The 56,625-nt window shown below is 64.9% G+C and carries 53 protein-coding genes (1 of these 53 only partly in view); 28 read left to right on the top strand and 25 right to left on the bottom strand.

Features of this window, described 5'->3' with window-relative positions:
• Window positions 1–390, top strand: partial view of a glycosyltransferase gene (locus QA600_RS06075; protein ID WP_278291069.1) — the 3' end only. It extends 507 nt beyond the left edge of the window; only the last 390 of its 897 coding nucleotides appear in the window; the start codon falls outside the window, past its left edge; its stop codon occupies window positions 388–390.
• A 5-nt stretch (window positions 391–395) separates the two neighbouring features.
• Here the strand turns inward: QA600_RS06075 and QA600_RS06070 are convergent, their stop codons facing one another.
• Entirely contained in the window at window positions 396–1,553 is a 1,158-nt protein-coding gene (locus QA600_RS06070; RefSeq protein ID WP_278291068.1) for an MFS transporter, read from the bottom strand.
• A 152-nt stretch (window positions 1,554–1,705) separates the two neighbouring features.
• On the opposite strand from QA600_RS06070, the gene QA600_RS06065 reads away from it, so the two are divergent.
• Window positions 1,706–2,011, top strand: a complete 306-nt coding sequence (locus tag QA600_RS06065) for a hypothetical protein (protein WP_278291067.1) — start codon at window positions 1,706–1,708, stop codon at window positions 2,009–2,011.
• Here QA600_RS06065 and QA600_RS06060 read toward each other — a convergent pair.
• Both QA600_RS06060 and aglG read right to left on the bottom strand, forming a co-directional pair.
• A complete protein-coding gene (locus QA600_RS06060; RefSeq protein WP_278291066.1) occupies window positions 1,977–2,537 on the bottom strand; it encodes a hypothetical protein in 561 nt (186 codons plus the stop codon). The genes QA600_RS06065 and QA600_RS06060 overlap by 35 nt on opposite strands.
• 111 nt (window positions 2,538–2,648) lie before the next feature.
• Window positions 2,649–3,608 carry a glucosyl-dolichyl phosphate glucuronosyltransferase gene (gene aglG / locus QA600_RS06055; RefSeq protein WP_278291065.1) on the bottom strand — a complete coding sequence of 320 codons (960 nt, stop codon included), beginning with the start codon at window positions 3,606–3,608 and terminating at the stop codon, window positions 2,649–2,651.
• A gap of 145 nt (window positions 3,609–3,753) precedes the next feature.
• Here aglG and QA600_RS06050 point away from each other — a divergent pair, with 145 nt between their 5' ends.
• Window positions 3,754–6,744, top strand: a complete 2,991-nt coding sequence (locus tag QA600_RS06050; RefSeq protein WP_278291064.1) for an oligosaccharyl transferase, archaeosortase A system-associated — start codon at window positions 3,754–3,756, stop codon at window positions 6,742–6,744.
• A 118-nt stretch (window positions 6,745–6,862) separates the two neighbouring features.
• Here the strand turns inward: QA600_RS06050 and QA600_RS06045 are convergent, their stop codons facing one another.
• The 4 genes from QA600_RS06045 to glpA all read right to left on the bottom strand — a co-directional run bounded on the left by QA600_RS06045 (window position 6,863) and on the right by glpA (window position 12,542).
• Entirely contained in the window at window positions 6,863–8,023 is a 1,161-nt protein-coding gene (locus QA600_RS06045; RefSeq protein WP_278291063.1) for an AAA family ATPase, read from the bottom strand.
• Window positions 8,023–9,375 carry an anaerobic glycerol-3-phosphate dehydrogenase subunit C gene (locus QA600_RS06040; RefSeq protein ID WP_278291062.1) on the bottom strand — a complete coding sequence of 451 codons (1,353 nt, stop codon included), beginning with the start codon at window positions 9,373–9,375 and terminating at the stop codon, window positions 8,023–8,025. The genes QA600_RS06045 and QA600_RS06040 overlap by 1 nt, the downstream gene beginning before the upstream one ends.
• Before the next feature lie 100 nt (window positions 9,376–9,475).
• Window positions 9,476–10,762 (bottom strand): glycerol-3-phosphate dehydrogenase subunit GlpB, encoded by a 1,287-nt coding sequence (gene glpB / locus QA600_RS06035; RefSeq protein WP_278291061.1) that lies wholly within the window; start codon window positions 10,760–10,762, stop codon window positions 9,476–9,478.
• 1 nt (window position 10,763) lies between these two features.
• Window positions 10,764–12,542 (bottom strand): anaerobic glycerol-3-phosphate dehydrogenase subunit GlpA, encoded by a 1,779-nt coding sequence (gene glpA, locus QA600_RS06030; protein WP_278291060.1) that lies wholly within the window; start codon window positions 12,540–12,542, stop codon window positions 10,764–10,766.
• Between the two features lie 309 nt (window positions 12,543–12,851).
• On the opposite strand from glpA, the gene glpK reads away from it, so the two are divergent.
• From glpK to QA600_RS06005, 5 genes are all read left to right on the top strand, one after another.
• A complete protein-coding gene (gene glpK, locus QA600_RS06025; protein ID WP_278291059.1) occupies window positions 12,852–14,390 on the top strand; it encodes a glycerol kinase GlpK in 1,539 nt (512 codons plus the stop codon).
• 2 nt (window positions 14,391–14,392) lie between these two features.
• Window positions 14,393–15,511, top strand: a complete 1,119-nt coding sequence (locus QA600_RS06020; RefSeq protein WP_278291058.1) for a hypothetical protein — start codon at window positions 14,393–14,395, stop codon at window positions 15,509–15,511.
• 115 nt (window positions 15,512–15,626) lie between these two features.
• A complete protein-coding gene (locus QA600_RS06015; RefSeq protein ID WP_278291057.1) occupies window positions 15,627–16,310 on the top strand; it encodes an HAD-IIB family hydrolase in 684 nt (227 codons plus the stop codon).
• Window positions 16,311–16,489: 179 nt separating this feature from the next.
• On the top strand, window positions 16,490–17,314 hold the full coding sequence (locus QA600_RS06010; RefSeq protein WP_278291056.1) for an ABC transporter ATP-binding protein: 825 nt from the start codon (window positions 16,490–16,492) through the stop codon (window positions 17,312–17,314).
• The gene (locus tag QA600_RS06005) at window positions 17,307–19,049 is read left to right on the top strand and encodes a hypothetical protein (protein WP_278291055.1); all 1,743 of its coding nucleotides are present in this window, start codon (window positions 17,307–17,309) and stop codon (window positions 19,047–19,049) included. Before QA600_RS06010 ends, QA600_RS06005 begins: the two co-directional genes overlap by 8 nt.
• Window positions 19,050–19,141: 92 nt before the next feature.
• On the opposite strand, the gene QA600_RS06000 is transcribed toward QA600_RS06005, so the two are convergent.
• The 3 genes from QA600_RS06000 to QA600_RS05990 form a co-directional block, all read right to left on the bottom strand.
• On the bottom strand, window positions 19,142–19,951 hold the full coding sequence (locus QA600_RS06000) for an ABC transporter ATP-binding protein (protein ID WP_278291054.1): 810 nt from the start codon (window positions 19,949–19,951) through the stop codon (window positions 19,142–19,144).
• A 2-nt stretch (window positions 19,952–19,953) separates the two neighbouring features.
• Window positions 19,954–21,600: a hypothetical protein gene (locus QA600_RS05995; protein ID WP_278291053.1), complete on the bottom strand. Its 1,647-nt coding sequence runs from the start codon at window positions 21,598–21,600 to the stop codon at window positions 19,954–19,956.
• Window positions 21,601–21,746: 146 nt separating this feature from the next.
• The gene (locus QA600_RS05990; RefSeq protein ID WP_278291052.1) at window positions 21,747–22,055 is read right to left on the bottom strand and encodes a carboxymuconolactone decarboxylase family protein; all 309 of its coding nucleotides are present in this window, start codon (window positions 22,053–22,055) and stop codon (window positions 21,747–21,749) included.
• Between the two features lie 140 nt (window positions 22,056–22,195).
• On the opposite strand from QA600_RS05990, the gene QA600_RS05985 reads away from it, so the two are divergent.
• The 4 genes from QA600_RS05985 (at window position 22,196) to ribB (ending at window position 25,224) form a co-directional block, all read left to right on the top strand.
• Complete coding sequence (locus tag QA600_RS05985) at window positions 22,196–22,501, top strand: hypothetical protein (protein WP_278291051.1); 306 nt, start codon at window positions 22,196–22,198, stop codon at window positions 22,499–22,501.
• Window positions 22,502–22,608: 107 nt separating this feature from the next.
• Window positions 22,609–23,640: a 4-demethylwyosine synthase TYW1 gene (twy1, locus tag QA600_RS05980; protein WP_278291050.1), complete on the top strand. Its 1,032-nt coding sequence runs from the start codon at window positions 22,609–22,611 to the stop codon at window positions 23,638–23,640.
• A 187-nt stretch (window positions 23,641–23,827) separates the two neighbouring features.
• Window positions 23,828–24,535 (top strand): CTP-dependent riboflavin kinase, encoded by a 708-nt coding sequence (locus QA600_RS05975; protein ID WP_278291049.1) that lies wholly within the window; start codon window positions 23,828–23,830, stop codon window positions 24,533–24,535.
• The gene (gene ribB / locus QA600_RS05970) at window positions 24,532–25,224 is read left to right on the top strand and encodes a 3,4-dihydroxy-2-butanone-4-phosphate synthase (protein ID WP_278291048.1); all 693 of its coding nucleotides are present in this window, start codon (window positions 24,532–24,534) and stop codon (window positions 25,222–25,224) included. The genes QA600_RS05975 and ribB overlap by 4 nt, the downstream gene beginning before the upstream one ends.
• A 9-nt stretch (window positions 25,225–25,233) precedes the next feature.
• On the opposite strand, the gene QA600_RS05965 is transcribed toward ribB, so the two are convergent.
• Complete coding sequence (locus QA600_RS05965) at window positions 25,234–25,584, bottom strand: hypothetical protein (RefSeq protein WP_278291047.1); 351 nt, start codon at window positions 25,582–25,584, stop codon at window positions 25,234–25,236.
• A gap of 161 nt (window positions 25,585–25,745) precedes the next feature.
• Here QA600_RS05965 and QA600_RS05960 point away from each other — a divergent pair, with 161 nt between their 5' ends.
• The 5 genes from QA600_RS05960 (at window position 25,746) to QA600_RS05940 (ending at window position 32,034) form a co-directional block, all read left to right on the top strand.
• A complete protein-coding gene (locus QA600_RS05960) occupies window positions 25,746–26,261 on the top strand; it encodes a winged helix-turn-helix transcriptional regulator (RefSeq protein ID WP_278291046.1) in 516 nt (171 codons plus the stop codon).
• A gap of 164 nt (window positions 26,262–26,425) precedes the next feature.
• Entirely contained in the window at window positions 26,426–27,691 is a 1,266-nt protein-coding gene (locus tag QA600_RS05955) for a hypothetical protein (protein ID WP_278291045.1), read from the top strand.
• A gap of 101 nt (window positions 27,692–27,792) precedes the next feature.
• A complete protein-coding gene (locus QA600_RS05950) occupies window positions 27,793–29,019 on the top strand; it encodes a hypothetical protein (protein WP_278291044.1) in 1,227 nt (408 codons plus the stop codon).
• Window positions 29,016–31,031 carry a copper resistance protein CopC gene (locus tag QA600_RS05945; protein WP_278291043.1) on the top strand — a complete coding sequence of 672 codons (2,016 nt, stop codon included), beginning with the start codon at window positions 29,016–29,018 and terminating at the stop codon, window positions 31,029–31,031. The genes QA600_RS05950 and QA600_RS05945 overlap by 4 nt, the downstream gene beginning before the upstream one ends.
• Window positions 31,032–31,104: 73 nt before the next feature.
• Window positions 31,105–32,034, top strand: a complete 930-nt coding sequence (locus QA600_RS05940; RefSeq protein ID WP_278291042.1) for a branched-chain amino acid transaminase — start codon at window positions 31,105–31,107, stop codon at window positions 32,032–32,034.
• A 156-nt stretch (window positions 32,035–32,190) separates the two neighbouring features.
• On the opposite strand, the gene QA600_RS05935 is transcribed toward QA600_RS05940, so the two are convergent.
• From QA600_RS05935 to QA600_RS05920, 4 genes are all read right to left on the bottom strand, one after another.
• Window positions 32,191–32,670: a DapH/DapD/GlmU-related protein gene (locus tag QA600_RS05935; protein WP_278291041.1), complete on the bottom strand. Its 480-nt coding sequence runs from the start codon at window positions 32,668–32,670 to the stop codon at window positions 32,191–32,193.
• A gap of 69 nt (window positions 32,671–32,739) precedes the next feature.
• The gene (locus tag QA600_RS05930; protein ID WP_278291040.1) at window positions 32,740–33,177 is read right to left on the bottom strand and encodes a hypothetical protein; all 438 of its coding nucleotides are present in this window, start codon (window positions 33,175–33,177) and stop codon (window positions 32,740–32,742) included.
• 92 nt (window positions 33,178–33,269) lie between these two features.
• Window positions 33,270–33,992 carry a DUF502 domain-containing protein gene (locus QA600_RS05925; RefSeq protein WP_278291039.1) on the bottom strand — a complete coding sequence of 241 codons (723 nt, stop codon included), beginning with the start codon at window positions 33,990–33,992 and terminating at the stop codon, window positions 33,270–33,272.
• Between the two features lie 39 nt (window positions 33,993–34,031).
• The gene (locus QA600_RS05920) at window positions 34,032–34,868 is read right to left on the bottom strand and encodes a proline dehydrogenase family protein (protein ID WP_278291038.1); all 837 of its coding nucleotides are present in this window, start codon (window positions 34,866–34,868) and stop codon (window positions 34,032–34,034) included.
• Between the two features lie 152 nt (window positions 34,869–35,020).
• Here QA600_RS05920 and QA600_RS05915 point away from each other — a divergent pair, with 152 nt between their 5' ends.
• Entirely contained in the window at window positions 35,021–35,566 is a 546-nt protein-coding gene (locus QA600_RS05915; RefSeq protein ID WP_278291231.1) for a CDP-2,3-bis-(O-geranylgeranyl)-sn-glycerol synthase, read from the top strand.
• Between the two features lie 340 nt (window positions 35,567–35,906).
• Here QA600_RS05915 and QA600_RS05910 read toward each other — a convergent pair whose 3' ends face one another.
• The gene (locus QA600_RS05910) at window positions 35,907–36,698 is read right to left on the bottom strand and encodes an alpha/beta hydrolase (RefSeq protein ID WP_278291037.1); all 792 of its coding nucleotides are present in this window, start codon (window positions 36,696–36,698) and stop codon (window positions 35,907–35,909) included.
• 1,051 nt (window positions 36,699–37,749) lie between these two features.
• On the opposite strand from QA600_RS05910, the gene QA600_RS05905 reads away from it, so the two are divergent.
• Window positions 37,750–39,132 carry an aspartate aminotransferase family protein gene (locus tag QA600_RS05905; RefSeq protein WP_278291036.1) on the top strand — a complete coding sequence of 461 codons (1,383 nt, stop codon included), beginning with the start codon at window positions 37,750–37,752 and terminating at the stop codon, window positions 39,130–39,132.
• Between the two features lie 11 nt (window positions 39,133–39,143).
• Window positions 39,144–39,533, top strand: coding sequence for a Rid family detoxifying hydrolase (locus tag QA600_RS05900; protein WP_278291035.1), 390 nt, complete (start codon window positions 39,144–39,146; stop codon window positions 39,531–39,533).
• Window positions 39,534–39,558: 25 nt separating this feature from the next.
• Here QA600_RS05900 and QA600_RS05895 read toward each other — a convergent pair whose 3' ends face one another.
• The gene (locus tag QA600_RS05895; RefSeq protein WP_278291034.1) at window positions 39,559–40,044 is read right to left on the bottom strand and encodes a DUF4870 domain-containing protein; all 486 of its coding nucleotides are present in this window, start codon (window positions 40,042–40,044) and stop codon (window positions 39,559–39,561) included.
• Between the two features lie 52 nt (window positions 40,045–40,096).
• The gene (locus QA600_RS05890) at window positions 40,097–40,699 is read right to left on the bottom strand and encodes a hypothetical protein (RefSeq protein WP_278291033.1); all 603 of its coding nucleotides are present in this window, start codon (window positions 40,697–40,699) and stop codon (window positions 40,097–40,099) included.
• A 239-nt stretch (window positions 40,700–40,938) separates the two neighbouring features.
• On the opposite strand from QA600_RS05890, the gene QA600_RS05885 reads away from it, so the two are divergent.
• The 4 genes from QA600_RS05885 to QA600_RS05870 all read left to right on the top strand — a co-directional run bounded on the left by QA600_RS05885 (window position 40,939) and on the right by QA600_RS05870 (window position 46,468).
• Entirely contained in the window at window positions 40,939–42,219 is a 1,281-nt protein-coding gene (locus tag QA600_RS05885; RefSeq protein ID WP_278291032.1) for an amidohydrolase, read from the top strand.
• A gap of 88 nt (window positions 42,220–42,307) precedes the next feature.
• The gene (locus QA600_RS05880) at window positions 42,308–42,955 is read left to right on the top strand and encodes a hypothetical protein (RefSeq protein WP_278291031.1); all 648 of its coding nucleotides are present in this window, start codon (window positions 42,308–42,310) and stop codon (window positions 42,953–42,955) included.
• A 410-nt stretch (window positions 42,956–43,365) separates the two neighbouring features.
• Entirely contained in the window at window positions 43,366–44,979 is a 1,614-nt protein-coding gene (locus QA600_RS05875; protein ID WP_278291230.1) for a BCCT family transporter, read from the top strand.
• 127 nt (window positions 44,980–45,106) lie between these two features.
• The gene (locus tag QA600_RS05870) at window positions 45,107–46,468 is read left to right on the top strand and encodes an aminotransferase class III-fold pyridoxal phosphate-dependent enzyme (RefSeq protein WP_278291030.1); all 1,362 of its coding nucleotides are present in this window, start codon (window positions 45,107–45,109) and stop codon (window positions 46,466–46,468) included.
• Between the two features lie 103 nt (window positions 46,469–46,571).
• Here QA600_RS05870 and QA600_RS05865 read toward each other — a convergent pair whose 3' ends face one another.
• Window positions 46,572–48,911: a PAS domain S-box protein gene (locus tag QA600_RS05865; protein WP_278291029.1), complete on the bottom strand. Its 2,340-nt coding sequence runs from the start codon at window positions 48,909–48,911 to the stop codon at window positions 46,572–46,574.
• Between the two features lie 440 nt (window positions 48,912–49,351).
• Between QA600_RS05865 and QA600_RS05860 the strand changes: the two genes are divergently transcribed.
• The 4 genes from QA600_RS05860 (at window position 49,352) to QA600_RS05845 (ending at window position 50,981) form a co-directional block, all read left to right on the top strand.
• Entirely contained in the window at window positions 49,352–49,627 is a 276-nt protein-coding gene (locus QA600_RS05860; RefSeq protein ID WP_278291028.1) for a winged helix-turn-helix domain-containing protein, read from the top strand.
• A 5-nt stretch (window positions 49,628–49,632) separates the two neighbouring features.
• Window positions 49,633–49,929 (top strand): hypothetical protein, encoded by a 297-nt coding sequence (locus QA600_RS05855; protein WP_278291027.1) that lies wholly within the window; start codon window positions 49,633–49,635, stop codon window positions 49,927–49,929.
• A 270-nt stretch (window positions 49,930–50,199) separates the two neighbouring features.
• Entirely contained in the window at window positions 50,200–50,478 is a 279-nt protein-coding gene (locus QA600_RS05850) for a hypothetical protein (protein WP_278291026.1), read from the top strand.
• Window positions 50,479–50,609: 131 nt separating this feature from the next.
• The gene (locus QA600_RS05845; RefSeq protein WP_278291025.1) at window positions 50,610–50,981 is read left to right on the top strand and encodes a helix-turn-helix domain-containing protein; all 372 of its coding nucleotides are present in this window, start codon (window positions 50,610–50,612) and stop codon (window positions 50,979–50,981) included.
• A gap of 52 nt (window positions 50,982–51,033) precedes the next feature.
• Here the strand turns inward: QA600_RS05845 and QA600_RS05840 are convergent, their stop codons facing one another.
• From QA600_RS05840 to QA600_RS05815, 6 genes are all read right to left on the bottom strand, one after another.
• A complete protein-coding gene (locus QA600_RS05840; protein WP_278291024.1) occupies window positions 51,034–52,002 on the bottom strand; it encodes a sugar phosphate isomerase/epimerase in 969 nt (322 codons plus the stop codon).
• 164 nt (window positions 52,003–52,166) lie between these two features.
• A complete protein-coding gene (locus QA600_RS05835; RefSeq protein WP_278291023.1) occupies window positions 52,167–52,370 on the bottom strand; it encodes a hypothetical protein in 204 nt (67 codons plus the stop codon).
• Complete coding sequence (locus QA600_RS05830; protein WP_278291022.1) at window positions 52,363–53,559, bottom strand: ABC transporter ATP-binding protein; 1,197 nt, start codon at window positions 53,557–53,559, stop codon at window positions 52,363–52,365. The genes QA600_RS05835 and QA600_RS05830 overlap by 8 nt, the downstream gene beginning before the upstream one ends.
• 1 nt (window position 53,560) lies before the next feature.
• Window positions 53,561–54,559, bottom strand: a complete 999-nt coding sequence (locus tag QA600_RS05825; protein ID WP_278291021.1) for a carbohydrate ABC transporter permease — start codon at window positions 54,557–54,559, stop codon at window positions 53,561–53,563.
• A gap of 1 nt (window position 54,560) precedes the next feature.
• Window positions 54,561–55,580, bottom strand: a complete 1,020-nt coding sequence (locus tag QA600_RS05820) for a sugar ABC transporter permease (RefSeq protein WP_278291020.1) — start codon at window positions 55,578–55,580, stop codon at window positions 54,561–54,563.
• 2 nt (window positions 55,581–55,582) lie between these two features.
• A partial coding sequence (locus tag QA600_RS05815; RefSeq protein WP_278291019.1) for an extracellular solute-binding protein occupies window positions 55,583–56,625 on the bottom strand: 1,043 nt, incomplete at its 5' end.

The following is a 56,625-nucleotide window of genomic DNA, read 5'->3' as shown; positions in this document are numbered from 1 at the left end:
TTCGATCACCGACTGACCTCCGGGGGCGACAAGGAGTTCGGTAACCGGGTCGACGGGGCGGAGTACGACCTCCACTTCGCTGCCGACGTCACCATGCACCACCCCGTCCGCGAGTCGATTCGTGCGCTCGTCCGGAAGGATCTCCGCGTCGGGCAGGGGCTCTGCCAGCTCCAGCGCTACCATCCGAATCGGTACGGGACGCCCGGAATCCCGCCCCGTCCTTCCGGCGTCAAACAGCCCGATTCCGACCTCGAGCGGCGGAAACGGCTGGCCTTCGGCGCACTCGAGACCGCGCTGACGGGCGTTCGCGGGATCGGCTACTACCGCGAGTACCTCGCCGGGAAACGAGGACACGAGGCGGGCGGATCGATCCCTCTACTCGCGGAGTAGCGGACCTACCCCGGCAGCCGGCCCGTGCGCTCGACGAGAACGAGGACGGCGACCATTACGCCGAGAACGACCGCGGCGCTCGCGAACACGGTGTCGTAGGCGTACCCTCGCTCGACGAGCGAGCCGACGGCTGACGAACCGAGCGCCTGTGTCAGCATCCACGTGGAACTGAAGACGGCGTAGGCGCTGCCCCGCGTCGAGTCCGGCAGCGTGTCGAGGAGGTAGGTGTCGATGGCGGGAAAGAGGGCGTGGATGATGAGGCCGACAACCGTCGAGAGGACGATCAGTCCGATCAGCCCCTCCACCTGGGTCAACACGAGGAGGCTCGCGGCGAACGCGCCGACGATCCCGAGCAGGTACGGAACGTGTGGGAACCTGTCGGCCAGGTCGCCGCCAAAGAAGAAGGCGGGGACGCCTGCGGCGAAGATGATCGTCAGCATCATTCCGGACGCCCAGCTCGAGAGCCCCTTCGATTGCATGTACAGCTCGTAGAAGTTGAACAGCCCCTGCCAGACGAACGACGCCGCGCCGACGATCGCCAGCGCGGTGACGATCAGCTTCCACTCCGAGAGCGCGCCGGCGACGAAGTCGCGGTCGGCGTCTCCCGCAGCCGGTAGCTCGGCGTCTCTCGCCGCGACCCACGTGTAGCCCGTCGTCAGCGCTGCGCCGACGGCGATCGCCCACAGCGAGAGCCGCCAGTCGACGAGTAGCGTGAGCGCGACGAACGGTGCGGCGATCACCGCGGCGACCTGGCTGGCGGCGCCGTGGATGCCGATGATCCGACCGATGCGCGTCGGATACAGTTCGCTCAACAGCGGGTTCGCCGAGACGAAGTAGATCCCGGAGGCGATCCCCATCAGGAAGGCCCCGATCATGAGGTGTTCGACCGTCGTCGCGGTCGCGGCGAGCGCCGAGGAGCCTGCGAGGACGAGCCCCGACACGAGGACGACGTGGTGACGGGGAACCTTCGTGAGGATCCACCCGGTCGGCAATCGGGGCGAGGCGCTGCCGACCCAGGCGAGGGTCACGATGAGGCCGGCGGTCGCCTCGCCGATCCCGAACTCGGCGATGAAGACGTCCAGCAGCGGCGCGAAGACGATCCTGGCGAGATTCACCAGAAAGACGAGTCCGCAGAGAGAGGCGAACAGTCTGGCGCGTGTCACGGTCGGTGTTTCTAACGGGTCGTCTCAAGCGTTCCGAAGTCGGCGCGAGATCGGCTGAGGGGGTGAAGACTCGAGGAGCCTCCGAAGGCGCTCGAGCGGACACGACGAAAACGACCCGAGGCGTTTTGCTCGACGAACCCCTATTCAGGTCGATGCCGACGACGTGTGCGCTCTGTCGACGAGTCGTCCCCGACGAGCGGATCGACGATCCTCAGGTTGTCCAGGAACACCACCTCCGCCCCGAGGAACGGGCCACGAGCCCGACGGTGATGCTCTGCCGGCCCTGTCACAAACAGATTCACGCCCTGTTCACGAACGAGGAGCTCCGCGAGTCGTACGACACGATCGAGGCGCTGCGATCCGCGGACCGCCTGCAGGGGTACGTCGACTGGATCAGGGGAACGAACAAGCTCGAGATCCAGGTCAGAACGAGCGATCGGGTGCGCGACGGCAGATGAGGGCAGACGACGGTGACAGCGGCGAGCGATCTCTCTCTCCTGTGATGTCTGGTCGCGAACTCGCATACGTGATCGGGGTCGCCGTCGTCGTAGGCCTCCTCGAGGCGGATCCAGGTCGACGAATCGTACGTTGCGTCGACGAGGACGCAGTGTCGTCCAGCTCACTCGCTTCGACCAGCTCCGGAACGGACTCCGTCTCCCAGTCGCCGCCGTCCACCCGGACGCGTACCGCGTAGTCGCCTCGCGAACTCCCCCATTCACAGTCCACGAGCGCCCCGTAGTTGCGCTGACCGCCGCCGTCGAGTTCGCGCGTGGCCCGGATCTCGTGTGTGGAGGCGTGGACGACGTCCCCGTCCCGCAACACCTCGGCGTCGAACCGGTGTGACGACTCCGTATCCGCGCTGTGTAGCGAGACCCCGCCGAGGCGAACCGGTTCGGGATCGTTCCACCCGGCCAACGACGAACAGCCCGCACCGAGCGCGACGACGGCGACACCACCGGAACCAAGGAACGTACGACGATCCATCGGGTGTCGTTTCCCGTTTTCCCGCAAATGCTTTCGGGCGTCTCTCGGTCCGTTCGACCGCGGATTCCCGTGGCTCCGCACTTCTCGTCGATCGACGTGGCTCGAGCCCGCTCAGGCGGCCGACGCGTCTTCGAGCTCCTCGCGAACGAGCGCGTCGTCGGACTGCACGAGTCCGTACAGGTAGCCGAAACCGACCGCTGCGGTGAAGACGAAGATTGCGACCAGCTGTTTAACCTTCGCGCTCGAGGGTTCACGTCCAAGGTCCCGGAGCCGCGAGGGGACGAACTCGAGCATAAGCTGTCGGAGATACTCGTTTTTGTCGCCCGCGGCTTCGGGCAACAGGAGGTCCATGATCCGTTTCGAGTACCCCTGCCAGAACGAGCGGAAGACGAGCCATCGGAAGTCGCCGCGGTACTCGAACAGCTTGTGGTTGACGACGGCGTCGGTGTTGTAGATCACGCCCTTGCCGTACCTGTTGGCCATACGGATACAGACCGGGGCCTCGTGGGCCTGGATGTGGCGGTCGCCCTTCCGGCCCGTGTTCTCGTCGTAGCCGCCGACCTCGAGGAAGACGTCCCGGCGAAAGGAGATGTTCGAGCCGTAGGTGTTGCGCAGTTCCGCCATGTGTTCGCCCATCCCCCGCTCGTCGCAGCCGACGAGCCAGTAGAACTCCGCGGGGAAGAAGTCGGGTTTCTCGGCCACCCAGTCGGGTTTCGCGTGCCCCCCGACCGCGATGGCGTCGGTCTCCTCGTAGACCCGGGCCAACTCCGCAATCCAGTCGGGCTCGGCGACCGCGTCGTCGTCGATGAACGCGACGACCTCGCCGCTGGCGATCTCGGCGCCCCGCGTGCGGCTGTAGGAGATCCCCCGGTTCTCGTCGTTGCAGTGGAGGACGACGTCCTCGTGGTCCCCGTACTCCTCGCGGACGCGCTCGTAGACGGCCTCGTTGCCGTCGACGACGACGACGACCTCGAGGTCGTCGTACGTCTGTGCGAGAACGCTGTCGACACACTCCAAGAAGACGTCGTAGCGCTCCATCGCGTACGTACAGACGACGGCGGAGACCTTCATCGGGAGACCCGTTTCGATGAGGGGAGAATAAACTTTGTCGTCGGTCTCGGACCCCGATCGAGTAGAACTATCCACTGAATATGAATGTAAAATAATCTGGGTGGTATGAGAAAGCTTATTCGTGGCTTCCCTCTCGTGAAACCTAATGAGTACGGAGACCGAGCGAGCCGAGGAGCGGACGGAATCGTCCGTCCTCGGCTCGTGGGCGGAGTGGTACCACGTCCCGGTCGTCGGGGCTGTGATGCTGTTTATGTTCTGGGTTCGGACGCAGTCATACGAGGCCTTCGTCACCGATGACGGCACCCCCGCGCTCGCGGGCGTCGACTCCTGGTATCACTGGCGGACGATCCAGTGGACCGCCGAGAACTACCCTTGGACGATGCCGTACGAGGTCTGGACCGGGTTCCCGACGGGCAACTACGTCGGTCAGTTCGGGACCCTCTTCGACCAGCTGATCGTCACCGCCGCGATGATCGTCGGTCTCGGGGATCCCTCCTCGAGCACGCTCTACACCGTCTCGCTGCTCTCGGTGCCGGCGATGGCGGCGCTGGTCGCGGTCCCCGTCTTCTATCTCGGCCGACGGCTGGGCGGGACCGTCGGCGGACTCGTCGCCGTCGTCCTGCTGGCGCTCGCGCCCGGCCAGTTCCTCACGCGAACCACCGCGGGTCAGCTTCAACACCACGTCGCAGAGGTGCTGTTCATGGCGATCGCCGTCCTCGCGATGATGGCCGCACTGCGGGTCGCCGAGCGCGAGCAGCCGATCTACGAACTCGTCGCCGACAAGAACTGGGACGCGCTCCGACAACCGACGATCTACGCCGCGCTGGCGGGGGTCGCGCTCGCGCTGTACATCTGGGTCTGGCCGCCCGGCGTCGTCCTGATCGGGATCTTCGGCGTTTTCTTCGCGGTCCAGCTCTGTCTCGACTACGTCCGTGGGATCTCCCCCGATCACGTCGCGTTCGTCGGCGCCGTCTCGCTCGGCGTGACCGCGGTCGCGACCGCCCTCCTGATCGAGGAGCCCGGCACGAGCGTCACGAGCTTCGGCTACCTCCAGCCGGGCACCGCCGCGCTGGTCGCCGCCGGCTGTCTGTTTATGGCCTGGTTCGCCCGCCAGTGGGATGCCCGCGGGATCGATCGCCGAATCTACCCGGGCGCGATCGCCGCGCTGATCGTCGGCGCGTTCGCGGTCATGTGGCTCGTCTTGCCTGACTTCTACGACACGCTCATCGGAAACCTCACTGGACGGCTCATCCCGCTCGACCCCGATGCGGGGACGCTGACGATCCAGGAGGCCCAGCCGCCCGACGACTTCACGGCCCACGTCTTCGGCGAGTTCGGCACCGCCTTCTACACGATGCTCGCCGGACTCGCGCTGCTGGTCGTCCGACCGCTGTTCGGCCGCGAGTACCGCGCGGAGTACACGCTGATCCTCGTCTGGTCGCTGTTCCTGATCAGCATGTCCGCAACCCAGATCCGCTTCTCGTACTACCTCGTGCTCGCGGTCGCCGTGGTCAACGCCGTCTTCGTCGCCGACGTCCTACGGCTGTTCGACCTCGACCTCCAGCGCGGCGCGCGCTCGCTCGAGGGAGTCGAAACTTACCAGCTCATCATCCTGCTCGTGGTCGTTCTGCTCCTGTTCGCGCCGCTGTTGCCCGTCGTCGCCGCCGACGGCGACACCGCGGTCGACCGCGGCGAGGCCACCGGGCCACACCCCGACGCGATGGTCTGGGAGGAGTCGACCCACTGGCTCGAGTCGAACACGCCCGAGCCGGGTAACTACGGCGGCGCCGACTACGCCGACGAACTCGAGTACTACGGCAGCTACGACTACCCCGACGGCGGGGACTTCGACTATCCCGACGGCGCCTACGGCGTGATGTCCTGGTGGGACTACGGCCACCTGATCACGACCCAGGCCGAGCGGATCCCCCACTCGAACCCGTTCCAGCAGAACGCCGAGACCGCCTCGGCGTTCCTGACCGCCGAGTCGGAACGGGAGGCCGAGCTGATCCTCGAGGCGATCGCGGCCGGCGAGGACCCACTGGACGACGACGACAACGTCCGTCCGCTCGAAGAGCTCGAGGCGGCGGTCGACGACGACGCCGACGAGCAGATGCGGTACGTGATGATCGACGACCAGATGGCGGGCGGGAAGTTCAGCGCGATGACCGCCTGGTCGGGTCCCGACTACGACCACTACGTCACGCCCGACGTCGAGCCCGGCGAGGAGATCGACCGCGAGGACGTCGACGAGCGCCTCGAGGTCCCCTACGAGGAGACGATGGTCGCGGGTCTCTACTTCGACGACGCCGCGGGGATGGAGAACTATCGGCTCGTCCACGAGAACGACCAGCGCACGGCCGGGTTCGTCAGCTACGCGCTGATTGATCCCGAGACCGACCAGGTGCTCACCGACGAGACCGGCCAGCACCAGGTCGCGATCAACCAGCCCCTCGACCAGCAGACGGAGATCCAGCTCTCGCAGTTCGAGCAGAGCCCCGACGTCGAGGTCGAGTACATCGACGAGCGCGAGGGTGCGGGCGTCAAGACCTACGAACGCGTCGAGGGTGCGACGATCGCCGGCACCGCCGACGCCGACGAGGGGACGGCGGTGACCGCCGAACTCGAGCTCGACTCCGGCGTCGACCGCGGCACGTTTACCTACGAGCAGGACGCCGAGGTCGACGAGGACGGCGAGTTCGAGCTGACGGTGCCGTACGCGACCGACGACGAACTCGACGTCGAGGACGGCTACACCGAGAGCGCCGTCGAGGCCGTCGACGACTACACCGTGACCGTCGAGGGCGAGACGCCCCAGCAGGGCGCCCTCGAGGTTTCCGAGAGCGCGGTCATCGAGGGTGACACCGTCGAAGTCGACCTCGAGGAGACGGAACTCGAGGACACCGACGATACCGCAGCCGATGACGAAACCGATGATACCGAGAACGGCGCTGACGATGCGGGCGCTGCCGAGGACAATGACGTCGACACCGCCGACGATGGTGAGGACGCCGACACCGCTGACGTCGACGAGAACGATGACGACGGCACCGCTGACGCCGACGATAACGACGAGGACGCCGACGACGATACCGCCGGCTCGCTCGTCCCGACTGCGGCCGGACTCGCGGACTGACTTCGCCCCTTTTCCGTTGGCTCGAGTGAGAAGCTCCTTCGCTACGTGCTCGCCATCGACGCGATCGTCGGACGTGTCCCGCTGCGACCCTGCTGACCCCGCTATCCGACGGAGTTGCTCACGACGACTCGCCGTCGGTCGCGGCCAGCGCTCGGAACGCGATCGTCGGAAACCGGGGAACCACCGTGCTCGGACGGCGCCCGCTCCCGGTCGTCGGCAACGGCAGTCGTTCGATGACGCCCCGATCGGCGAGTTCGTACAGGAATCGCTTGACCGTTCCGGCGGTCAGCCCCGACCGATCCGCGATTTCGGTTGCGACCTCGCGGATAGGCCTATCGGCCGCGTCGACGGCGATCAGGTCACACAGCACCCGCTGGCGCGTCTCCGACAGCGAGAGCGCCCGGTCGACGTGGACGCCGGCATCGGGAACGTCGTCCATCGCCCGCTCGAGGTGAGAGCGCTCGATCCGATCCGCGTCGTCCTCGCCGGCCAGCACCGCGGCGCCGAACAGCGCCGCGAGGGCGTCGTGGGCGTTGCCGTCGGCCCAGATCGCGATCTCGCGGACGGTTTCGTGATCGAGCGCGCCCGCCGTTAGCCCCGTCGACGTTCGATCGGTGAGGACGTCGACGAGTTCGTGATGACGGTAGGCCGGGACCGTCACCGTCGTCCCGCGCCAGTCCGCTGGCTCGTGCTGGCCGACGGCGAGCGTCGCGACGTTCTCGCTTACCGGTTCGACGAGTTCGCGAACACGATCGTACGAGAGCGTCTCGGGCTCGTCGTGGTGATCGACGGCAACGACGGCCCCCCGGTCCGGTCGCGAGAGTTGGCTACGGAGTCGCTCCCGCAGGTCGTCGGTCCCGACGCCGCTCTCGGGGACCGAGTTCTGGGAGATCATCGAGAGCACGGTCCGGTAGAACGCGAAGGGGCTTCCGACGCGGCGGGTGTCGACATAGACGAACCACGTCATCGTCCCGGGGCTGCCGGCCCGGGTCGTCGTGCCGATCGTTCGGGTCGGCTCGCCGAGCCGTTCGTTCAGCGCGTCGAACAGCGCCGTCACGATCGCAGACGTGCCGGCTCCCGCCGGCCCGACGAGTGCGGCCGACTCGGGTAATTCGTCGTCGAACACCGGCTCGAGCGCGTCCAGAAGCTGCTCGAGCACGGGGCCTCGTCCTACTGGTTCCGCGCGGTGGACGACCGGACTGAGGTGGTTACGGTTGACGACGAACGCGCTCGTTCGGTGCGCGGATCGTCGTCTGGCGATGCGCTCCTCGAGGTTCATCAGTCGACGAGCGCGGCCTCGAGGACCTCGAGGGTGTGGGTGATCTCGTAGCCGGTGCCGTGGCCCATCTGCATCGAACAGGTCGGACACTCCGTGAGCCCGGTCGTCGCTTCCGCGTCCTCCATGTGCTCGAACATCTCCTCGCCGATCTTCATGGAGGTTTCGTAGTTCTCCTCCTTCCAGCCGTACGTCCCGGAGATGCCCGAACAGGAGTCGCCGACGTCCTCGACGTCGATCCCGTCGATCGCGCTCAGCACCTCGACGGTCTGGCCGTCGAGTCCCTGGTTGCGGGCGTGACAGGGCGCGTGGTAGGCGAACTCGGCGTCGACAGCGGTGCCCTCGAGTTCGTCTTTCAGATCCTCGTGGACCCGGAGATATTCGACGGCGTCCCAGGTGTTGGCAGCGACGCCCTCGGTGCCCTCGAAGTCGAACAGCTCGGGGTACTCCTGGCGGATCGACATCGAACACGAGCTACAGGAGGCGACGATATCGGCGCCGTTCTCGATCGCGTCGGCGAGTTCACGGACGTTGGTCTCGGCCGCTCGGCGGGCATCCTCGAGCATCCCGTTGGCGAACATCGGCGTCCCGGAACAGGACTGCTCGGGGACCATCACCGCGTAGCCGAGGTGTTCGTAGACCCGGACGAGCGCCTTCGCGACCTCCGGTGTGTTGTAGTTCGAGTAACAGCCGTGGAAGTAGGCGATCCGCTTGTGGGGATTTTCGGTCTCCTCGCCGCGTCTCGCTCGCGCCGCCCGCGCTCGCTCCCTCGAGGTGTCGTTGCCGCCGCGTTCGGTCCACCACGCTCTGAAGGTCTGGGTGGCGAACTCGGGAAACTCGCGCTCGCTCGCGATTCCCATCACCTTCTCGCCCATCCACTGGGTGGCCGAGAGCCCCATCACGAAGTTGGCGGTCCGCGGGAACGTCGCCGCCAGCGGCGCGAGCTTCCGGTAGTTCGAGAGCATCCGGTTGCGCCAGTACTCCCGGGAGAGCTTGCTCATGTTCTCCTCGACGTACTCGGCTCGCGCCGTGTTGTGCATCTGGGAGAGGGGCACCTCGGAGGGGCAGGCGCTGTCACAGCGCATGCAGTTCGAACACTTCATCACCGATTCGTCGATGTCGTGGTCCTCCTGGCGTTTGAGCCGCCACTGCTCGGGGCCCTGGAACTTCGGTCCGGGGAACTCGTCGTCGACCTCGGCGACGGGACAGTTCGTGTCGCAGGTCGAGCACTTGTAACAGTTGTCGGCGCCCGGCCGAAGGTCCATATCCTCGGCCTCGGGAAACACCTCGATCGGCTCGAATCCCTGTTCCTCGCCCGGTACGTGATCGTCCATCGGCTGTTCTGCGTCACTCATCGAATCACCAGTGTCGGTCGGTTTCGTTCGTTCGCGTCGTCCGCGCTCCTCGAGACGCTCGGGTCGGCTGTCGTCACTGTCCTCGCCGCCGCGGTCGCCGTCATTCGCTCGCCTCCGCGCCGGCTCGACCGCCAGCGACGTACCCCGTCGCAAGCGAGACGCCGGCGCCCGACTTCTCGGCCGCGTAGTCGTAGCCGCCCAGCACCGCCCCCGCCGCCCGCAGGTTGGCAAACTCGGGCTCTTCGTCGGCGCCGAGGGGCCGCAGCTCCCGATCCGGAACCAGCCCGAAGCGGGCGTACGGTTGCTCGCCGAAGACGTCATTGACGAACCAGTCGTAGCGGTCGTCGGCGTGTGGCACGTAACAGTCGAAGATCGGCTCGAACACCCGGTCGCGCTCGCTGCGGACGCCCTTGCCGACGAGCCCGCCCGTCGCGAGCACGTACTGGCTCGCTTCGTGGGGGATCTCCTGACCGTGGCGGTCAACGAGTACGTGATCGATCGCGCCGGCTTCGTCGATCTCGTAGCCGACCACCGGCACGCCCGAGGTTACGCGAACGCCGGCGTCTTCGAGCGCGTCGTACAGCAGGTCCTCGAGGCGCATCCCCGGCAAACTCGGTGGCCCCATCGGGACCTCGAAGACGTCGGCGCCCAGCGACTCGGCGAGATCGGCCCGGACCTCGGCGGCGTGTTCGTCACCCAGGAGGGCGGGGAAACCGACGCGGGACTCGCCCTCGAGGTGCGGTTTCACGATCGAGGCGAGGGCCTCGCGGGCGGATCGGTCGCCCGACCCCGTCGAGACGGACTCCTCGTGATCGAGCAAGTGGGCGTACCGCGTGAGCTTCGCGTCATCCCGGACGATCCCGGGGAACTGCAGGGTGACGCCGCGGGCCGAAAACGGCGCGCCCGCGGCCTCGAGGTGGGAGGCCGCAAGCGGGGCGTCGAAATCGGTTAGCGTCTCGAAGCCGACCAGCAGCGTATCCTTTGGGTCGCTCGCCAGCCCGGCGGCCGTCGAGACGGGGTATCGCGCCGTGGGTTTGACGGTGCCGCCGTGGGTCGGCACGAGCGCGTTCGAGTCGGTGTGGCTGCCGGCGTAGGCGTCGCCGGCGACCGCGTCGAAAAACGAAAGCGCGTCGCGGACCGCCTCGGCGCCGACTCGCTCGTAGGGGTGGCCCTTCGGGAGCTCCTCGAGTCGCTCGAGCGGGTCGACGATCGGGCCCTCGCCCTCGTGAGTGTAGCCCAGTACGTCGATCAGCCCGCTGGCGTTCCGGAGGGTGCTCTGCTTGTGGGTGACGAGTCTGACGTCGGCGCCCTCCCCGGCAGCGGCGAGGGCCGCCGTCGCGCCCGCGATCCCGCCACCGATCACGAGGACGTCGTCGGTGATCGCCATCTCAGCGCTCACCTCCGTCAGATCTCAGATCTGACGAGGATCGCGAACCGTCGGCTCGGTCACCACCGTCGGTTCGCTTCCCGCCGTCGGAGCGTGCTGGCGAGGCGGTCTGTGCGCCCGAATCGAACACGCCGTAGTCGACTCCCTCCGTACGGCTCGCGGGATCGTTGTCCCGGTTCATCGTCGTCGCGTGCAGGGCGTAGTTGAGCATCGCCTGGGAGAGCTGTTCCCCCCAGAGGGCGTGACGTTCGCCCTTCCAGCGCTCCTGGAACAGCTCGTCGAGCGCTTCCCGGGTCGTTTCCTCGTCGTACTCCGGATGGAGCTCGTTGGCCATGTTCGCACAGCAGAAGCCGCCCTGACAGTTACCCATCGACGCGCGGGTCCGGATGCGGACCGCATTGAGGTCCGAGCCGGACTGCTCGATCGCGTCCTGCACTTCGGCCCGCGTGACGCCCTCGCACTGACAGACGACTGGATTGGGGTCGTCCGTCTCGAGGACCTCCTGCGACCGACTCCCGAGACGTTGCTTGCTCCGGCGAGCGATCGGCGAGCGCAGCCCGAAGTCGTCCATCCCTTCCTCGAGGACGGCGAGGTTCTCGCTGCCCGGCAGGGCCTCCTTGGCGGTCGCACACGAGGCGCGAACGCCGAGCTGGTCACAGACGTGATTCGAGATCTCCTCGGCCATCGCCCGGTAGGTCGTGAACTTCCCGCCGACGATACTGGACATCCCGGAGACGCCGTCGCGCTCTGCGTGATCGAGCAGGAAGAAATCACGCGTGATGTCGGTGGGATCCTTCGTCCCCCGTCCTGGAGGCTCGTACAGGGGCCGGACGCCCCAGAACGAGCGGATCGTTCGGGCCTCCTCGAGGATCGGCACGAGCTCGGAGAGCGTGTCGATCATCATGTCGACCTCCCACTTCTCCTCGGGGTAGTCGTCGGGATCGGAGACCTCTTCGTCCGTGGTGCCCAGAATCGCCGTCGTCTCGTGGGGAACGATGATGTCGGCGTCGCCCTTCGGCCGACAGCGGTTGATGACCGTGTCGACCTGTCGGACGTTCATGATCGTCATCACGCCCTTCGAGGGGCGGACCTCGACGTCTAAGTCGGCCATCGCGCCGATCTGGCCGGCCCAGGCGCCCGTCGCGTTGACGACGTACTCGGCGGTAATGTCCTCGGTCGTTCCGGGCGTCTTGTGCGTGTGCTTGCCCGGTCCGGAGTCGTGGCGCACCGTCACGCCGTAGATGTCGTCGCCGTCTCGAAGCAGGTCGATCACTTCGGCGTGGGTCTCGATCCGGGCGCCGTAGTTCTCGGCGTCGATCGCGTTCGCGACGCACAGGCGGAACGGATCGACCGCTCCGTCGGGCACCTGAATCGCGCGCTTGACGTCTTTCGCGAGATATGGTTCGACCTCGCGGGCCTCTCGGCCCGAGAGAACTCTCGCGGGAATGTCGCAGTCGCGACAGCCCTCGAGTTTCTCCCGAAAGTAGTCGTCGGGGTCCTCGGGGCGCTGGACGAACAGCCCGCCGGTCAGCTCGACGCAGTGGCCGGCGATCTCCCGAAGGATCTCGTTCTCTTCGATACATTCGACCGCGCTGGCCTGATCCGAGACCGCGTATCGTCCCCCGCTGTGTAGCAGGCCGTGCATCCGGCCCGTCGTCCCGTCGGTCAGATTGCCTCGCTCGACGAGCGTGACCTCGAGGCCGCGCATCGCCAGGTCTCTGGCGATGCCACAGCCGGTCGAGCCGCCCCCGAGTACGAGAACCTCGGTGTCGTGTGCCATCCCTTCGTCCGTACATCGCTTTCGTCCGTCTTTATTTTATCGACGGGAGAGAACCGCCAGTAACGTTCGGCTAGCCGGCTGATGACTTCGGAACGGAACACTCTCGCTTTTCGAATAATATCTCCCGGACGATCGACGCTCGGGCACCTAAAGCGAAATATTTCGACCGGTTCGAACACGATCCGCATCCTCCCTAGTAACAGCGATCCTACTATTTCGGTAACGTTTATAATGATCGTAGGAAATGTTTACCAGTAGGATGCGATCGTCAGTAAAGACATCGCTCGGGACGATCCGGGGTGACCACGAATGACAGCACAGACGTACGTCGGCGCGGTTGATCAGGGGACGACCGGAACGCGGTTTATGGTGTTCGACCACGGCGGGCAGGTCGTCGCCAACGCCTACGAGAAACACGAACAGATCTATCCGGAGCCGGGATGGGTCGAACACGACCCGATGGAGATCTGGGAGAACACGAAGAGCGTGGTGACGACGGCGCTCGGCAAGGCAGGGATCAGCCCCGACCAGCTCGAGGCTATCGGCGTCACGAACCAGCGCGAGACGACGCTGTTGTGGGACGCCGAATCGGGGCGGCCGGTCCACAACGCGATCGTCTGGCAGGACCGGCGGACGACCGACCGCGTCGAACAGCTCGAGGAGGACGGTCTCGTCGACACCGTCCGCAAGAAGACCGGACTCGAGGCCGACGCCTACTTTTCGGCGACGAAAGCCGAGTGGCTCCTCGAGAACGCCGACCCGATCAAGATGGAGCGGGCCCGTCCCGCGGACATCCAGGACCGGGCGGCCGAGGGCGACGTCCTGTTCGGGACGATCGACAGCTGGCTGATCTACAACCTCACCGGCGAACACATTACCGAGGTCACCAACGCCTCGCGGACGATGCTGTACAACATCCACGACCTCGAGTGGGACGACGAGCTCCTCGAGGAGTTCGACATTCCGGAGGCGATGCTTCCGGAGGTCCGCCCCTCGAGCGACGATGCGACCTACGGCTCGACCGATCCCGAGGGGTTCCTCGAGGCAGAGATTCCCGTCGCCGGGGCACTGGGTGACCAGCAGGCCGCGCTGTTCGGCCAGACCTGTTTCGACGCCGGCGAGGCCAAGAACACCTACGGAACGGGCTCGTTCTTCCTGATGAACACCGGCGACGAGGCCGTCGAGAGCGACCACGGACTGCTGACGACGATCGGCTTCCAGCGCTCCGGCGAATCGGTCCAGTACGCCCTCGAGGGAGCGATCTTCGTCACCGGGGCGGCCATCGAGTGGCTCGAGGACCTCACGCTGATTGACAACCCGGCCCAGACCGCCGAACTCGCCCGCAGCGTCGACTCGACCGACGGCGTCTACGTCGTGCCCGCCTTCACCGGCCTCGGTGCACCGCACTGGGACCAGCGCGCTCGCGGCACCATCGTCGGGATGACGCGGGGTACCCGCAGGGAGCACGTCGTCCGGGCGACCCTCGAGTCGATCGCCTACCAGACCCGCGACGTCGCCGAGGCGATGGAGGCCGACTCGGGCATCGAGATGACGAGCCTCCGGGTCGACGGCGGCGCGGTCAAGAACAACTACCTCTGTCAGCTCCAGTCCGATATCATCGGCTCGAAGATCGTCCGCCCGCAGGTCGACGAGACGACGGCGCTGGGTTCGGCCTACGCCGCCGGCCTGGCCGTCGGGTACTGGGAGGACATCGAAGGGCTGCGCGACAACTGGCAGATCGACCGCGAGTTCGACTCGCAGATGGACCGTGAGGAGGCCAACCGGAAGTACGACCGTTGGAGCGACGCGCTCGATAGAGCGCGGGACTGGGCCCGGGACGGTGACTGAGCATGCTTGACGCGCTTCTCGATCTCGCCGAGATCATCGCCGCGTTCGGCGGGGGCGCTTTCGGCGCCGCGCTCGGCCCGCTGCCGGCGTTTATTTTCACGGGCTTCATGGTGATCGCGGGGGAGGCCGCGACGCTCGTCGATCCCGAGGCGGCCGCGATCACCGATCAGGTCGCGTTCGGCCCACCGTTCTCGCCGGCGATTAGCTTCGCCGGTGGGGTGGCGGCAACGGCGTACGCCGCCCGGCGGGGGTATATGGACACCGGTTTCGACTACCACGAGGCCAAGAATATCGCCTACGCGCTTGGGACGAAACCCGACGTGCTGGCGGTCGGCGGCGCGTTCGGTATCCTCGGCTACTGGCTCGTTACGCTCTCGGCAGAACTCGGCATGCCCTACGACCCCATTGCGATGGGGGTCGTCCTCTCGGCCTTTGCCCACCGGCTGATTCTGGGCTACAGCATCATCGGCAAGGTCCGGGGTGCGAACATCCTCGACATGGGTCCCTTCGAGCGCGAGGAGATGCGCGTCATCGGCGACTCCGCGACCGACGGCGGCGAGGCGACCGACCGCGCGGAGGGGAAGCCGACGGCCGCCGCGGCGCCACAGAAGGAGCGCCTGAAGGTCGAGCCGTGGCTCCCTCACCAGTACAAGTGGGATCACGTCGCGATGCTCGGGCTCGCGGCCGGGATCCTCGGCGCCTACGTCGGGATCGTGACCGGCAGCGCGTTCCTCGGGTTCGGGATCAGCGCGGCGTCGCTGGTCTTCCTCAACTGCGGCGTCGAGAAGATCCCGGTGACCCACCACATCACGCTGCCGGCAGCGACCGCCGCGCTGGCGGTGTACGTCCCCGCCGACGGCGGCATCGCGGAGGGCGCCCCAGTCACCTACGACAGCGGCGCGTTGCTCGCGGGAACCGGGACCGAGGTCGCCCTGATCGTCGGGCTCGTCATCGGCGTGATCGCCGCGCTGTTCGGCGAGCTCTTCCAGCGGGTGTTCTTCGCTCACGGCGACACCCACGTCGACCCGCCCGCCGCGGCGATCGTCTTCGGGACCTTCCTCGTTGCACTCCTGTACGTCCTGGGGGTCTTCCCGACGACGGTCTGGGTCCCGTGGCTCTGATCGCTCGCTGACCCTTCCTTCGGTTTTATCGCCGCGTTCGACGCGCTCTCGAGCGACCCTACTCGCGTTCGTCCGGATCCGTTCGCTTTAGGCGACCGCGGCCCGACGTCCCGTCATGACCGCCGACCCGCCGCTGGTTCTCGATATCGACGGTACCCTGACCCGCCCCGACCGGTGGGGGATCGACCCGCGCGTCTTCGACCCGATTCGCGACTGGGAGGCCCCGGTCGTGATCGCCACCGGGAAGGCCTTCCCCTACCCCGTCGCACTCTGTCACTTCGTCGGCGTCCCCGAACTCGTCGTCGCCGAGAACGGCGGCGTCGTCTACACCGGCGACGACGTCTTCTTCACCGCCGACCGGGAGGCCGCTCAGGCGGTCGCCGAACGGTATCGGGTCGCGGGCTACGAGCTGGGGTGGGGCGAGGAGGACACCGTCAACCGCTGGCGCGAGACCGAGGTCGCGATCAACCTCGAGCAACCGATCGAACCGCTCCGGGAGATCGCCGCCGAGTACGGCCTCGAGGTCGTCGACACCGGCTACGCCTACCACGTCAAGGACACGAATCCGAACAAGGGCGACGGCGTCGAGACCATCGCCGACCACGTCGGCTTCGACCTCGAGGCGGCCGTCGCCGTCGGCGACTCGATCAACGACGTCTCGACGTTCGAGGCCGTCGGCCGGAGCTTCGCAGTGGCCAACGCCGACACGGCCGCGACCGAGGCGGCAGACGAGGTGCTCGAGGAGGCTCACGCCGACGGGACGCTGTCGGTACTCGAGCGCGTTCGCGGGAGTCGATAACTGGCGAGAGAGCGTCCGTTTTCGGTCCGTGCAGTGAGATCCAGAACGGAAACGCAGTCTCGCCGGGGACGTAGCGGTCAGCCGCAGTAAAACGCGAAACTGGATCCTACGCCATCGTGACGGCTATAATACATATCGTGATGACAAGAATTATGATGTGTGTATAGAGACACTAATTGATGACTGATCGGTCTGCTATCTTCGCTGAAGGATTAACAAAACGATATGGAGACACGACCGCTGTTGCCGATTTACATCTCGCGATTCCGAGTGGAACAGTCTACGGATTTCTCGGCCCAAACGGTGCGGGAAAGACGACGACGATGCGGCTGTTGACTGGACTGACACGACCGACCAGGGGAACCGGTTCCGTCGCTGGCGTCTCGATCACGGATCGGGACAACCTTCGGACACAGATCGGATACTTGCCCGAAGAACCACCACTGTACGACCAGGCGACGGCGTACGAACAGCTCGAATACGCTGCTGGCCTCCGTGATCTCCCTGCCGAAGCGACACGCGATCGAATCGAGACGCTTCTCGACGAACTGGATCTCACAGCAGATGCCGACACACGGATCGGGGAGTATTCGAAGGGAATGCGACAGAAAACCGCCTATATTCAGGCCGTTCTCCACGAACCCACCGTCGTTTTCCTCGACGAACCCACGTCCGGACTGGACCCACGCGCTGCGCGGACGCTCCGAGAGATGATTACGGATCTCGCCGACGCGGGGACGACCGTCTTCCTCTCGACGCACGTCCTCCCCGTCGTCGAGGAGATCGCCGACACGGTCGGAATCCTCTACGATGGAGAGCTGGTCGCAGAAGGGGCGCCCGCTGCTCTCGAACACCGTGCAGAGACCGGAGAGACGCGCTCGCTGGAGGATGCGTTCCTCGAGCTTACGACCGACGAACGCAGTATCGGAGACGAGACCGAGGATGAGACCAGCCCCGCCGACAGTGCCACCCAGAGCGTCGCCGAGGAGAACACCGATGGCTGAATCGGGCTGGCTCGGACATGCCGTTCGGATGGGCTGGTTCGACTACCGGCGTTCTGTCCGGGCGATTCGGGACGATACCGGTCGGCTACTCTTGATGGCTGCCGGTGTGGCGTTCCCGACGCTCGTCATCGGGGCACTCGCCGTCGTGGCCGCGCCAGAACTCCGTGGAACGGACCCGGGGTTCTCGATGAACCAGGTCGTCAGAGGCACGTTCGCCATGCTCTGGGTGTTCGCGGTGTTCATGCTCGCACAGCGAACGACGGCAGGCCACAGCAAACCGGTCGCCGACGCGTTCGTGCTGACGACGGTTTCACCCAGAACCGCCGTCGTTGGAGGCATTATCGCCGAGACCCTGCGGACGATGACGTATGCGCTCCCGCTCGGCCTCCTCATCGCCAGTATCGGAGTGTACACCTTCGGCTCACCAGTGCTTCTGCTGGCCGTCCCACTGGTGGGTGGTCTCTACGTCGCCAGCGCGGTCACGACCGGGCGCGTGCTGGGGTACAGTGCTGCATGGCTCGTGGCCACCGTCCCGTTCGTCGCTCGCCACAAGGGCGTGTTGGGTGGGACGGTCGTGATGCTGTTCTTCGGGATCTACTTCCTGTTCCAGACGCCCCAGCTACCGTTTTCGATCAGTCAGGCGACGCTCGGGGTGATCCCGACTGGATGGGTCGCGGATCTGCTGGTGATCGGCACACCTATCGGCTGGTCGTCGACACACGCTCTCGGTGGGGTGGTTACGGTTGGCGTGCTCCTCGTCGGTGGGAGCTGGCTGGCCGAGCGTATCTCCGCCTCGTTCTGGTTCGACGAGCCGATCACCGTTTCGGATACCGACGCTGCTTCCCCCACTCGCATAGTGGACGACCAGCGTGCCCTCGAGCGGGCCATCAGTCCTCTCGGTATCCCGTTCATCACCGGTCCGACCCGGCATACTGCCGAGTGGTCCCTTTTGCGGACTCGGCGAGAACCCCAGCGGTTGAACGTGTTGCTGATTCCAGTGTTCGGTGGCGGCGCAGCGCTACTGAACGTGGTGCTACAGGGGATCAGCCCACTCGCGATACTGGGACCAGCCAGCGCCGTACTGCTGGGGTGGGTTGCCGGTGCGGCGTTCGGTCTCAACCCGCTCGGTGATGAGGGAGCCGTCCTGCCGGCGACCCTGACTGCCGTCTCGAGTCGAGCGTTCGTCCGTGGGCAGCTGGTTCCGAGTCTGCTGTTCGCACCTGTCGTCGCCGTCGTCACGCTCGTGGCGGCACTCGTGGGTGGATACGGACTTCCGTCGGCGATAGCACTGACGTTGATCGGATGCTTGCTTACCGTCGTTGGGGCCGCACTTGCACCCTTGATCGGGATGTGGCTTCCGCGCTATAGTGCCATCCGAATCGGCAATAGCGACGGAGTACGACCACCCCGGCTGCTCGCGGGCACGCTTCACGTTGTACTGGTGTGGCTTCCCGGCGCGGCGCTGGTTGGACTGGTAGCCACACCGGAGTTGGTGAGGACGGCGCTCTCCGGGATCGGTTACGTTCCGGGAGTCGTTCTCGGGCTGGTCGCCGACGGCGGAGTGCTCACTACTCTCGCATCGTCACTGATTGACGCTGGCGAAACGATTCAGGGACTCCCGCTTAGCGCCTTCCGGAGTGGATTCTCCATGCTGCTGGTTTCCGGTGGGCTACTGGTCGCTTTGGTCGCCTATCGTGGCGCAGTACGACGGTTCGAGGGTCACGAACTGCACTGACAGCACACGATCACCACCCAGCGTCGCGACACGAAACACGATCGAACAGCTGCATCTAGTCGTCCGCTCTTTCGCTCGTTGCCCGGCCACGATCACTTCGCGTCGCTCGTCACCTCGAGAAAGACGTCCTCGAGCGTCGAGTCCGCCCCGGACTCGAGGCGCTCGAGCAGCTCCTCGGGCGCCCCCGACTCGACGAGCCGTCCCTCGTAGCAGATCCCGACGTTGGTAGCGATCCGTTCGACGACGGGGAGGACGTGCGTCGAGAGGAAGACGGTCGTCCCGTTCGCCGCCAGCTCCGTCAGCAGCTCTCGAACCGTGCGCACGGCCCGCGGGTCCAGCCCGGAGGTCGGCTCGTCCAGAAAGACCACGTCGGGGTCGGAGAGGATCGCCTGGATGAGCCCCGTCTTCTGGCGCATTCCCTTCGAGTACGTGACGATCCGGTCGTCGGCGTCCGCGGCGAGCTCGAGTCGCTCGAGCAGCTCGTCCAGCCGTTCTTCGATCGCCGAAGCGTCCATCCCGCAGAGGCCGCCGTAGTACTCGAGTTGCTCGCGGGCCGTGAGCTGTTCGGCGATCGGCGGCGACTCGGGAAGATACCCGATGCGGTCGACCAGTGCCTCTCGATTCGAGATCGGAACGCCCGCGACGGTTCCGGAGCCGCTCGTCGGGAGCGTTAGCGCCGTCAGCAGTCGGATCGTCGTCGTCTTGCCTGCGCCGTTCGGACCGAGGAAGCCGTAGATCGAACCCGGCTCGACCTCAAGCGTGAGGTCGTCGACGGCGATCGTGTCGCCGTAGCGCTTCGTGAGGGCGTTCGCGACGATGGCGGGTTCGCCGTTCGGCTCGTTGCCCGAGTCGTCGGATTCGTCGCTCGTCTCGCCGGGGTCATCGTTCGATTGCCGTGTCATAGTTACTCGAGTCGGTAGTCGCGGTAGCGCTCGACGGCAACCCGAAACGCGATCCTCGAGACGCCGACCGCGAGGACGATCGTACAGCACAGTGCGCCGAGGCGGACGGCCAGGGTCGGTACGCCGAGGGCGGACACCCGTTCGTAGACCCACCGGGCGTTCCCGAGAAACGCCGGGAGCGCGACGAGCGAAACGATCACAATGGTTTTCGCCAGTCCCGAAAACGCTCCCCAGCCCGGTTCCGAGTACAGCGGTCCGTCGGTGAAGAAGCCGGGGACAGCCACGAGAACGTCGCGGTCGACGTCCAGCTCGACCGCAGCGTTGACCGTCGCGGTACACGCACAGAGCGCAACCCCGGTGAGCGCGAGTCCGAGCGTCTCGACGAGGCTCGCGTCGCTGACGATCCCGAGCGGGACGACCACGGCGGCGACGAGCGGAACGACGAGAGCGAGACTGGCGAGGACCAGCCCCCCGACGAACTGCCGTCCTCGGACCGTCGTGAGCAGCATCGGGAGGACGCGGTAGGCGCTGCCGATCGCCTCGGCGGTGAAGACGATCCCCGCCGCTGCACCGAGGCCGAACACCACTAGCAGGAAGCCGGGGGTTCCGAGCAGGGCGCCGAACACCGGCAGTCCGACCAGGGCGACGAACAGGAGGACGTACCCCGTCGACAGCAGTCCTCGAGGAGCGCGCCGCTCCGCGAGCAACCGCTCCCGGGCGACGGTGAGCGTCGGTTGCGAAACGAAGTCATCTAGTAGACGTTCCAGTCGGCCGCCGCCGGCCAGCGAGCGCGAGTGCGAGCGAAACGAGGTCGGCGAGCGCGCCGAGCCGACGGGTTCGGTCACCCAGAGACGCCGGGCGACGGTAGTCGTCAGTCCCAGCAACCCCGGAACGACGACCGCGACGGCGCCGACCGCGGCCAGCGCGCGAAGCGGTTCGACCTCGGCAGTCCCACCGGCCCCCAGAAACGCGAGATCGACCAGCAGCGCCAGCGGCAGCCACTCGAGCCACGCTCCCAGCTCAATAGCTGACACCGACAGTTCCCGGAGAAGGAACCACAGCGCCACGAGCGGCATCCAGCCGAACAGGACGAGCAGGTCTCGGTACAGGCCGCCCCGGGCCAGCCGTCGACCGACGAGCGAGCCCGCGAGCCTGCCCGTAACGCCGACCGCGACGGCCAACACGGTGAGCGCCACGATCGCGGTGGCGGTGGAGAGGGCGAGAGCCGGTGTTCCAGCACCGAGCGCGAGCCCCGAGGCGACGCCCACTGTCGGAAGCGCGATCGCGACGCCGACTCGAGCGCACACGAACGATACCAGCCCGAGGACGGCGGTCCGCACAGGAACTGCGGTCAGCAACGCGTCGGGAGACAGCCCCTCGAAGCGTCTGTGGGTCAGCGAGGCGCTTCGGACGACGATCCAGCCGAACGCGAGCGTCGCCGCGAGCGACCCGACGGCGGTGGGTGCCGTCTCCGTTACAGCCAGCTCGCGGCCCACGATCCACGCACCCGAACCGAGGACGACGGCGACCGCACAGTACGTCAGGACCAGCCCGATCCGACGGCCCCTCGAGCGTCCGAACTCGCGCTCGTGTCGTCGCCACTCGATCCGAGCGATTCGCCCGCCGTCGTCGAGCCAGCCGTCGAGCATTCGATCCGTTCTCGAGCGAACGTGCAAACGCAGCGTACATATCTCTTTACCCGCAGCTTCGCTCGAGCACGGTCGCGAAAGAACGAGAACGCGGAAAACGGTCGTCCGTTACGTTAGGCTTCGTCCTCGTCCGTGAGATCCTCGATTCAGCTGATCGCGGCCATCGCCTGCGGGAACCCGAGCGTCGGGATCGAGAGCGCCGCGACCTGTTTCAACGCCTCGGAATCGACGTCCTCGTCGAGTCCGCGCCGGACGTGGGAGTGGACGGCCCCCTCGGACTGGGCGCCGATCGCGAGCGCCAGTTTGACGAGCCGCTTCGTCTCGTCGTCGATCGGGCCGGCCTCGGAGCAGGCCTCGCCGAGGTCGGAGTACGCCTCCCAGACTTCGGGGTAGTCGTCTGCGAACTCACCCGCCGTCGACGGCAGTTCGTTGGGACCGTCGATCTGATCGGCCATCTGTGTGCGAGACGTTAGCCCGAATCGACAACATAGTTCTGCCGGAACCCGATCGGTGGGAACCGGGTTGCGTACCCGGGTAGCCGGCTCGAGCGAGCGGTCGCAGAACGCTTTTCTATCGACCGCCCCGACTCTCGGGTATGGACGGATTCGACGTCGCAGTCGGGGCCTTCGGTCTCAGCGCGACGGCCGCGATCTTCGCGCTCGTTCACCGGGACGCGATCGGCCAGGAGATCTCCCGGCCGCGGCTGTGGGCCGCGATCGCGGCGGTCCCGTTCCTGCTCGGGGTAGGACTGTACCTGTTCGCTCCGGCGCCGATGACGGGCGTGATCATGACCGCCAACACCGGAATCGTACTCTACACGTTCGAACGGGAGATCGTCAGTGAGGACGACGAGGGCGATGACGACCCGGTCGAGCCCGGGACGTTGCCCCACCAGAAGTAGCGTTACTCGCGGCCTCGCTCGTCGAGTCGGCGACGGCGCGCCGGGTCTCGAGCGAGCGCGCAGACACCACACGGCTTTTGCCCGCGCCCGAGCAATGAGGGTTCAACATGAGCGACTCCGCGGATCCCGCGACCGGGTCGGGAACGGCCGAGGCCGACGATGGGGGAGCCGACGACACCCCTGCACAGGTCTCGAGCCCGAACTACCACAGCGAGAACCACACCGCGGCCCAGACCTGCGGCTGGACGGCGAACGCTCTCCGGGGTGAGGGACGGTGTTACAAGAACGTCTTCTACGGGATTCAGTCTCATCGCTGCATCCAGATGACGCCGGTCGTCAAGTGCAACGAGCGTTGTGTCTTCTGCTGGCGCGACCACCGAGGTCACGCCTACGAGCTGGGCGACGTCGAGTGGGACGACCCGGAAGCGGTCGTCGACGCCTCGATCCGCCTCCAGAAGAAGCTGCTGTCGGGCTTTGGCGGCAACGACGACGTCCCCCGTGAGGTGTTCGAGGAGGCGATGGAACCGCGCCACGTCGCCATCTCGCTCGACGGCGAGCCGACGCTGTATCCCTACCTGCCGGAACTGCTCGAGGCGTTCCACGACCGGGATATCACCACGTTCCTCGTTTCTAATGGCACCCGACCCGAGGTGCTCCGGGAGTGCGATCCCACACAGCTGTACGTCAGCGTCGATGCTGCCGAGCGCCACACCTTCGACCAGGTGGTCAAGGCCGTCGAGGACGACGCCTGGGATCGGCTGCTCGAGACGATGGACGTCCTCCGCGAAAAGGACGAAACTCGAACCGTGCTGCGGACGACGCTCGTCAAGGGCGAGAACATGCACCACCCCGACTGGTACGCCGGCTTCTACCAACAGGCCGACCCCGACTTCCTCGAGCTGAAGGCGTACATGCACGTCGGCCACTCGCAGGGGCGACTCGACCGCTCGTCGATGCCCGACCACGAGGAGGTCGTCGACTTCACCGAGCGGGTACAGGAGTACATGCCCGAGTTCACCGAACTGCGGGGCGTTCCACCGTCGCGCGTGGCGCTGCTCGCGAAGGACGAGGAGACGTGGGTGCCGAAACTCGAGCAGGGAAGCGAGTTCTGGGAGCGGGACCCGGTGACTGGCGACTGAGCCGACCGTCGTCCCGTGCCGTCGGCTCGTTGGCGCCCCCGGTGGCGAAGGTGTTAGCCGGAGGTGTTTTACCGACGTCGGGCTGACGTTCAGTACGAACCGAATAAACGGCCGCCAACCCCATCACAGTTCTGTTACGCATGCCACATTCGATACGCTTTTGAGTGGCCCCACGAACGTTATAGGTATGTCAGTGTCAGCCGAGTCCGCCGTCGGTCACGACGAACTCGCCGTTCTCAAGCTGCTCGCGCTTGAAGGGGGGCTCGAGGGTGACGTCAAGATCTCCTGTTCCCGCCTCGCGGAGCGACTCGAGGCGTCGAACCAAACGGCCTCGCGCCGGCTCCAGCGCCTCGAGTCGTCCGACCTGCTCGAACGCGATACCGTCAGCGACGGGCAGTGGGTCGCGGTAACCGACGCGGGCGAGCGGGCGCTCCACGCCGAGTACGAGGACTACCGACGCATCTTCGAGAGCGACCTGGAGGTCGAACTCGAGGGTACCGTCACCAGCGGGATGGGCGAGGGTCGCCACTACATCTCACTGTCGGGGTACAAACGCCAGTTCGCCGACCGACTCGGCTACGAGCCGTTTCCCGGAACGCTGAACGTCGACCTCCGGGAGGACAGCGTTCGCCGCCGGAGCGCGATGGCCTCCCTCGAGCCGGTGCCGATCGACGGCTGGGAGGACGAGGACCGGACCTACGGTCCCGCGGTCTGTCACCCTGCGACCGTCGAGACGACCGACGGCGGGTGCTACGAGGAAGCCCACATTATCGCGCCCGAACGGACCCACCACGACGAGGACCAGCTCGAGGTCATCGCCCCCGAGAAGCTCCGCGAAACGCTGGAACTCGAGGACGGGGATCGCGTGACGGTCTCCGTGGGTGATCGTCGATGACCGGGCGCCACGCCAGTGCGAACGCCGGCGCGGGTTCGCAGGCACCGACGGCGTTCGAACGTGCCCTCGAGTCGCTGCGGGCTGGCGAGCCGGTACTGGTTCACGACGCGGCCGACCGCGAGGGAGAGACCGACATTATCTACCACGCCGACGCGGTCACGTCCGACGCCGTCGCCCACATGCGAAACGACGCCGGCGGGCTGGTCTGTGTCGCCCTTGCCCACGAGGTCGCGGAGGCGTTCGACCTCCCCTTCTACACCGAGGAGATCGATCACCCCGCCGCGGCCGACCACGAACTCGGCTACGACGAGCGCTCGTCGTTCTCGCTGACGGTCAACCATCGCGACACCTACACCGGGATCACCGATGCCGACCGCTCGCTGACCATCCGGACGCTGGGCGAGGCCGCGGCCGAGCCCGCTGCAACGGAGTTCGCGACGGAGTTCCGCGTCCCCGGTCATGTCCACCTGCTGAAAGCGGCTCCCGACCTGCTCGCCCAGCGGGAGGGCCACACCGAACTCGGCCTCGCCCTGGCCGGTGCCGCCGACCTCCCGCCCGCGGTCGTCGTCTGCGAGATGTTAGACGACCAGACCGGCGAGGCGCTCACCCCCGCCGACGCCCGCGCCTACGCCGACCGCCACGACTACGTCTACCTCGAGGGTCGGGACGTTCTCGAGCGATTAGCCTGATCGCGGTCGTCAGTCGCCGTCGGTTTCGAACTGCGCCTGCTCGGTTCCAGGTCCGCTCCGGTAGACCGCATACAGGATCAACACGGCGATCGAGACGTCGATCCCGTGCTCGAGGAGGTGGTGGAGGGACATCGAGACGACTCCGAAGACGGTGCCGAGACCGACCAGCGATCGAATCAGAAGCAAGCCCAGAGCGACCGTAACCAACAGATACCGGGTCGATCGCCGCCGCAGATACGCGACGACGCCACAACAGAACAGTACCGCCGTACAGAGCACCGCCAGAACGATCACGGCGAGTAAAACCGGAGCTACCTGTGGATCCAGCCAGCCGAGCTCGAACGGGCTCGTGTGGTGCATCTCCGTATTCCTACGTCGGTCGGAAGGTTACCTATGCTCTTCGGTCACGGGAGGGGCCACGGCCGCCTCGACACTGCAAGGGATCGGAAACCGTTATCAGTACTGGACGGCTAGCCCGCGGTAGCAGCCGGCTCGGCCGGAATTTCGGTGATTCGTCTCACATGTCCGATACGCGACAGCAGATCAGAACCCACGTCCACGCCAACGCTGGCATCCACTTCAATGAGCTCGTCAGAGAGTCGGCGTTCGCACCAGGACAGATTCAGTACCACATTCGCCGCCTGATCGATGACGGCGAGCTCGTCCGCAACGAGTTCTACGGTCGAACTCACTACTACGCGCCCGAGTACGACGAGCACGAACAGGCCCTGCTGGCACTGTTCCGGCGAGAAACCGCCCGTGAGATCGTCGTCCACCTGATCGAACACGAGCCGACGGGGCCGGGCGCGGTCGCTGACGCGCTCGGAATCGCCCGGAGCACGCTCGAGTACCACCTCGACCGACTGGTCGAGCAGGAGGTCGTCGAGAAAACCTACGACGAGCGCAACCGGGTCGTCCTTCGATTGGCAAACCCCGAACGGACCGCCGAGTTGCTGTCGACGGTCGAACCAACGGTTCCGGATCGACTGCTCGATCGGTTCACCCGGCTCGTCGACGACCTGCTCGAGGGCGCGTAGCGTCGCCTCGGTTTCTGCCAGGAGCATTATTTCACTTTCCTGAACTCGAGAGCACCGTACAGGGCCGCGGCGTGATATCCACCCGACATAACAATTCGAGAGGTGAACCAGGTTTTCGAGACGCACACCAGAAGCAAGGTAAGACCGTAGACAAACTGGCGAATATGGATTCCATTACGCGACGACGTCTTGTACAGCTAACTGGAAGCGGATTCGTCGTGGCCGTCGCCGGCTGTGCCGACGATGGTGGCGAGGACGAAGGAAACGGCGACGACGCGGACGACGATGGCGATGACCCCGATCACGACCACAACGGAGACGACGAGGAGTCGGAGACCGAGAACGGCGACAGCGAGGGGCTGATCTACGCCTTCGCGCCGAACACGATCGCGATCATCGATCCCGAAGACGGCGAGGTCGTCGACGAGATCACCGACGACCTCGACGACGAAGGGTGGGGCGATCCGCGGATCACGACCGATTACGGCGAGATCTACGTGATCAGGGAGTCGCCCTCGCAGGTGCTCGTCATCGACACCGAGGCCCGCGAGATCGTCGACGAGGTCGATATCGGACCGGACGCGACCCACATGTACCACCCTAACGACGACGAGATGTGGGCCCACAGCGACGACGAGGGCACCTTCTACGTCATCGATACCGACTCCCACGAGGTCACCGAAATCGTCGAGTCGGGGCTCGAGGAGGAAGGCCACGGGAAGTTGCTCTACCACGAGAACATGGGTTCGGTCGGCTACGCGACGAACGTCAACGACCCCGGCGCGCCGGTGATCGACCTCGAGAACTACGAACGAAGCGATTTCATCGAGTTCGCCGACGATGACGAACAGGGAACCCACTACAAGGCCTACGCGCCGGAGACGGGGCTCGCGTACTTCGAGTTCAGCGACGAAACCGTGGTTGTCGACATCGACGACGACGAGATCGTCGACACGCTCGACTTCGCTGGCGGAATGTACCTCACCCCCGACGAGGAGGTTCTCGGCGTGCTCGACGGCGACGATGTCCGGTTCCTCGACGCGACGAGCGAGGACAGCGAGGAGCTCGGCGTCGTCGAGGTCGGCGACGATCCGGACGCGCTCCGGTACCACGAGGCCGACGACGCGGTCTACGCGTTCACGGCGAACACCCAGACCGACGAGGCGTCGATCATCGACGTCGAAGCGGCCGAGGTCGTCGAGACCGTCGATATCGGCGATATCGAGCGTCCTGAGGACGCCGACCACCTCCACCGAACCGGCGTTGCCGGCGGCGACTACTTCGTCAGCCCCGCGGACGCCGACGGAATCGTCGCGATCGTTGATATGGACGCACAGGAACTCGTCGAGCACGTCGAGGTCGAGGAGGGCGTCGACACGGTGCAGTACGTCGGCGACTCCGGCGTCGGCTACACCGGCAAACTCAGGTGAGTGGTCGGCCGGCTGACCGTTTCTTGCGATACTGACCCACAGGTGTCGACTTTCGACTACCGTACCAGAATCGAGTAAGCCACAGCGTCGAAAGGTCGGGTATGAACTGCCCTGTGAAGCGACGGACGGTTATCGGGGCTGTCGGCGGATTTGCAACTGTTTCTCTCGCCGGCTGTCTCGAGGATGATACCGACGGCGCTGCAGACGACGACGCTGAAAACGCTGACGACGCCGACCCAGACGACAACGGCGGTAACGGAGACGACGAACCGGAGGCCGTCGGCAGCGACGGCCTCGTCTACGCGTTCGCCCCTAATCGGATCTCGATCCTCGACCCTGCCGACGGTGACGTCGTCGACGAGATCACCGAGGAGTTCGACGACGAATCGTGGGCAGAGCCACAGATCACCCACGATTACGGGCTGATCTTCGCCGTGGAGGAGACGCTCGATCAGGTGCACGTCATCGACACCGAAACGCGTACCCACGAAGCTGCGATCGACGTCGGTCCGGGTATCAATCACATGTACCACCCGGTCGACGACGAGATCTGGGTCCACGCCGACGACGAGGGTGCGTTCTACGTCATCGACGTCGACGATCTTGAGGTGAGTGAAATCGTCGAAGTCGGTCTCGACGACGAAGGCCACGGCAAGTTGCTCTATCACGAAGAGATGGGCGACACCGGCTACGCAACGAACGTTAACGACCCCGGAATAGCCGTCGTCGATCTCGAGAGCTACGAGCGAAGCGACTTCATCGAGTTCGGCGACAGCGGCGGTACCCACTACAAGGCCTACGGCCCGCAGAACGACCTCGTGTACGCCGAGTACTTCGGCGGAACGACCGTCGTCGATACAGAGACAGAGGAGGTGGTCGACGAACTCGATTTCACCGGCGGGATGTTCCTCTCGCCCGAGGAGGATCGACTCGCGATCGTCGACGACGACGTCTACTTCGTCGACGTCTCGGACGAGGACAGCGAGGTGCTCGGCAGCGTCGAGATCGACGGCGGCCCCTCGACGGTTCGGTTCGGACCCGACGGCGCCGACGCCTTCGTTGCGACCGCCGGGTCGGGAGACGTCGCCGTCGTCGACATAGACACGCTCGAGGAAGTTGATCGACTCGACGTAGGTGACGTCGACGGCCGGAGCCGGATGGCCGTCTCCGGGGACGAGTACTTCGTCACGCCGGCGGACGTCGACGAGGCGGTCGCCGTGGTCGAGATGACCGCGCAGGAAGTCGACCTGATCGACGTCGGCGCCCCCGTCGACACCGTCCAGTACGTTGGCGATTCCGGGACGGGATACACAGGCCGGTACCGATGACTGGAAGCCGTCAGTTCGCCCGTTCGACCGCGACGCTCGCCGTCGTCGTCCTCCTGGTCGGAGTGTTGGTGCTGGCGAGTTTTGCAACCCCGGTCGCGGCCCACGCCTACCTCAGCGAGACGGACCCCGCGAACGGCGAGCAGGTCGACGAGGTGCCCGACGAGGTCACGCTGACCTTCTCGGGCGACGGCGTCGTCAACGCCGATATCACCATCGAGGGGCCGGACGGCGAGGTCGTCAGCGGTGAACCCGAGATCGATCCCGACGACACGCAACTCGTCGACGTGCCGATCGAGGACGCGGCCGACGAGGAGGGGATGTACACCGTCGAGTGGGAGGTCCTCGCTGACGACGGCCACACCACGTCGGGCTCGTTCTTCTTCGCCGTCGGTGACGAACCGCTCGACCGCGACGCGGTGCTCGAGTCCCACGAGGACGACGAGACCGACGAGTCTATCTCGCCGATCGAGGCGGGCGCCAAAGGCCTGTTGCTCGTCGGAATCGTTGGACTGGTCGGGATCCCGGCGACCGCAGCCGTCGCCGCCGGGCCCGCTTTCGCTCGAGCCGGTAGCTCGCGACGAGCCGCCCTCGACGGACGTGTCGGTCGGCTGCTCGTCGGCGCTGCGGTCCTCACCCTCGCGAGCGCGCTCGCCCTCGGGCTCGTCCGGAGCACGAGCCTGGGTCCGCTCTCGGTCGATACCGTCTCGCAGTTCCTCGAGACGCCGCTCGGGCAGGCCTGGCTCGTACAGCTCGCTGTCGCGGCGCTCGTCACTGCGGTCGTCGTCTGGCGGATCCGAGGCGGTGCCCGTCGACCCGCGCTCGCCGGCACGTTCGCTGGAGCCCTCGCCCTGGCGGGAACGGTCGCCTGGACGAGCCACTCGGCGACGGCGATCGATCGCCTCCAGGGGACGGTCGTCGACTTCGTCCACATTGTCGGCGCCGGGCTCTGGATCGGCGGGCTGGCGGTGCTCGCGCTCGCCGTCGTCCCCGCGGCCCGGGCTGGCGCGCCCGCCGATCGAACCGCGCTCGTTACCGGAACGATTCGGCGATTCTCGATACTTGCACTGAGCGGTGTCACCCTCGTCGTGGCAACGGGGTTCGTCCTCGCCTCCTGGCACGTTCCCGAGGCGGACGGCCTCGTCGACACCGTGTACGGACTGACGCTCGTGGCGAAACTCGCGTTGATCGCGATCGCACTCGGACTTGGAGGTGTGACACGGTTCGTCCTGCTGCGTCGGCTCGAGTCGTCGAGAGCCACCGATTCGGCGAGCTCCTCGTGGCCGACGAGCGCGGACGGCGGAGTCGAGACTGCGGACAGCCGGCTCCGGACGATCGTCCGATCGATCCGTCTCGAACTGGCGGTCCTCGCCGCCGTGTTGCTTCTCTCGGGCGTGCTTACCTCGGCACCGACGGCTGCCGTCGCCGGTGCGGACGACGACCTCGTCGAATCGACGATCGAACACGAGTACGACGATAGCATCCTCGAGATCAGCGCGTTCCCGGCCGCGGAGGAGGCCGAGGGCGACGACTACTTCGTCCTCGAGGCTGACGAGCCGATCGTCTTCGAGGTGGCGTTCCTCGACGACGACGGCGAGCCGATGAGTTCGGACCAGGCTGTTCGGTTGCTCGCAAGCAGCGAGGATGGTACCCAGACCGAGGTCGAACTCGAGGAGACTGACGACGGCGCGTACGCCACGGTCCAGCCCCTCGCCGACGACGGTCGCTGGGAGCTGCGAGTGACCGGCGCGCCCGACGGCTCGTACGTGAGCGAGTGGATCGACGTGATCGCCGTCTCACCCGACGGCCACGAAGACCACGACCACGATCACGACAGCGACGACGGTCACGATCACGAGGACGACGCTCACGACCACGAGGACGCCCACGATCACGACGGCGAGAACGACGACTCGCCGTTCGCCGTCTTCCTCCAGTTCGGCGCCGTCGCAGTCGCCGTCGGCGGAACCGTCGCGGTCACCGTCGAAGCCCTTCGGGTTCGGGATCGAGACTAATCGCCCGAGGGCACCCCTCCCTCGCTTCCCGAATAGCGAACACTTAGTACCGTGGTGTTCAACACCTACGATCATGGGATTCGACGAGATGGACGTCGACACGATCTGGATGGACGGAGAGTTCGTCGACTGGGACGACGCGCAGATTCACGTCCTGACACACGGACTCCACTACGGCACGGGGATCTTCGAGGGGGCGCGCTGTTACGACACCGAGGAGGGACCCGCCATCTTCCGCTGGGAGGAACACCTCGAGCGGCTCTACCAGTCCGCCAAACCCTACGAGATGGAGATCGACCACGATATCGAGGAGCTGACCGAGGCGACGATCGAGCTCATTCGACGCCAGGATCTCGCCTCCTGTTACATCCGTCCGATCGCCTTCTACGGCTACGACACCCTCGGTGTGGGGCCGGGCGACTGCCCGACGCGGATCGCGATCGCCGCCTGGCCGTGGGGAGCCTACCTCGGCGAGGACGCCCTCGAGAACGGGATCGAGGTGATGGTTTCTTCGTGGCGGAAACACGCCTCGAGCCAGATTCCGACGAACGCGAAGACGACGGGGCTGTACGTCAACAGCCTGCTGGCCGGCGAGGAGGCCCGTCGGAACGGGTATGCCGAGGCGATCGTGCTGAACAAGGAGGGCGACGTCGCCGAGGGCCCCGGTGAGAACATCTTCATGGTCCGAGACGGCGAGATCTACACGCCCGGGCTCTCGGAGTCGATTCTCGACGGCATCACCCGCCGAACCGTTATCACGCTCGCGGAGGATCTGGGGTACACCGTCCACGACAGGGCCTCGATCTCGCGGGGCGAGCTCAACACCGCCGACGAGCTGTTCTTCACTGGCTCCGCAGCCGAGGTCACGCCTATCCGGAAGGTCGACAACGTCGTCATCGGCGACGGCGGCCGCGGTCCGATCACCGAGGATATCCAGTCGAAGTTCTTCGAGGTCGTCGAACGGCGCACCGACGAGTACGACGACTGGTTCACGTACGTCTGAGGACTCGGCGTTTCCTTCTACGCTTTTCGCACCCTACCGCGGGCACGACGTCGGTTCCGGGCTTCGTCGACTTCTCGAGCAAGCGCTCGACGAAGACGAACTGGACGCGAGCGGCTTCCGACCGACGATCACCATCCCCGAACCCGTTCCCCGTGTTCACCGATCCAGCCACTCGTCCAGCGGAACGATCCGCTCTGTCGGCGGCGATCCGAGGACGACCTTTTGCGGACCGATGTCGTCGGTAACGGTCGCGCCCGCAGCCACCACTGTCCCCTCGCCGATCTCGAGTCCGGGACCGACCACGCTGCCGGCGCCGAGGAACGCACCCGCGCCGAGTACGATCCGCTCGAGGACGTCGTCGCGAAACGCCATCCCGTCCTCGCGTAACTCGTGGGTGACGCCGACGACGCTGCAGTTCGGGCCGATCTGTACGCCGGGTCCGATCTCGGCGTTCTCGACGTACGTCCCCGCGTTGACGTCGACGTCCCTCTCGAGCCGTGATTTCTTGATCGATGTTCGCTCGTAGAGCCGACAGCCGTCGCCGATATCGGCGTCGTGGATCGTCGCGAACTCCCGGATCTCGGCCCGGCCGACCTCGGAGTCGACTACCTTCGCTGTGTCGTCGATAGTTGGCATGCCCGTACTCGCACCTGGTCCGTCATCAACCCCGGCGAGTGAGCCGTAACTCACCGGCGAGGACGGCCCTCACCCGCTGGTCGATACCTCGAGGATCATCTCCTCGCCGTCCTCGAGCGTGTGTTCCGTCGGGTCGACGGACTCGCCGTCGACCAGGAACGTCATCTCGGTGTCGGCGTCGGCCTCGTCGTAGACGTCGCCGTCGTGTTCGAGGACGTGGTCGCCGTCGTCCGTTTCGAACGAGAAGTACGGCAGCAGGTCGATCCCCTCGGCGAACGTGACCCGCTCCTCGCCCTCCATGTACCACTGGTCGCTGGTCTCGTGGAGATGAAAGTCGATCGAGTGGTTCGGGGCGTGTTCGGCCTGGTACCGATCCTCCGAGAGGTTCACCGGTTCGTCGTCGATCAGGATCTCGATCTCGCCCCGTTCGTCGATCTCGTCGTCGGAGAGACAGCCGGCGAGGGCGACGAGACTCGAGACGCCAGCGAGAACTGCACGTCGTTGCATGGTCGATTGGAGCGGACCGTCGATGCAAAAGGTTCTGGTTCCCCCGTCGAAAGCGCGGCGGTTGTCGAGTGGATCTCGGCTACCGCTCGGAGTCAGTCCTCGAGCCGTCGCCGATCGGAGTCGGGTTCGCTCTCGCCGCCGTCGGTCGTCGCCTCGTCGACGACGTCGATCGAGACGCCGGCGGCCATGTCTCGGTTGCGCTTCGAGTCGCCGAAGCCGGCGCTCAGCACGCGGGTCAGGGCGTCCTCGACGTCCTCGTCGAGTTCGGTGATTCGACTCGACTCGACCTCGATGACGAACCCGGTCGTGATGTTCGGCGACGTCGGCAGGAACAGCACCTCGCGGCCGTCCTCGGTTACTTTCCCGGTTTTGAACGCGGTCATTCGAAGCCCCTCCCAGGTCTCGAGTTTGACCGGTTTCTGCAGGGAGTCCTGCTCGCCGAAGGCGGTCTCGGCGGCCATCTTCGAGGCGTTGTAGACGACCCGGATCACAGGGACCCGGTTGGCGACGTTGTCGACCAGCCGTTCGACCAGTCCGCCGACAGTCGTCCGCATGAGGTAGCCGACCGAGAACGTCAGGATCACGAGGACGGTCAGGGCGACGATCACCCGGAGGAACTGGGCGACCTCCTCGCGGGTCTGCTGGGCCTGGCCGCCGTCGCCGGGGATCAGCGGCCGGAGCGCGGCCTCGTCGAGGATGAGCCCCGGAGTCAGCCCCGCGATGAGGCCGTAGAGCCAGTAGATAACGTAGAGGGTCACGAGAATCGGGCCGAGGACGATCAGCCCGCTTGCGAAATCCCGCTTCCACGAAGCCATGTACGCCACCTCACACTAGGGGCTAATGAGCCCTTTCCTTTAGCGGCCGAGGACGGCTCGAACCGCGAACCAGAGGTTCTCCTTGCGTTCCATCGCCCGGCGGTAGAAGTACGACATCCAGCGGTCGCCGTAGGGGACGTACTGGTAGACCTCGTACTCCTCGGCGAGCTCGAACTGGGCGTCGTTCCGAACGCCCATCAGCATCTGGATCTCGAAGTCGGTGCCGTGTTCCTCGTGGAGTTCGATCGCGCGGTCGATCATCGCCGGATCGTGGCTGCCGATCGCGATCCCGCCCTCGAACTGTTCGAAGGCGTACTCGAGCAGGGCCTCGTACTCCCGGTTGACGGCCTCTTTGCCCTTGTAGGCGATCTCGACCGGCTCGTCGTAGGCGCCCTTGACGAACCGAACCTTTCCAGGGACGTCCGCGAGCCGTTCGACGTCTCCGCGGGTCCGCTTGAGGTTTGCCTGGACGCAGACGCCCACCCCACCACCATGCTCTCGAGCCAGTTCCTCGTAGGCGTCGAGGGTCGCGTCGGTCGTCGTGTGGTCCTCCATGTCGATCCAGACGAACACGCCGCGCTCGGCCGCGGTTTCGACGATCGCCTCGAGGTTCTCCCGGAAGACGTCCTCGCCCAGATCGAGGCCGATCTGGGAGGGTTTGACCGACACCGTCGCCTCGAGATCGGACCGCGCGATGTCCTCGACGAGCTCGCGGTACTCCCGGGCGTCGGCGTCGGCGGCCTCGCGGTCGTCGTAGTGTTCCCCCAGCAGGTTCACGATCGCCTTCACGTTCCGGTCGTTCAGCTGACGAACGTGCTCGAGAGCCTCGGCTGGTCCCTCCCCGGCGACGAACCGGCCCGCGACTGGCAACATCATACGTGGGCTACGTCACCGAGCTTATAAAAAGCAAGGAGAATACCCGCGCCTTTAGGCGCGGGAGGATGTCAAATGAAATTGATGCTATCGACGGCGCGACGGGTCGGGCCGAACCACAGCAGGTTAAGACGCGGGGGTTCGTCCCGCCGAACATGGCAGTACTCGAGACGATCGTCGTCGCCTTCTGGGCGATGTTGCCGGCCTACGTTCCGAACAACGCCGCGGTGCTGGCCGGCGGTGGTCGGCCGATCGACGGTGGACGGACGTGGGACGACAAGCGCGTGCTCGGCGACGGGAAGACCTGGCGGGGAACCGCCGCGGGGATCCTCGCGGGCGTGCTCCTCGCAGGTGCGCTGACCCTCGTCGCCGACGACGTGAGCGCGGCGATCGGAATCGACGTCCCGGCGTTTACGCCGCTCGCGGCTGTCGGCCTCGCCGCGGGGGCGATGCTCGGCGACATTATGGCCTCGTTTCTCAAACGTCGATCTGGGCGCGAGCGCGGCGCGATGTTTCCCGGGCTCGATCAGCTCGATTTCGTCGTCGTCTCGTTGCCCCTGACGGCGCTGCTCGCGACCGAGTGGTTCTTCGAGGTGTTCACGTGGGGCGTGATCGCTGTCGTCGTCGTGCTGACGCCGATCCTGCACATCACGACGAACATGATCGCCTACCAGCTCGGCCTAAAGGACGAGCCCTGGTAACCCTCGAGTCGACGGAACGGGATCCCGTCGTCCCCGTTCCTGCGGCGGTTCGACAACGTCTTTCGGCCCGTTTGTCTCACTGCTCCCCATCGGTAGCAGTAGTTGGTAATACGGTTTCTTTATTCAGCGTAAGGCGTGAACCTCGCGTTACGTACAGGGCAAGTAGGTACCGGCGCAGCCATCCATCCGATAGCTGTCAGGAGATGCCTGCTGAATATAGAGCGTGTATCCAGCACACCATATCGATTGCCTTCAGCCCAACCCGTATGGATCTGCTGCTCGGGAGAGGACACATATCGAATAACCGCCGGAGGCACTAGGATGCCCGAGCGATGATCCGTCAGTCTGATTCACTGATCGCAGCGTGTACCTCGTCGACGAAGAGATCTGGCGCGGAAAGTGCCCCATCGTGTCCCTGTCCGTCGAGGGTGACGATTCGGCTGTTCGGGAGCGCGTCGTCGAGTCCATCCGTTGCATTTGTGAAATCCTCGGAGCTCTCGCTTCCCGACACCAGTATGGTCGGTGTCGTCAGCTCCGCAAACCGGGCGGGATCGAACTCGTACTCGTTTTCGGCTTGCGTCTCACGGTACACTGTTCGGGCCCCATCTAGGAAGTCTTGCCAGATCGGGTCCGAGCGAAGAGCATCGATTTCCGCTGGGGGCAACTTGAGGATGTCTTCGAAGAACAGGACGATCAGGCGCTCGTTCTCGCCCGCTTCGTGCAAGGCCTTCATTTCAGCGAGCAGGTCTTCGGAGTAGAGTTTCTGGGCGCCAACTTGAAACAGTGGTTCATACAGAACGAGTGTCCGCAAGTTGTCAGTTCGAAAGGCCGCCTCCAGCGAGATGAGAGCGCCATACGAGTGACCGAGCAAGACTACAGGTTCGTCAATCGATTCGGCGACCGCACCCACGTCCTCAGCCTCGCGTTCCAGCGCGTACTCGTCGTTGTCGCCGCTCTCGCCAAGGCCCCGACGATCCATCGCGTAGACCGTGAAGTGATCTTCGAAACGGGGGCGGCTTGGCTCCCACGAGGTGTGGTTGACGAGAGTCCCGTGGACGAGCACAAGCGGTGGACCGCTCCCCGTTCGTTCATATGCGATTGCCGTGCCATCTGCTGATGTGACTGTTTTCATGCTACCTCAGCCGTAAGACTACGCTACCAAGATATGTGAATCCTCCACACACTACGAAGCTGGTGCGGAGAACGCTATGTTGTTCATCCGTACCGACCGATTCGACTGCTCTATTCTACTCACGGCTCGTGCGAGATACGCGCTGTGAGTTCAGCACGCTTCGCTCAACCTATCCAGTAGTTGGTAGAATGGTCGTGCAACATCCAGAGGATCTATTCACCAGTAGCTGAACGACCTTCTAGAGATTTATTAGAATGGGTGTGTTGAACACAGACATGTTCTCACGAAGGAGCCATGCACTCTTGGATCTTCTTGGGAATCTCACAGTTGTGGGACTAATACTTCTGCTCCGTAGAGAGTCAGCCCGGATTGACCAATTACGCCAAGATGAATCGTTAGATGAAATAAGTGTGCAAGAGAGTTATGACGTTGACGAACAGAATGTTGATCCCACGGAACTACAAACGGCGTTCGCAGCGGAAGTGATCGAAGAGGTACCAAACGTGCGGACGGATTGGTTTCTCGTCGGTGTTATGAGTGCCGTCGCCTATCGGATCCTGTACGACCGAGATATCGGGTCGATTCGCCGGTCACGCGTTCGGCGGTGGGGGTTGATAGTAGGGATCTGGCTCGGGCAGATGCTTCTCAACTTCGATGATCGAGATAAAGCACACAGCCTCGGCGTCGGATCTTCAGTTGGGGCTGTCTGCTACCGAGCAAAATATGGCCTACTGAACGACTTACCCGAAGACTGAAAGCATCGATTCGGTTGGCACATTCGCGCGCTGTATTCAGCACGACTTTGTCAATATCACCGACAACTGATAGGAATAACAACGTTACGTGCGCACACGTAGTTGCCGAATCGCCTGTTTCACTTTCAGGTACGATACTGAATAAAGAAACCGTGCCACTATCTACTGCTAGTGACTACCTATCGAACAATGGGTGTTTGCACGCTCCGACCGACGGCTTTCGAACCGATTTCTGTGTACGTCCTCTATAGTTACTGTGGACAAATTATTTATCACTGTTCCACCTGGCCCTACGTATGACGAGCAGTCCACCGATCGACGAGCTCCACTACGACGAGGCACCGAACGTCGACAGCGTCCCCGGCCAGCGCTCGCGGGAGCTACTCGAGAAGCAACGCGAGATCGACAGCAGCGCGGTCGCCTACCCCGAGGATATCCCGGTCGCGTTCGAGGAGGGCTCGGGCGCGACGGTTCGCGACGTCGACGGCAACACCTACATCGACATGTTCGCGGGCATCGGCGTGCTCAACGTCGGCCACGCGAACCCCTACGTGCTCGAGGCCGTCCACGAACAGGCCGACAAGCTCGTGCACACGGTCGACTTCCCGACCGAGGCCCGCCTCGAGCTGATCGAGAAGCTCGACGAGATCGCCCCCTCGGGGCTGCAGGGCAACCAGAAGGTCGTCTTCGGCGGTCCGACCGGCAGCGACGCCGTCGAAGCCTCGATCAAGCTCGCCAAGTACAACACCGGCGGCGACGGCCTGATCGCGTTCCGGGGTGCCTACCACGGCGCGACGCCCGGCGCGATGAGCCTCACCGGCAACAAAGGGTTCAAGGAACACTACTCGCCGCTGCTGCCCGACGTCGTCCACGCCCCCTACCCCAACCCGTTCGAGCAGGGGAAGGCGCCACAGGAGGCCGTCGATCACGCACTCGAGGAGGTCCAGGAGATCCTCGAGGATCCCTACGGCGGACTCGCGAACCCTGCGGGTATCTTCGTCGAGCCGATCCAGGGCGAGGGCGGCGTCGTCACGCCACCGGAGGGGTTCCTGCAGGGGCTTCGCGACCTCGCCGACGACAACGATATTACGCTCATGTTCGACGAGATCCAGAGCGGGTTCGGCCGCACCGGCGAGTGGTGGGCCAACGACTGGGCCGACGTCACGCCCGACGTGATGACCTCGGCGAAGGCGCTCGGCGGCGTGGGCTTCCCGCTGTCGGCGACGATGTACCACGAGGATCTCGACACCTGGGGCTCGGGCGACCACGCCGGTACCTACCGGGGCCACGTCGTCGCAATGCGGGCCGGCAGCCGTGCCATCGAGTACATCCAGGACCACGACCTGCTTGCTCACGCCCGTGAGCTGGGCGAACAGATCCGCGGCCGACTCCGCGAGGTCGCCGACGGGAACGACCACCTCGGCGACGTCCGCGGCCAGGGGCTGTTCATCGGCGCCGAGTTCGTCGATAGCGACGGTGCGCCAGCGGACGACCTCGTCGACGAGATCCAGCAGTACTGCTTCGAACACGGCGTGCTCGTCTGGACGGCCGGCCGCCACGGCAACGTTCTCCGGCTGCTGCCGCCGCTCGTGCTCACCGAGGAGCTCGCGGAGACGGCGCTCGACGTTATCGCTGACGCGATCGAACACGCGACGGCCGAGACCAAACAGACCGCCTGACGATCCGACCGATGTCCGACACCGAACCCATCAGTACGGACGGTGCACCGAGAAACGACAACCCCTACTCTCAGGGCGTCCGTGCCGGGGACACGCTGCACGTCTCGGGCTACGGTCCCGTCGACCCCGAGACGGACGAGGCCGTCGACGGCGACATCGAAGCTCAGACGGACCGCGTCCTCGAGAACATCGCCGCGGTCGTCAGCGAAGCCGGCGGCGACGGCCTCGCAGACGTCGTGAAGGTCACCGTCTATCTCACCGATCTCGCGGACTACGAGCAGGTCAACGAGGCCTACGGAGCGAAGTTCGGCGAGGAGCCGCCTGCCAGGGTCTGCGTCGAGGTCTCGAGGCTGCCCGAGGACGTTCGGGTCGAGATAGACGCGACCGCCTACCTCGGCTGAGTCCTCGAGCACTCGCCGCTGTCCGCTATTCTGATCCGAATCTCGTCCGTGCCGAGACGAGTCGAACGAGATCGGGCACCATCGGGTACTCCCACGCATCGCCGAAGACGGCCTTTCCCATTCCGACCACCGGAAAGAGGATGTTCAACCAGGTGAGCACGAACGTCGCGATAACGGCCGCCAACACCGGCAGGGAGAGCACCGTCTCGAGCGCGCCGGGCAGTGCGACCTGATCGGTGAGTTCGGAGAGACCGAACAGACCGACGAACGCGACGATCCATGCGCTCGTGACGAGGGTTTGCCAGTTGAGCGCGATCCGTGCGTTGGCGCGCGTAAATTCGTGGCTCGAGAATCGATACAACAGTCCGGAGAGTAGGATACCCCAGAGCGGTATCGCGCCGACGAGGTGGACGAAAATGCCGAGGATCGATCGTTCCGCAAGTAACTCCGGCCCCGGTTGCCTCGAGGGGGCGGTCGAAGACGAGTCGGTCGATGATGGGTTCGTGGACATGGATTTGATGTGTGTGGATTCGGGGATCGGCTATCGGTTTTCGGGCCTCGACTCACTTCGGCGTAAATCGATCGACGGTCACGGAACCGCTACCGTGATCGCCGTCGCGAAGTTCGCGGACGACTCGTTCGGCGACGAGGAGGACCAGACAGACAACCAAGAGGTTCCCGGCGGCGGCGACAAGATCCGAGGTCGCGTCGACCGGCGCGTCGAGTCCGAACAACCACGTCACGACGCCGACGCTGAACAGCACGAGGGAAAGCTGAAACCCCGCCAGCACCAGCGTCCGTATCCCGGCCGGGTTCCGAAGGCGTAGGAAATCGCCGAGCGAGAGGGTATCGAGCGCGGAATCCCGGGCCAGTGCGCGTTTCCCTTCCGGTGAGAGCGGCCACCGCGATTCGGGGTGGTCGATATAGTAGAGCGTAATCGTCTCCGGGTACGTCTCGGTGGCCACGACGTCGATCTCGCGCAGTTCGTTGAGGCGGTTTCGTACCGTTTCCTTGCTCACCGTCGGCCCCACCAGCGCCTGAAGCTGGTGGATGGAGAAAAACGGTCGCTCGGCCTCGAGCATGACCTCGACGACGTGTCGTTGCGCGAGCTTTTTCTCGAGGGGCGGATCGATCCGATTCTCGATCCACGTGGGGAGGGATGTCATCGATATGAAAACCGTCGGACGACGATAAAATAAACCCCGGGCCGAATTTGGTGGGCGCCAAACACGAATTCGGGCCCTCACAACCGGTTCAAGCCGACGTTGAAGAGTAGTATAATCGTCGTTTCAGCGACCGCTACAGCTTGCTGTAAAGTGTAGGGCGGACCACACTCCCTTTGTTCAACGCCCGAACGGCGATGTTGATCATGATTAAGTGTCCTCCACACCTACGAGCGGCAAGAATGGCCTACGACGCGCGGACCCGATTGCGCGACCTCCGACGAGCATTTCATCGCCATCCCGAACCCGGCTGGCGCGAGTTTCGAACGACGGCCCGAATCGTCGCGGAGCTCGAGCGACTCGACGTCGACGAGATCGCCGTCGGTCGCGAGGCGCTCTCGACCGACCAGCGGATGGCGGTACCCGACACGAGCGAACTCGAGCCCTGGCTCGAGCGTGCCCGCGAGGCGGGTGTTCAAGAGGACGTCCTCGAGCGAACGGCGGACGGCCACACCGGCGTGGTCGGCGTCCTCGAGCGCGGCGACGGGCCGACGATCGGCCTGCGAGTCGACATGGACGGGATCTCGATGGCCGAGTCCGATCTGACCGAGCACCGACCCGCTGCAGAGGGGTTTCGCTCCGAACACGAGGGGTACATGCACGCCTGCGGCCACGACGCGCACATCGCGATGGCGCTGGGGACGATCGAGGCGATCGCGGGGAGTAGTTTTGAGGGAACGCTGAAGGTCTTCTTCCAGCCCGCCGAGGAGATCTCGGGTGGCGGGAAGGCGATGGCCCAGGGGGGCTACCTCGAGGACGTCGACTACCTGCTGGCGCTCCACGTCGGCCTCGACCATCCCACCGGCGAGATCGTCGCTGGCGTCGAGAAGCCGCTGGCGATGGCCCACCTGACGGCGACGTTCGAGGGGGCGAGCGCCCACGCGGGGAAGGCGCCCAACGAGGGAGGGAACGCGATGCAGGCCGCGGCGACCGCGATCCAGAACGCGTACGCGATCCCCCGCCATAGCGACGGTCAGACTCGAGTCAACGTCGGTCGGATCGAGGGCGGGACGGCGAGCAACGTCATCGCCGAAGAGATCACGATCGACGCGGAGGTCCGCGGCGAGACGACGGGACTGATGGAGTACATGCGGACCGAACTCGAGCGGGTGCTGTACGCGGCCGCGGAGATGCACGATTGTGACGTCACGCCGCGGGTCATCAGCGAGTCGCCCCGCGCCGACAGCCACCCCGCCTTGCGCGAGCTGATCGGATCGGTCGCCAGGGAGGTTGAGGGGGTCGACCGGGTGGTCCCCTCGACGGAGTTCGGCGTCAGCGAGGACGTCACCTACCTGATGAACCGCGTTCAGGATCGCGGCGGGCTCGCCTCCTATCTGCTCGTCGGAACCGACCACCCGACCAACCACCACACGCCGACGTTCGACGTCGACGAGCGGAGCCTCGAGATCGGCGTCGGGGTACTCTCGGAGACGATCACCGAACTCTCCCGCCGGCCTGTCTGACGCGCTCGCCGGTCACTGGGAGCTATAGGATTGCTATCATGTTGTGTGGATCAGAAACGTTAATTCACGCGCTCCACCAGTAGCCTGTATGAGCCAGGATGACGTCCCGCAGTCGCTTCGAACCGCGGCCGACTCGGACCGACCCCGCGGGATCCTCACTCCCTCCGACCGCGACTTTCTGCTCGGCCGGAAGACGGACTACACTGATCACTCGAAGAAACAGAAGCGAAATCGGATCCGACGCCGGGTCCGGAACGCGGTGCTCGACTTCAGCATCCTCTTCGAGTACTTGGAGGAACGCGACCGAGAGACGGTGTTCGATCCCGACGACGAGGACCGGGACGCCTACACCCAGGGGATCACGGACATGCTCGCCTTCCTCCACCTCGGGACGATGGGGTACCACACCCCGTTCAAGGATATGCTCTCGGAGGGCGTCGGCAAGGCCGAACAGCGCCTCGCGGGCTCGAACTACCGAATGGTCAACGTCGAGTTCAGCGTCGAGCCGGTCGGCCAGATCGACGTCGACGAGGTCGTCGAAAAGCTCGAGAACGAGGAGTTCGCCCAGCTCACCGACGAGGAACTCAGGGCGTTCGTTCGACTGCTGACGATGTCCGACTCCTTCTCGCCGGAGGCGACCCGCGAGGACATCAAGGATCGCGTCGACGAGTTCGCCGAGCGCACCGACGAGAGCGCAACGGTGCGCGAGCGAAACCTCGAGGAGCTCACGAACTGATCGGCACTGCTCGGCCGCGATTCGAGCGAAAGCACCCGGGTGCGGATCGAATACAGTTCGTGAGTGCGCCGCGTTTTCGATACGACCGATGGTTGGCTTGGTGAGACTGGCTTTCGAGCGATAGAGTTGACTACTGAACGTTATGTCGTGAAGAACTGAAGATATCTCTATGTACTATGACCGAATGTTAGATTATGGATGCCGTTGAGGGGGATTTCTGTGAGTGGCGTATAATAAACGCAATCTGTGTATGGCGGGTACGAAAAGGAAATATTTATGCAAGATACAATCGATTAGTTCGGTATGCCATCGCAGTGCACGGTGAGTGGGAGGGAGCACCAACGCGGATCGAACCGGCCACTCGGCTCTCGAGCCGGAGGTGAGTGCTCGTGAGTGACGGCGAGCAGGGGATGATCGGTCGATTCCTCGACGAGCTCGATCCGGTCGTCTTCGTCTTCGGCGCGTTGCTCACGGTCGGCGTCATCGTCGCCTTCTTCGTCGATCGAAGCTTCGTCGCCGGCGGAATCGAGACCGTTCACGGGGAGATGCTCAGCTACATGAGCTGGGCACTGCTGGTGATCGTGTTCCTGGTGGTCGTCTTCCTGTTGTATCTGATCATCGGCCCGTGGGGCAAGCTCAAGCTCGGCGACACGGATCCCGAGTACAGCTTCCTCTCGTTTTTTGCGATGCTGTACTCGGCCGGGTTCGCCGCGGGCGTCGTGTTCTGGGGACCGACCGAGGGGTTGTTCTACTACGACGATCCGAATCCGCTGTTCGGGGTCGAGGGCGGAAGCAGTGAGGCGATTCCGCTCGCAATCCAGCAGACGCTGTTCCACTGGGCCTTGCCCCAGCTCGCGGTGTTTACGATCATGGGGATCGCGATCGGCTACTTCGCGTACAACTACGACAAGGTCCCGCTGCGGGCCTCGTCGGCGCTGACGCCGATCATCGGGAAGGAGAACTTAGACGGACCGGTCGCCAAGGTCGTCGACATCCTCGCCGTCTTCGCGACGATCGGCGGCGTCGCGACCTCGCTCGGGTTCATCGGCAGCCAGTTCGTCAGCGGTCTCGAGTACCAGTGGGGGTTGAGCTTCGGCGACACCGGCATCCTGCTCGTCGTGACGACGATGACGATCCTGTTTACGATCTCGATGGTGCTGGGGATCGACAAGGGGATCCGCCGGCTTTCGAACTTCAACATGGGGCTGTTCGTTGTGATCATGCTCGCGACGTTCATCCTCGGACCGTCGATGTTCCTGCTGTTGCTCGGGTCGCAGGCGATCGGCGGGATGATCAGCGACTTCGTCGCGATGAGCCTCTACACCGGCGCCGGCGACGGCGGTACCGGCTGGGTCGAGAGCTGGACCGTCTTCTACTGGGCCTGGGCACTCTCGTGGTCTCCCTTCGCCGGACTGTTTATCGCCCGGATCTCGAAGGGACGGACGATTCGTGAGGTCGCCTTCACCGGGATCGTCGCGACCTCCGCCGCGACGGTCCCGTGGTTTACGTTCGTCGGCGGTACCGCCGTCTTCCTGCAGGACACCGGTGGTGCGGACTTCAGCGAGGTTATTGCGGGTGAGGTCGGGGCGGAGGTCTCCGGATTCATCCTGTTCGACGCCCTCCCGCTCGGCGCGATCTTCATGGTCGCGTTCCTCGTTCTCGTGACGACGTTCTTCGTCACGTCGGCGGACTCCTCGACGCTCGCGGTCTCGATGATGACCACGGGCGGCAAGGAGTCCCCGTCGACGATCAACCGGGTCTTCTGGGGCGTCGTCCTCGGACTGACCGCCGCGATCCTGATGATCCTCGGCGGCGAGGGCGGCGCCGGCGCGCTCGAGCAGGCCGTCGTCATCACCGGCGCGCCGTTCGCGATCGTCTGTTTCCTCGCGATGCTATCGCTGATCAAGAACCTGAGCGGCACCAACGGCCGCGTGTTGCTCCAGGAGGAGACGGTGATCGTCGGCTCGACGGAGCGTCGGTCGGACGATCCGACGACGACCGCGGAGCCGGGCGACGACGACTGACGGAGCCGCTCGGAACGACTCTTTTTCGTTCGGCCGACTCGGCTGCCGTGACGTCCCGATTCTCGTTCCCCAACTCCCGTCCCCATCTATAACAACATTTAATGTACGACGTACACATTATCTGTGTATGGATAGGGACACTGCCAAACCGAACGTGGAGGCGTTCCCCGGCCCCAACGCCCGAGAGTGGGTCGAGTTCCACGGGGAGAACGCGGCACCCAGCGAGTACTCCCACGAGTTCGTCTGGGATGTCACCCGCGAGGCCGACGGACCGTTCGTCACCGACGTCGACGGCAACGTATTGCTCGATTTCACGTGTCACATCGGCGCCGCGCCGCTTGGCTACAACAACGAGAAGCTCACCAGTAAACTGCGGGAGTTCGATCTCGTCGAACCGATGAAGATCGCCGGGCAGGACATGTACTTCGGCGCGGGTCCGACCCCCGAGGAGTCAGACGTCCCGGGCTCGAGCCACCTGATGGAGAAACTGGTCGACGTCTCGAGCCAGTACGGGATGGATACGGTCTTCCTCTCGAACTCCGGCGCGGAGTCGATGGAGAACGCGATGAAGATCACCCACGACTACCGGGCGCCCGCGAAGTACGGCGTCGCCTTCGCCGGCAGCTTCCACGGGCGCACCTTCGGTACCCTCTCGATCACCAAATCGAAGGAAGTTTACACGCGCCACTACCCCGAGATCAGCGGGATCGAGACGGTTCCGTTCTGTGCCGATCGTGGCTGTGACGCCGCCAGCTGTGACTGTGGTTTCTTCGCGAACGAGGGCTCGCAGCTTCGCAACTCGCTGTCCCCTGAGGGCGGCCACATCAACCCCGACGAGATCGCCTTCCTGACCCTCGAGCCGATCCAGGGCGTTGGCGGTTACCGCTTCCCCAGTGAGGCGTTCATGCAGGAGGTAGCCGACGTCACCGAGGAGTACGACATTCCGCTGATCGTCGACGAGATCCAGGCCGGGATCGGCCGTACCGGAAAGATCTGGGCCTCCGATCACTATCCGATCGAGCCCGACGTCATCTCTGCCGCGAAGGCGCTGCGCGTCGGCGCGACCGTCTCTCGCTCGGAGATCTTCCCGTCCGAAAAGAACCGCCTGGGCTCGACGTTCGGCGGCGGCGACCTGCTCGGTTCGATGATGGGGACGTTCACCCTCGAGGCGATCGACGAGTACGACCTGCTCGAAAACGCCACCGAGCGCGGCGAGCAGGCGAAGGAACTGCTTCGTGACGACGCGCCCGCCCACGTCGTCGACGTCCGGGGCAAGGGCCTTATGCTCGCCGTCGAGTTCGACACACCCGAGCGTCGCAGCGCGGTCGTCGAGGAGTCGCTTCGCCGCGGACTGTTGACCCTCGGCTGCGGGAAGAAGACGATTCGACTGCTCCCGCCGCTTGACTCGAGCGAGCGCGAGATCGAACTCGGAATCGGGATCTTCCTCGAGGCGATCGAGGCCGCAGGACGAAGCGCAACGGTAGCGTAACGGGGCCGTCCGAGCTGCTTCGAGGTTCCGGACTGTCAGCTCGGTTCTGGCGCTCAACCCACGGGTTTTGCGATCCACAGCACAGACGGACCGAGACGATGTTCTACGCCGCGGGGAGCGTGAACGCAAACGTCGCCCCCTCGCCGGGTTCGGATTCCACGCTGATCTCGCCGCCGTGGCGCTCGACGATTCGCTTGCAGAGGGCGAGTCCGATCCCGGTTCCGGGATGTTCCTCCTGACTGTGGAGGCGTTCGAACACGTCGAAGACCTGCGCTTGCTTGTCGATGTCGATACCGACCCCCTCGTCGTGGATCGCGACCTCCCAGGAGCTGCCGGTTTGCTCGGTCTCGATCCGAATCCGCGGCGAACCCTCGCCGGCGTATTCGATCGCGTTCGACAACAGGTTCTGGAGGAGCTGGTGGAGCTGTGCCGGATCACCCCGTACGCGAGGAAGGGATTCAGCTTCGATCTCGGCCTCGCTCTCGTCGATCTTCATTCGAAGGGTTTCGCGGACGTCCTCGAGCACGGCGTCCAGCTCGACGGGTTCGAAGGGCTGGTCTCTCGTGTCGACCCGCGCATACTCGAGCAGGGCGTCGATCATCTCGCGCATCCGATCGGCGCCGTCGACGGCGAACTCGAGGAACTCCTCGCCGTCCGCGTCGAGCTCGTCGCCGTACCGACGCTCGAGCAACTCGAGGTAGCTCGTAATCATTCGCAGCGGTTCCTGGAGGTCGTGAGAGGCCGCGTAGGCGAACTGCTCGAGGCGTTCGTTCGACTCCTTGAGCTTCCGCTCGTACTCCTTTCGCTCGGTGATATCGGTGAGCGTCACGATCGCTCGCCTCACGTCGCCGTCGGCGTCTCTCACCGGTTCGCCGTGCTCCATGATGATCCGACCGTCGCCGTCGAACGGATCGATCTCGTACACGTTCGGCTCCGTGACGGATTCGCCGCGAAGTACCTGGGCCATCGTCCACTCCTCGGGGTCGACGGGTTCGCCCGTGTCGGCCCACACCGCGGAGTACTTGTCGTACTCGTCGACAGACTTCGCGTCGAACACCTCGCCGCCCCAGATCTCCTTGGCGACGTCGTTGGCCTTGAGCAGCGAACCGTCTCCGTCGGCGACGACGGCGCCGACGGGCAGCACCTGAAACAGCGTTTCGAGCTGGCGCGACTGGTTTTCGGCCTCGAGCTCGGCTCGCTTTCGCTCGGTGATATCGGTGAGCGTTCCGGGGAACGTCAGCGGGTTCCCGTCCTCGTCGCACTCGACGTGGCCGCGAGCGACCACCCATCGGAGTTCGCCGTCGGCGTTCCGAACGCGGTACTCCGCCTCGTACTCCCCGCAGGTCTCGACCGCGGTCTCGATCCTCTCTACGACCCGGTCGCGGTCGGCCTCGTGGATCGAGGAGAGGAACTGCTCGAGCGGGACTCCCTCCCGTGCTTGCTCCGGATCGACACCGAACTGGTCGGCGAACGACGCGCCGACGATCATCTGATTCTCGGGAACGTGCCACTCCCAGGTCCCGACGGCACCGGCTTCGGTCGCGGCCTCGAGCCGCGACTTCGCGTCCTCGAGGTCCTTCGCGTTCTTCTTTTGCTCGGTGACGTCCTCTACGATCCCGATCGCACGAACCGGCTCGCCGTCGGTGTTGTAGTAGAACTCGCCCCGGGCCGTGATCCACCGTCGCTCGCCGTCGGCTCGAACGATCCGACAGTCGAACTCCCACGTTCCCGTCTCGAAGGCCTTCTCGAAGCTGCGTTCGACGAACTCGCGGTCGTCCGGGTGGACGTGCTCGAGAAAGATCTCGAAGCTCCACTCCTCGCGGCCCCCCTCGTAGCCGAAGATTCGATCGTGCTGGGGCGATCGAACGGGCGAATCCCGCGTCTGGAGATCGAGCTCCCACATACCTAGATCGCCGGCCTGGAGCGCGAGACGCAATCGCTCCTCGCTCTCCTGTAGGTCGCGCGTTATCTCGTAGCTCTCCCCCTCGTACTCGAAGTCGCGGTGCTGTTGGCGCCAGTCCAGCTCCGTTCGGTTCCGGCCGGCGAGCTCGCGAACGGTTCCGACGGCGCCCCGAAGGGACTCGTCTTCGTTGAACGGGTTTATTCGAACTTCACAGAGTATCAGGTTCTCGTCGGCGGCCCGGACGGGGATCTCGAGTAGCGTGCTCTGTTCGGCGGGGTTCGTCCGGAGTCGCTCTATCTCGCGCTCGATCGCCGTGCCGTCGGTTTCGAGGATCTCGGTGATTCGCTCTCCCAGAAGTTCGCCGTACTCGTACTCCGTCAACTCGCTGATAACGTCGTTAACCGCGACGAAGCGGCCCTCGGCGTCGAGCTGAAAGATCCCGTCGCCGATCGTGTGGAGAAGCGTTCGGTACCGCTGATGGGCCTCGTCTTCGGCCGCATCGTCCCAGAACGCCATTCCGGACTCGCTCCGCTTGCTCATATATGCACAACATCTGCACGGCGGATAAGGTCTGTGCGCGAGCGACAATGGTTGGACCCGTCGGAGACGGCGTTGGCGCTCGAACGGCTGTCCCGTCGATGCGCAGGAACGGATGGTGAAACGGTCACTCAGCCCGGTCGCCTCGCCGGGCTGCTCGCGGAAGACGGGCCGCTCGAGGACGAACCCACCGTCAAAGCCGTTTGGCGGTCGTGTATCCGCGTGCACGCCGGAGCGACACGTTCACCTTCGGGTATCCTATGCCAACGGACGCACTATGGTAACCAGTTCCCTCGGGTCCGTTGACAGCGGCTTTTCTCCACGGGAAGCCCCGGAAACCGTCTCTAACGTGTTCCTACCCCGGCTCCGGTGGGTGCTGTCGGATCCTCGGGTACGAGTGGGTGAACTATTTAGCACAGTCACACTAACGCCAGACCGTTCGGATGGAAAAGGCGCTGTGGTACCTCATTGCCGGCACGCGTGGGGGCGAAAATCGAGCACGAATTATTCGGGAGCTCGACGATCGGCCGCGAAACGCAAACCAGTTGGCCGACGAACTCGGCGTCGAGTACAATACGGTACGGTACCACCTCGACCTGCTCGAGGAACACGACGTCGTCGAGGAGGGCAACCAGGAGTACGGCAAACTCTACTTCCTGACCGAGCAGTTCGAGGGCCACAAGGCCGCGTTCGAGTCGATTACAGACAAACTTGAGTGAGTCACATGGCAATTACGACGGAAGTTACGGTCGCGACCGCGCTCTCGGGAGGGAACCTCATCCTGCTGGGCGTGTTGACGTACGTGTGGGCCCAGAACTACCGCCGGTTCCGTACGCCGCTCGTCCTCGGGTTGTTACTGTTTAGCCTCGTTCTACTGCTCGAGAACCTCGTCGCAGTCTACTTCTTTTTCGCTGAGGCGATGCTGTACGGATACGAGCCGATCGTCCACCGCGTGATGTTGGTCCTTCGCGGACTGCAGTTCCTGGCGCTGGTCTCGCTCGTCTACGTCACCCTCAAGTGAGGTCCTCGTCCGTCCGAACGGACGGAACTTCCCGCGAGAAGCTCCGAGTCCGCGGGGTCGGGACCCGACCGGCGAACGCCCGGTACGACGAGGACGCGATATTCGGCGCAAACTCTAGAGAGAGTTGCAAGGAAGTTTGTCGTCTCGTTGAACAACCTTCATTAGTCGAAGCGACCTTCGACATACCACGAGCGCGCTCGATCCGGCGGATAGCGACCCCGTTCGATCGCCGAACCGACGGCCACCGCACCGAGCCCACACGACCTATCTATGACAGAGATCAAACGCGTTTCACGAAAGGAGCTGACCGCCGCGGAGATCCTCGCTGTGCTAGAACGTGGCGGCCGCGTCGTCATCGAACTATCGATCCTCGGTCAGTCGATGGACGTCGTCATTAGACGGAACGCCGGGACCTACTACTGTGATACGCCGATGAAACTCCTCACGCACGACACGTCCGACGAGCTTCGCGACTGTCTCGAGCGGTACCACCTGGCGCGGCGCGAGCGCCCGGAGGGAGAGCCCGAGCCGGCGAGCACCACGGCCTGAGCTCCCTCGTAACGCTCACGGAGGTTCCTCCCACGTTCGCTGCCGCCGTCCGACTCCGATCCGGTCCGCTCTCGAGGCCGCTCGACCCCGGCTACCGTACCGTTAACTGGATCGGACACGCAGTATCCCCTATGACCGACGGAGAACGGGATCTCGAGGCGCTCATGCTCGCCGACGAGCCGGCGTTCGAGCGAGTGCTCGAGTGCGTGTTCGGCATCCAACCCCACGAGAGCCGGACGTACATCGCGCTGTCGAAGGCGCCGGGAAGTACGACGGCGGAGTTGGCGACGGACCTCGACCGCGACCGAAGCAGCGTGAGCCGTTCGCTCGGGACCCTCGAGGAGAAAGCGCTCGTCGAACGTACGCAACGCCTGCTCGAAGGGGGCGGGTACGTCTACCAGTACACCGCGCTCTCGCTCCCCGAGACCAAATCGCGAATGCACCGGGCGGTCGACGAGTGGAGCGAGCAGGTACACGAACGAATCGAGGAGTTCGGAGGGTGAGTTCGACGCGGTCGGAACGCGTCTCGAACCACTACGGTCGATCGCGAGGTATCTACTCGGCCCAGTACGCCTCGCCGGGCTGTTCGCGGAAGACAGCCCGCTCGAGGATTTCGACCGCCTTCTCGAGTCCCTCGCGGGAACTCGTCAGCGAGTCCTCGTGTTCGATGCTGAGCGCGCCGTCGTAACCGACCATCCGTAGCGTCGAGACGAGGTCCTTCCAGTGGCCCTCGCCGTGGCCGTAGCCGACCGAGCGGAACAGCCACGAGCGGTTTTGCTCGTCGTCGTAGGCCGTCGTGTCGAGAACGCCCTTTTCGCGGGCTTGCTCCTCGTAGACCTTCGTGTCCTTGGCGTGGAAGTGGTGGATCGCGTCGCGCTCACCGAGGTATCGAATCGCGTCGGTGATCGAGATATCCTGCCAGTACAGATGCGAGGGGTCGAAGTTCGCGCCGACGCGTTCGTTCGTCGCCTCGCGCAGGCGGGCCATCCCGTGTGGTTCGTAGACGAGCATGTTCGGATGCATCTCGATCGCGAGGTCGACGTCGTGGTCGTCGGCGTACGCGGCGAGGTCCGACCAGTAGTCGACGGCAACCTCCCACTGGTAGTCGTGGGCGTCGGCGTGCTCGGTCGGCCACGGTGCGGTGATCCAGTTTGGCACCTCGTCGTCGGGGCCGCCCGCGGGAAGCCCGGAGAAACAGGTTACGGTCCCGACGTCGAGCTGGTCGGCGAGCTCGATCGCCTCGCGGAGCTCCGTGTCGGCCTCGTCGGCTCGCTCGTCGTCCGGATGCAGCGGATTGTTGTGCGTCGCGAGCGCGCTGATACGCATGTCGAACTCGGAGAGCAGCTCCTCGAGTTCGAGCTGGGCGTCCTCGTCGTCCAGGTACTCCTTGCGAGCGAGGTGGTCGTCCCCCGGGAAGCCGCCGACGCCGGGTTCGATCGCGTCGACGCCGATATCCGAGAGGTACGCCAGGGCGCCCTCGAGCGATTCGTCCGCGAGCGGTGGGGTGTGTACGCCGATATCCATACGGGCGGACGGTCGGGGCGAGAGTCAATAAATCCGGGTGAAGTGAGGCTCGTGTATTGCGGAGAGACGGGCTATGAAACGACGGTTTCCGAAGAAGTTGCGGTTCGACGTTTGCGCTTTCGGTGCCGTTCGGACCGAGACCGAAGACGGGCTCGATCGGTCGTTCAGTACAGCTGCTGTTCCTGTTCGTTCTGTTCCTGCTCGCGTTCCTGCTTTGCCTTCTGGCGCTTTCGTCCGCGGCGATACTGTTTGATGCCGGGAATGACCTTGTTCTTGACGTCCAGACCGAACGAGACGATCCCGTAGATCCAGAAGAAGAACAACACGAGAAAGCCCCCGTAGTAGACGACGGGAACGAGACTACTCATGTTGCCCTCGCGATTCGGCCGCCGCCCTCGTTCGCTCGGCCTCCGAGAGATCGACGATGCCGTGTGCGAGCGCGTCGCCCGAGGCGGTGTCGAACAGGTGGATCTTCGAGCGATCGAGCACGATCGAGACCGACTCGTCCTCGTCGATCTCGGTGTCGGGGTCGACGCTCATCAACAGCTGGTTCGAAGCGCCGGCGGCCTCGTCGCTGGTCATCGAGGAGCCGCTGGTGCCGTCCAGCGAGAGGTAGACGAAGATCTCGTCGCCCATCGGCTCGAGGACGTCCGTCGTCGCCTCGATCACTTCGGAGGGGGAGTCGACCTCGTCCTCGTTTCTGGTGAGGTAGATGTCCTCGGGGCGGACGCCGGCCGTGATCTCGTCGCCGGGGCTGATTCCGAGTTCGGTCGTGTCGAACTCGATGTCGTAGTGTTCGGTCGTCAGTCCGCCGTCGACGAGTTCGCCATCGGTGAAGTTCATCGACGGCGAACCGATGAAGCCGGCGACGAACAGGTTCGCGGGCTCGTTGTAACAGACCAGCGGCGGATCGATCTGCTGGAGCTGGCCCGCGTTGAGGACGGCGATCCGATCGGACATCGTCATCGCCTCGGCCTGGTCGTGGGTGACGTAGATGATCGTCGTATCCAGCTGCTTGTGCAGGCGCTGGAGTTCGGTTCGCATGTGAACCCGGAGTTTGGCGTCCAGGTTCGCGAGCGGCTCGTCCATCAGGAAGACGTCCGGATTGCGGACGATCGCGCGGGCGATCGCGACGCGCTGTTGCTGGCCGCCCGAGAGCTCGTTGGGCTCGCGGTCGAGCATCCCCTCGAGCTGAACGATCTCGGAGGCGTTGTCGACCCGCCGATCGATCTCGTCCTGGTCGTACTTGCGCAGCCGGAGCCCGAACGAGATGTTCTCGTAGACGTCCATGTGCGGGAACAGCGCGATGTTCTGGAAGACCATCGACACCCCGCGGTCCTTCGGCGGGAGCTTGGTGACGTCGGTCTCGCCGATCCGGATCGTTCCCTCGCTCGGTTTGGTGAGGCCGGCGATCGTCTCCATCGTCGTCGACTTGCCACAACCGGAGGGGCCGACGAAACAGACGAACTCCCCGTCTTTGATGTCGAGATTCATCTCGTCGACCGCGACGACGTCTTCGTACCGCTTCGTAACGTTGCTGAGTGATACGCGTGCCATGTTATTCCTTGAGTCCTCCCGCAGTTAGTCCGCTAACGATTCGTTCCTGTGCGACGATCACGAGGATCAGGATCGGGATGACCCCGACGATGCTCGCCGCCGCCATGAGGTTGAAGTCAGTTGTGTACTGGTCCTGGTAGCTCAGGATCCCGCCGACGAGCGGCGACCAGTTCTCGGGGACGTTCTCCAGGGCCATGATCGAGCTGAAGAAGTACTCGTTGTATACCGCGATGAACGTCAGGACGGCCGCCGTCGCGACGCCGGGTGCCGAAAGGGGCATGATGACCCGGAACAGCGCACCCAGGCGCGTGGTTCCCTCGACCCTCGCGGCGTCCTCGAGCCCGTCGGGAATCTGGGCGTAGAAGGTCGTGAGGATGAAGATCGCCAGCGGCAGGAACAGCGCGCTGAAGGGCATGATCATCGACCCCGGCGTGTTCACCAGCCGCGGCGGCTCGAACAGCTCGATCCCGAGGAACGGAACCACGATGGCGTTCCCGAGGAACGCGTCGAACAGCGGGATCAGAAATGCCGCCGGTGGGAAGTACGAGACCATCAACACGCCGAGCATGAGCGGCCCCTTCCCGGGGAAGTCGAGCCGCCCGAAGACGTAGCCGGCGAGGCTCGCGACCAGCAGGACGATGATGGTCGTGACCGTCGCGAGCACGAAGCTGTTGAACACGTAGAGGTGGAACGGAATCTGCTGAAACACCTCGACGAACGCCTGCGGGTTGAACCCCTGTGGGTGTGGGAACTCGATCCCGATAACCGGAAGCGACCAGTCACCGGTCAGGATCTGGCTGTTCGGCGTCAGCGCCAGCACCAGTAGCCAGTAGAACGGGAACAGTGTCGTCACGAGGAAGAAGCCACACGCCACGTAGAACAGTGCCCGGTAGAGGCGAGCGCGCTTCTCGTCGTCTCCGATAACGCCTTTGGTCCACTGTGCGATAACGCCGTCCTCGGCGTCCTCGGAGTCGGACCGTTGTTCGGTTGTCGTAGCCATCTTAGAATCCCTCCTTGTACTGTCTGTAGATCACGATCATCGCGAGGATGCCGATGATCCCCGCCGTTACGAACGCGATCGCCGACGCGAGTCCGCGGTGCGTGTTGAACGTCTCGACGACCATACACGACAGCGACGGGACGACCGTACAGCTCGCGGTGATGTCGATCAGGCCGTAGATCCGCATCGCGTCGATCGTCCGGAAGAGGACGGCGATGGCGACGGCGGGCAGAACCAGTGGCAGCGTAATCAGCTTGAACTGCTGCCAGCGGCTCGCGCCGGCGACCCTCGCGACCTCGTAGAGGCTGCGGTCGACGCTCTGGAGGCCGGCTAGGATCAGCAGGGCCATGAACGCCGTCGTCTTCCAGATGTCGGCAATGGTAACAATGATCAGGGCGCTCAGCGGATCGTTGAGCGTGTTCGTCGGCGCGAGGATCCCGACGTTCGCGAGATACTCCGTCAGGAACCCGGTGCTCGGGTGGAACATCAGGTAGAAGATCATCCCCTGGATGACCAGCGGGATCGCCCACGGGATGATGATGGCGACGCGGACGAGGCGTCGGCCGCGGAACTCCTGATCGAGGATCAGCGCCTGCCCGAACCCGATGACCGTCTCGAAGAAGACGCTCACGATGGTAAACACGAGCGTCACGACCAGGGCGCTACGGAACCAGCCGCTGACGTGGACGAACGGGAAGCTCGAGGACGTGCTCACGTCGGGCAGAAACATCGTCGATCCGGGGAAGTCGGGGTCGCGGGCGCCGGTGAACATATCGACGTAGTTCTGGAGGCCGACGAACTCCGGGTCGCCGGTTCCCAGCACGTTAACGTACATCGACAGCTCGAACGTCCGCAGGAGCGGATAGAGCGCGATCGCACCCAGGATGACGAACACGGGCGTCAACAGCAGGTACGCGAACGCGGTTTCGCCGAGGTTCTCGAGCCACCGGGTGACCGCGACCAGCGGTCCCGAGCGCCGAGATTCTCGGTCTGCGGTGTCCGCCTCTTGTTCCGTGCTCATGCTTACGACTCGCTTTCTTCGAGCGCTTCCTGCAGATCAGCGGCGGCGTCTTCGGGGCTCACGTCGCCGGCGACGGCCTGGTTGAGCTGCTCCGCGATGATCTCCGCCTGCGATGGCCACTGCTCGGTGACGGGGCGGGGCATCGCGTTCTCGCCGGCGACGCGCAGGGTCTCCATGTAGTGACCGATCGGTCCAACTTCGTCGGCGTCGGTCGCCTCCTCGTCGTCGAAGAGGTCGGGCTTCGGCGGGAGCCAGGCGACGACCTCGAGCATCCCGAGGTTGAAGTCGTCCTCGGTCATCGCCTGCATGACCTGCACGGCTTCCTCGACGCGTTCGGAGTTCGGGTTGAGGCCGATGTGCCAGCCGCCCTGTGCGGAGGCCGTTCCGCCGGCACCGGGTTGGGCGGCTTCGTCCTCTTCGACCGCGTAGGGGATCGGCATCGCGCCAAGGTCGTCCTCGTCGTCGAAGGGGTAGTCGTCGCCCTCGAGCGTCCCGGGAACGATGTACGGCCAGTTGCGCAACATCGCGGCCTGGCCCGACGAGAACGGCTCTCGGGCGCCCTCCTCGTCCCAGGAGGTGATGTCGGTCGGGGCGATCCCGGTCGGGTACTCCTCGAGCGTGTCGTCGTCCTGTTCGTCCGCGACAAACGTTCGCATCATCGCGAGGGAGTCGATGAACTCCTCCTCGTCGATGGTAACGGGACGGTCGCCGACGGGACCGCCGAGGTTGTCCTCGCCGCCGAAGTACGCGCCGCCCCAGGAGGTCATGACCTCGTTGAAGCTGCAGCAGGAGGTTCCCTCGTAGATGTCGAACTGGGTCGCCAGTCCGACCTCTGCGTCCGAGGAGTCGACCATCTCTTCGGTGATCTCGGCCCACTCCTCCCAGCTCATCGGCTCGGTCTCCCACTCGTCGAAGTCGTCGTCGTCGTAGCCGGCGTCGCGGGCGTAGTTCTTGTTGTAGTACAGGCAGCCGTAGTCCGGGAACAGCGGCAGTGCCATGAGGTCGTCCGTCTCGGGATCGCGGGCGGTGTCGACGAACGCCTCGA

The organism is Natronococcus sp. A-GB1, assembly GCF_029688845.1.
Lineage (GTDB): Archaea > Halobacteriota > Halobacteria > Halobacteriales > Natrialbaceae > Natronococcus.
The sequence above is the reverse complement of the archived record's forward strand: the minus strand, read 5'-3'. Positions and strand labels throughout refer to the sequence as shown.

Excerpts from the sequence above, each read along its gene's own strand:
- QA600_RS05985 (WP_278291051.1), top strand. The coding sequence starts at position 22,196 with ATGGACGGATTCGACGTCGCAGTCGGGGCCTTCGGTCTCAGCGCGACG.
- QA600_RS06015 (WP_278291057.1), top strand. The coding sequence starts at position 15,627 with ATGACCGCCGACCCGCCGCTGGTTCTCGATATCGACGGTACCCTGACC.
- QA600_RS06040 (WP_278291062.1), bottom strand. The coding sequence starts at position 9,375 with ATGAGTGACGCAGAACAGCCGATGGACGATCACGTACCGGGCGAGGAA.
- QA600_RS06050 (WP_278291064.1), top strand. The coding sequence starts at position 3,754 with ATGAGTACGGAGACCGAGCGAGCCGAGGAGCGGACGGAATCGTCCGTC.
- QA600_RS05880 (WP_278291031.1), top strand. The coding sequence starts at position 42,308 with ATGAGCCAGGATGACGTCCCGCAGTCGCTTCGAACCGCGGCCGACTCG.
- QA600_RS05905 (WP_278291036.1), top strand. The coding sequence starts at position 37,750 with ATGACGAGCAGTCCACCGATCGACGAGCTCCACTACGACGAGGCACCG.
- QA600_RS05940 (WP_278291042.1), top strand. The coding sequence starts at position 31,105 with ATGGGATTCGACGAGATGGACGTCGACACGATCTGGATGGACGGAGAG.
- QA600_RS05870 (WP_278291030.1), top strand. The coding sequence starts at position 45,107 with ATGGATAGGGACACTGCCAAACCGAACGTGGAGGCGTTCCCCGGCCCC.
- QA600_RS06010 (WP_278291056.1), top strand. The coding sequence starts at position 16,490 with ATGACTGATCGGTCTGCTATCTTCGCTGAAGGATTAACAAAACGATAT.
- glpA (WP_278291060.1), bottom strand. The coding sequence starts at position 12,542 with ATGGCACACGACACCGAGGTTCTCGTACTCGGGGGCGGCTCGACCGGC.
- QA600_RS05930 (WP_278291040.1), bottom strand. The coding sequence starts at position 33,177 with ATGCAACGACGTGCAGTTCTCGCTGGCGTCTCGAGTCTCGTCGCCCTC.
- QA600_RS05910 (WP_278291037.1), bottom strand. The coding sequence starts at position 36,698 with ATGAAAACAGTCACATCAGCAGATGGCACGGCAATCGCATATGAACGA.
- QA600_RS05830 (WP_278291022.1), bottom strand. The coding sequence starts at position 53,559 with ATGGCACGCGTATCACTCAGCAACGTTACGAAGCGGTACGAAGACGTC.
- twy1 (WP_278291050.1), top strand. The coding sequence starts at position 22,609 with ATGAGCGACTCCGCGGATCCCGCGACCGGGTCGGGAACGGCCGAGGCC.
- QA600_RS05885 (WP_278291032.1), top strand. The coding sequence starts at position 40,939 with ATGGCCTACGACGCGCGGACCCGATTGCGCGACCTCCGACGAGCATTT.
- QA600_RS05995 (WP_278291053.1), bottom strand. The coding sequence starts at position 21,600 with ATGCTCGACGGCTGGCTCGACGACGGCGGGCGAATCGCTCGGATCGAG.
- QA600_RS05920 (WP_278291038.1), bottom strand. The coding sequence starts at position 34,868 with ATGATGTTGCCAGTCGCGGGCCGGTTCGTCGCCGGGGAGGGACCAGCC.
- QA600_RS05860 (WP_278291028.1), top strand. The coding sequence starts at position 49,352 with ATGGAAAAGGCGCTGTGGTACCTCATTGCCGGCACGCGTGGGGGCGAA.
- QA600_RS05925 (WP_278291039.1), bottom strand. The coding sequence starts at position 33,992 with ATGGCTTCGTGGAAGCGGGATTTCGCAAGCGGGCTGATCGTCCTCGGC.
- QA600_RS05975 (WP_278291049.1), top strand. The coding sequence starts at position 23,828 with ATGTCAGTGTCAGCCGAGTCCGCCGTCGGTCACGACGAACTCGCCGTT.
- QA600_RS06060 (WP_278291066.1), bottom strand. The coding sequence starts at position 2,537 with ATGGATCGTCGTACGTTCCTTGGTTCCGGTGGTGTCGCCGTCGTCGCG.
- QA600_RS05835 (WP_278291023.1), bottom strand. The coding sequence starts at position 52,370 with ATGAGTAGTCTCGTTCCCGTCGTCTACTACGGGGGCTTTCTCGTGTTG.
- glpK (WP_278291059.1), top strand. The coding sequence starts at position 12,852 with ATGACAGCACAGACGTACGTCGGCGCGGTTGATCAGGGGACGACCGGA.
- QA600_RS06000 (WP_278291054.1), bottom strand. The coding sequence starts at position 19,951 with ATGACACGGCAATCGAACGATGACCCCGGCGAGACGAGCGACGAATCC.
- QA600_RS06065 (WP_278291067.1), top strand. The coding sequence starts at position 1,706 with ATGCCGACGACGTGTGCGCTCTGTCGACGAGTCGTCCCCGACGAGCGG.
- QA600_RS05895 (WP_278291034.1), bottom strand. The coding sequence starts at position 40,044 with ATGTCCACGAACCCATCATCGACCGACTCGTCTTCGACCGCCCCCTCG.
- glpB (WP_278291061.1), bottom strand. The coding sequence starts at position 10,762 with ATGGCGATCACCGACGACGTCCTCGTGATCGGTGGCGGGATCGCGGGC.
- QA600_RS05935 (WP_278291041.1), bottom strand. The coding sequence starts at position 32,670 with ATGCCAACTATCGACGACACAGCGAAGGTAGTCGACTCCGAGGTCGGC.
- ribB (WP_278291048.1), top strand. The coding sequence starts at position 24,532 with ATGACCGGGCGCCACGCCAGTGCGAACGCCGGCGCGGGTTCGCAGGCA.
- QA600_RS05840 (WP_278291024.1), bottom strand. The coding sequence starts at position 52,002 with ATGGATATCGGCGTACACACCCCACCGCTCGCGGACGAATCGCTCGAG.
- QA600_RS05915 (WP_278291231.1), top strand. The coding sequence starts at position 35,021 with ATGGCAGTACTCGAGACGATCGTCGTCGCCTTCTGGGCGATGTTGCCG.
- QA600_RS05825 (WP_278291021.1), bottom strand. The coding sequence starts at position 54,559 with ATGGCTACGACAACCGAACAACGGTCCGACTCCGAGGACGCCGAGGAC.
- QA600_RS05900 (WP_278291035.1), top strand. The coding sequence starts at position 39,144 with ATGTCCGACACCGAACCCATCAGTACGGACGGTGCACCGAGAAACGAC.
- QA600_RS05990 (WP_278291052.1), bottom strand. The coding sequence starts at position 22,055 with ATGGCCGATCAGATCGACGGTCCCAACGAACTGCCGTCGACGGCGGGT.
- QA600_RS06045 (WP_278291063.1), bottom strand. The coding sequence starts at position 8,023 with ATGAACCTCGAGGAGCGCATCGCCAGACGACGATCCGCGCACCGAACG.
- QA600_RS05890 (WP_278291033.1), bottom strand. The coding sequence starts at position 40,699 with ATGACATCCCTCCCCACGTGGATCGAGAATCGGATCGATCCGCCCCTC.
- QA600_RS05875 (WP_278291230.1), top strand. The coding sequence starts at position 43,366 with ATGATCGGTCGATTCCTCGACGAGCTCGATCCGGTCGTCTTCGTCTTC.
- QA600_RS05960 (WP_278291046.1), top strand. The coding sequence starts at position 25,746 with ATGTCCGATACGCGACAGCAGATCAGAACCCACGTCCACGCCAACGCT.
- QA600_RS05850 (WP_278291026.1), top strand. The coding sequence starts at position 50,200 with ATGACAGAGATCAAACGCGTTTCACGAAAGGAGCTGACCGCCGCGGAG.
- QA600_RS05950 (WP_278291044.1), top strand. The coding sequence starts at position 27,793 with ATGAACTGCCCTGTGAAGCGACGGACGGTTATCGGGGCTGTCGGCGGA.
- QA600_RS06005 (WP_278291055.1), top strand. The coding sequence starts at position 17,307 with ATGGCTGAATCGGGCTGGCTCGGACATGCCGTTCGGATGGGCTGGTTC.
- QA600_RS05945 (WP_278291043.1), top strand. The coding sequence starts at position 29,016 with ATGACTGGAAGCCGTCAGTTCGCCCGTTCGACCGCGACGCTCGCCGTC.
- QA600_RS05845 (WP_278291025.1), top strand. The coding sequence starts at position 50,610 with ATGACCGACGGAGAACGGGATCTCGAGGCGCTCATGCTCGCCGACGAG.
- aglG (WP_278291065.1), bottom strand. The coding sequence starts at position 3,608 with ATGAAGGTCTCCGCCGTCGTCTGTACGTACGCGATGGAGCGCTACGAC.
- QA600_RS05865 (WP_278291029.1), bottom strand. The coding sequence starts at position 48,911 with ATGAGCAAGCGGAGCGAGTCCGGAATGGCGTTCTGGGACGATGCGGCC.
- QA600_RS06020 (WP_278291058.1), top strand. The coding sequence starts at position 14,393 with ATGCTTGACGCGCTTCTCGATCTCGCCGAGATCATCGCCGCGTTCGGC.
- QA600_RS05820 (WP_278291020.1), bottom strand. The coding sequence starts at position 55,580 with ATGAGCACGGAACAAGAGGCGGACACCGCAGACCGAGAATCTCGGCGC.
- QA600_RS05955 (WP_278291045.1), top strand. The coding sequence starts at position 26,426 with ATGGATTCCATTACGCGACGACGTCTTGTACAGCTAACTGGAAGCGGA.
- QA600_RS05965 (WP_278291047.1), bottom strand. The coding sequence starts at position 25,584 with ATGCACCACACGAGCCCGTTCGAGCTCGGCTGGCTGGATCCACAGGTA.
- QA600_RS05855 (WP_278291027.1), top strand. The coding sequence starts at position 49,633 with ATGGCAATTACGACGGAAGTTACGGTCGCGACCGCGCTCTCGGGAGGG.